This is a genomic window from Fibrobacter sp., assembly GCA_024398965.1.
In the GTDB taxonomy this organism is placed as follows: Bacteria; Fibrobacterota; Fibrobacteria; order Fibrobacterales; family Fibrobacteraceae; genus Fibrobacter.
Window position 1 is genome coordinate 115,343 of record JAKSIF010000001.1, and the last position, 57,671, is coordinate 173,013.

45 protein-coding genes (2 of these 45 running past the window's edge) are annotated in these 57,671 nt (G+C 47.0%); 19 read left to right on the plus strand and 26 right to left on the minus strand.

Translation table 11 applies throughout. The annotated features are described in order from the left end of the window. Nucleotides 1–1,789: the 3' portion of an N-6 DNA methylase gene (locus tag MJZ26_00465; GenBank protein ID MCQ2104239.1), read on the plus strand. It extends 677 nt beyond the left edge of the window; 1,789 of the gene's 2,466 nt are visible here — the last part of the coding sequence; the start codon falls outside the window, past its left edge; the stop codon is at nucleotides 1,787–1,789. A gap of 91 nt (nucleotides 1,790–1,880) precedes the next feature. Here the strand turns inward: MJZ26_00465 and MJZ26_00470 are convergent, their stop codons facing one another. Then, a complete protein-coding gene (locus MJZ26_00470) occupies nucleotides 1,881–2,642 on the minus strand; it encodes a hypothetical protein (protein MCQ2104240.1) in 762 nt (253 codons plus the stop codon). Further along, nucleotides 2,636–3,661: a hypothetical protein gene (locus MJZ26_00475; GenBank protein MCQ2104241.1), complete on the minus strand. Its 1,026-nt coding sequence runs from the start codon at nucleotides 3,659–3,661 to the stop codon at nucleotides 2,636–2,638. The genes MJZ26_00470 and MJZ26_00475 overlap by 7 nt, the downstream gene beginning before the upstream one ends. A 341-nt stretch (nucleotides 3,662–4,002) precedes the next feature. On the opposite strand from MJZ26_00475, the gene MJZ26_00480 reads away from it, so the two are divergent. Beyond that, nucleotides 4,003–4,263, plus strand: coding sequence for a hypothetical protein (locus MJZ26_00480; protein MCQ2104242.1), 261 nt, complete (start codon nucleotides 4,003–4,005; stop codon nucleotides 4,261–4,263). A gap of 81 nt (nucleotides 4,264–4,344) precedes the next feature. Here MJZ26_00480 and MJZ26_00485 read toward each other — a convergent pair whose 3' ends face one another. Further along, nucleotides 4,345–4,923 (minus strand): hypothetical protein, encoded by a 579-nt coding sequence (locus MJZ26_00485; protein ID MCQ2104243.1) that lies wholly within the window; start codon nucleotides 4,921–4,923, stop codon nucleotides 4,345–4,347. A 225-nt stretch (nucleotides 4,924–5,148) separates the two neighbouring features. After that, nucleotides 5,149–8,340: an isoleucine--tRNA ligase gene (gene ileS, locus MJZ26_00490; GenBank protein ID MCQ2104244.1), complete on the minus strand. Its 3,192-nt coding sequence runs from the start codon at nucleotides 8,338–8,340 to the stop codon at nucleotides 5,149–5,151. Between the two features lie 169 nt (nucleotides 8,341–8,509). On the opposite strand from ileS, the gene MJZ26_00495 reads away from it, so the two are divergent. Then, nucleotides 8,510–9,145: a hypothetical protein gene (locus tag MJZ26_00495; protein MCQ2104245.1), complete on the plus strand. Its 636-nt coding sequence runs from the start codon at nucleotides 8,510–8,512 to the stop codon at nucleotides 9,143–9,145. Between the two features lie 240 nt (nucleotides 9,146–9,385). Next, nucleotides 9,386–9,883, plus strand: coding sequence for a hypothetical protein (locus tag MJZ26_00500; GenBank protein ID MCQ2104246.1), 498 nt, complete (start codon nucleotides 9,386–9,388; stop codon nucleotides 9,881–9,883). A gap of 24 nt (nucleotides 9,884–9,907) precedes the next feature. Here the strand turns inward: MJZ26_00500 and MJZ26_00505 are convergent, their stop codons facing one another. Continuing rightward, nucleotides 9,908–11,332, minus strand: coding sequence for an ATP-binding protein (locus MJZ26_00505; GenBank protein ID MCQ2104247.1), 1,425 nt, complete (start codon nucleotides 11,330–11,332; stop codon nucleotides 9,908–9,910). A gap of 124 nt (nucleotides 11,333–11,456) precedes the next feature. Then, the gene (locus MJZ26_00510) at nucleotides 11,457–12,341 is read right to left on the minus strand and encodes a hypothetical protein (GenBank protein ID MCQ2104248.1); all 885 of its coding nucleotides are present in this window, start codon (nucleotides 12,339–12,341) and stop codon (nucleotides 11,457–11,459) included. Between the two features lie 76 nt (nucleotides 12,342–12,417). Here MJZ26_00510 and MJZ26_00515 point away from each other — a divergent pair, with 76 nt between their 5' ends. Next, nucleotides 12,418–13,371, plus strand: coding sequence for a polysaccharide deacetylase family protein (locus MJZ26_00515; protein MCQ2104249.1), 954 nt, complete (start codon nucleotides 12,418–12,420; stop codon nucleotides 13,369–13,371). Nucleotides 13,372–13,474: 103 nt separating this feature from the next. Here MJZ26_00515 and MJZ26_00520 read toward each other — a convergent pair whose 3' ends face one another. The 5 genes from MJZ26_00520 to MJZ26_00540 all read right to left on the minus strand — a co-directional run bounded on the left by MJZ26_00520 (nucleotide 13,475) and on the right by MJZ26_00540 (nucleotide 21,336). Next, entirely contained in the window at nucleotides 13,475–15,763 is a 2,289-nt protein-coding gene (locus MJZ26_00520; GenBank protein MCQ2104250.1) for a glycosyl hydrolase family 8, read from the minus strand. 199 nt (nucleotides 15,764–15,962) lie between these two features. Then, the gene (locus tag MJZ26_00525) at nucleotides 15,963–17,162 is read right to left on the minus strand and encodes an acyltransferase (protein ID MCQ2104251.1); all 1,200 of its coding nucleotides are present in this window, start codon (nucleotides 17,160–17,162) and stop codon (nucleotides 15,963–15,965) included. A 2-nt stretch (nucleotides 17,163–17,164) separates the two neighbouring features. Then, a complete protein-coding gene (locus tag MJZ26_00530) occupies nucleotides 17,165–18,292 on the minus strand; it encodes a hemolysin family protein (protein ID MCQ2104252.1) in 1,128 nt (375 codons plus the stop codon). After that, nucleotides 18,292–20,619 (minus strand): signal peptide peptidase SppA, encoded by a 2,328-nt coding sequence (gene sppA, locus MJZ26_00535; protein MCQ2104253.1) that lies wholly within the window; start codon nucleotides 20,617–20,619, stop codon nucleotides 18,292–18,294. The genes MJZ26_00530 and sppA overlap by 1 nt, the downstream gene beginning before the upstream one ends. A 12-nt stretch (nucleotides 20,620–20,631) precedes the next feature. Next, nucleotides 20,632–21,336 carry a hypothetical protein gene (locus MJZ26_00540; protein MCQ2104254.1) on the minus strand — a complete coding sequence of 235 codons (705 nt, stop codon included), beginning with the start codon at nucleotides 21,334–21,336 and terminating at the stop codon, nucleotides 20,632–20,634. A 215-nt stretch (nucleotides 21,337–21,551) separates the two neighbouring features. On the opposite strand from MJZ26_00540, the gene tagD reads away from it, so the two are divergent. The 12 genes from tagD (at nucleotide 21,552) to MJZ26_00600 (ending at nucleotide 34,621) form a co-directional block, all read left to right on the plus strand. After that, nucleotides 21,552–21,950 (plus strand): glycerol-3-phosphate cytidylyltransferase, encoded by a 399-nt coding sequence (tagD, locus tag MJZ26_00545; GenBank protein MCQ2104255.1) that lies wholly within the window; start codon nucleotides 21,552–21,554, stop codon nucleotides 21,948–21,950. Nucleotides 21,951–22,134: 184 nt separating this feature from the next. Continuing rightward, a complete protein-coding gene (locus MJZ26_00550) occupies nucleotides 22,135–23,238 on the plus strand; it encodes a CotH kinase family protein (protein MCQ2104256.1) in 1,104 nt (367 codons plus the stop codon). Nucleotides 23,239–23,256: 18 nt separating this feature from the next. Beyond that, nucleotides 23,257–24,696 carry an MOP flippase family protein gene (locus MJZ26_00555; GenBank protein ID MCQ2104257.1) on the plus strand — a complete coding sequence of 480 codons (1,440 nt, stop codon included), beginning with the start codon at nucleotides 23,257–23,259 and terminating at the stop codon, nucleotides 24,694–24,696. Between the two features lie 16 nt (nucleotides 24,697–24,712). Continuing rightward, the gene (locus MJZ26_00560) at nucleotides 24,713–25,828 is read left to right on the plus strand and encodes a DegT/DnrJ/EryC1/StrS family aminotransferase (GenBank protein ID MCQ2104258.1); all 1,116 of its coding nucleotides are present in this window, start codon (nucleotides 24,713–24,715) and stop codon (nucleotides 25,826–25,828) included. Between the two features lie 9 nt (nucleotides 25,829–25,837). After that, complete coding sequence (locus MJZ26_00565; protein ID MCQ2104259.1) at nucleotides 25,838–27,046, plus strand: ATP-grasp domain-containing protein; 1,209 nt, start codon at nucleotides 25,838–25,840, stop codon at nucleotides 27,044–27,046. A gap of 13 nt (nucleotides 27,047–27,059) precedes the next feature. Then, nucleotides 27,060–28,034 (plus strand): hypothetical protein, encoded by a 975-nt coding sequence (locus MJZ26_00570; protein ID MCQ2104260.1) that lies wholly within the window; start codon nucleotides 27,060–27,062, stop codon nucleotides 28,032–28,034. Continuing rightward, nucleotides 28,031–29,311, plus strand: a complete 1,281-nt coding sequence (locus MJZ26_00575) for an ATP-grasp domain-containing protein (protein ID MCQ2104261.1) — start codon at nucleotides 28,031–28,033, stop codon at nucleotides 29,309–29,311. Before MJZ26_00570 ends, MJZ26_00575 begins: the two co-directional genes overlap by 4 nt. A gap of 50 nt (nucleotides 29,312–29,361) precedes the next feature. Next, entirely contained in the window at nucleotides 29,362–30,414 is a 1,053-nt protein-coding gene (locus MJZ26_00580; protein ID MCQ2104262.1) for an NAD/NADP octopine/nopaline dehydrogenase family protein, read from the plus strand. Nucleotides 30,415–30,427: 13 nt separating this feature from the next. Continuing rightward, nucleotides 30,428–31,384: a glycosyltransferase gene (locus tag MJZ26_00585; protein ID MCQ2104263.1), complete on the plus strand. Its 957-nt coding sequence runs from the start codon at nucleotides 30,428–30,430 to the stop codon at nucleotides 31,382–31,384. A gap of 19 nt (nucleotides 31,385–31,403) precedes the next feature. Further along, nucleotides 31,404–32,378 (plus strand): hypothetical protein, encoded by a 975-nt coding sequence (locus MJZ26_00590; protein ID MCQ2104264.1) that lies wholly within the window; start codon nucleotides 31,404–31,406, stop codon nucleotides 32,376–32,378. Continuing rightward, the gene (locus MJZ26_00595; GenBank protein MCQ2104265.1) at nucleotides 32,375–33,217 is read left to right on the plus strand and encodes an endonuclease/exonuclease/phosphatase family protein; all 843 of its coding nucleotides are present in this window, start codon (nucleotides 32,375–32,377) and stop codon (nucleotides 33,215–33,217) included. The genes MJZ26_00590 and MJZ26_00595 overlap by 4 nt, the downstream gene beginning before the upstream one ends. Before the next feature lie 12 nt (nucleotides 33,218–33,229). Continuing rightward, nucleotides 33,230–34,621: an O-antigen ligase family protein gene (locus MJZ26_00600; GenBank protein MCQ2104266.1), complete on the plus strand. Its 1,392-nt coding sequence runs from the start codon at nucleotides 33,230–33,232 to the stop codon at nucleotides 34,619–34,621. On the opposite strand, the gene MJZ26_00605 is transcribed toward MJZ26_00600, so the two are convergent. From MJZ26_00605 to MJZ26_00665, 13 genes are all read right to left on the minus strand, one after another. Next, on the minus strand, nucleotides 34,608–35,678 hold the full coding sequence (locus tag MJZ26_00605) for a glycosyltransferase (GenBank protein ID MCQ2104267.1): 1,071 nt from the start codon (nucleotides 35,676–35,678) through the stop codon (nucleotides 34,608–34,610). The two genes, MJZ26_00600 and MJZ26_00605, sit on opposite strands and share 14 nt — an antisense overlap. An 11-nt stretch (nucleotides 35,679–35,689) precedes the next feature. Continuing rightward, complete coding sequence (locus MJZ26_00610) at nucleotides 35,690–36,523, minus strand: LicD family protein (protein ID MCQ2104268.1); 834 nt, start codon at nucleotides 36,521–36,523, stop codon at nucleotides 35,690–35,692. Continuing rightward, nucleotides 36,523–37,371 carry a LicD family protein gene (locus MJZ26_00615; GenBank protein MCQ2104269.1) on the minus strand — a complete coding sequence of 283 codons (849 nt, stop codon included), beginning with the start codon at nucleotides 37,369–37,371 and terminating at the stop codon, nucleotides 36,523–36,525. The genes MJZ26_00610 and MJZ26_00615 overlap by 1 nt, the downstream gene beginning before the upstream one ends. A gap of 2 nt (nucleotides 37,372–37,373) precedes the next feature. Next, nucleotides 37,374–38,744 carry a UDP-glucose 6-dehydrogenase gene (locus MJZ26_00620; GenBank protein ID MCQ2104270.1) on the minus strand — a complete coding sequence of 457 codons (1,371 nt, stop codon included), beginning with the start codon at nucleotides 38,742–38,744 and terminating at the stop codon, nucleotides 37,374–37,376. Between the two features lie 157 nt (nucleotides 38,745–38,901). Continuing rightward, complete coding sequence (locus MJZ26_00625; GenBank protein MCQ2104271.1) at nucleotides 38,902–41,667, minus strand: CotH kinase family protein; 2,766 nt, start codon at nucleotides 41,665–41,667, stop codon at nucleotides 38,902–38,904. A gap of 65 nt (nucleotides 41,668–41,732) precedes the next feature. Beyond that, the gene (locus tag MJZ26_00630; protein MCQ2104272.1) at nucleotides 41,733–42,566 is read right to left on the minus strand and encodes an EamA family transporter; all 834 of its coding nucleotides are present in this window, start codon (nucleotides 42,564–42,566) and stop codon (nucleotides 41,733–41,735) included. A 108-nt stretch (nucleotides 42,567–42,674) separates the two neighbouring features. Next, nucleotides 42,675–45,056 (minus strand): transglycosylase SLT domain-containing protein, encoded by a 2,382-nt coding sequence (locus tag MJZ26_00635; protein ID MCQ2104273.1) that lies wholly within the window; start codon nucleotides 45,054–45,056, stop codon nucleotides 42,675–42,677. A gap of 10 nt (nucleotides 45,057–45,066) precedes the next feature. Next, a complete protein-coding gene (ptsP, locus tag MJZ26_00640; protein MCQ2104274.1) occupies nucleotides 45,067–46,890 on the minus strand; it encodes a phosphoenolpyruvate--protein phosphotransferase in 1,824 nt (607 codons plus the stop codon). After that, on the minus strand, nucleotides 46,862–47,134 hold the full coding sequence (locus MJZ26_00645) for an HPr family phosphocarrier protein (GenBank protein ID MCQ2104275.1): 273 nt from the start codon (nucleotides 47,132–47,134) through the stop codon (nucleotides 46,862–46,864). The genes ptsP and MJZ26_00645 overlap by 29 nt, the downstream gene beginning before the upstream one ends. 7 nt (nucleotides 47,135–47,141) lie before the next feature. Continuing rightward, nucleotides 47,142–48,062, minus strand: coding sequence for an MlaD family protein (locus MJZ26_00650; protein MCQ2104276.1), 921 nt, complete (start codon nucleotides 48,060–48,062; stop codon nucleotides 47,142–47,144). 20 nt (nucleotides 48,063–48,082) lie between these two features. Beyond that, the gene (locus MJZ26_00655; GenBank protein ID MCQ2104277.1) at nucleotides 48,083–48,748 is read right to left on the minus strand and encodes an RNA methyltransferase; all 666 of its coding nucleotides are present in this window, start codon (nucleotides 48,746–48,748) and stop codon (nucleotides 48,083–48,085) included. Further along, nucleotides 48,745–49,797, minus strand: a complete 1,053-nt coding sequence (locus MJZ26_00660) for a hypothetical protein (GenBank protein MCQ2104278.1) — start codon at nucleotides 49,795–49,797, stop codon at nucleotides 48,745–48,747. Before MJZ26_00660 ends, MJZ26_00655 begins: the two co-directional genes overlap by 4 nt. A gap of 12 nt (nucleotides 49,798–49,809) precedes the next feature. Beyond that, nucleotides 49,810–51,369, minus strand: coding sequence for an insulinase family protein (locus MJZ26_00665; GenBank protein ID MCQ2104279.1), 1,560 nt, complete (start codon nucleotides 51,367–51,369; stop codon nucleotides 49,810–49,812). Nucleotides 51,370–51,430: 61 nt separating this feature from the next. Here MJZ26_00665 and MJZ26_00670 point away from each other — a divergent pair, with 61 nt between their 5' ends. Together MJZ26_00670 and MJZ26_00675 are read left to right on the plus strand one after the other, a co-directional pair. Beyond that, nucleotides 51,431–52,360, plus strand: a complete 930-nt coding sequence (locus MJZ26_00670; protein MCQ2104280.1) for a glutamate--tRNA ligase family protein — start codon at nucleotides 51,431–51,433, stop codon at nucleotides 52,358–52,360. Nucleotides 52,361–52,418: 58 nt separating this feature from the next. Beyond that, nucleotides 52,419–56,537, plus strand: coding sequence for a DUF3320 domain-containing protein (locus tag MJZ26_00675; protein MCQ2104281.1), 4,119 nt, complete (start codon nucleotides 52,419–52,421; stop codon nucleotides 56,535–56,537). Between the two features lie 85 nt (nucleotides 56,538–56,622). On the opposite strand, the gene MJZ26_00680 is transcribed toward MJZ26_00675, so the two are convergent. Together MJZ26_00680 and MJZ26_00685 are read right to left on the minus strand one after the other, a co-directional pair. Beyond that, entirely contained in the window at nucleotides 56,623–57,033 is a 411-nt protein-coding gene (locus MJZ26_00680; protein ID MCQ2104282.1) for an SPOR domain-containing protein, read from the minus strand. Between the two features lie 66 nt (nucleotides 57,034–57,099). Next, nucleotides 57,100–57,671, minus strand: the end of a protein-coding gene (locus MJZ26_00685) for a fibro-slime domain-containing protein (protein ID MCQ2104283.1). It continues 4,063 nt past the right edge of the window; the window shows 572 of its 4,635 coding nt (coding positions 4,064–4,635); its start codon lies beyond the right edge, outside the window; it ends in the stop codon at nucleotides 57,100–57,102.

The window sequence follows — 57,671 nt, forward strand, 5'->3', positions numbered from 1 at the left end:
TACATCCAAAACGGATGGACAAAAAATCTACGAAGCCATTAAAGACAGTTTCAACAGAGCAAACCTATCTCCAGTCACCAAGATTGATAAAATTCTTTCGCAATTCAGTATTATCAAAGATAGTACCAAGCTGAATGAAGTCAACAAGAATCTTGGAGAAACCCCTCTAAAGTTCTTTGCAAAATTTCTCGACGAAAAGTTGTATAGATCCATAAAATACAGCAAGACATCAGAAGATTTTCTTGGACGATTTTATGGCGAATTTATGCATTATTCTGGAGGAAGCGGTCAAACCCTTGGTATCGTTTTGACTCCTAGTCACATAACTGAATTATTTTGCGATTTACTTGATGTTAAAAACAGCGACAGAGTTTTTGATTCTTGCTGTGGAACAGCTGGTTTCCTGGTCGCGGCTCTTCACCGCATGTTATCTCAAACTAGCAAAGAAAGCGAAAAGAACGAAATTCGAAAGAACCAATTGTACGGCATAGAAATTCGTTCTGACATGTTCACTATCGCGACAACAAACATGATTCTTCGTGGAGATGGAAAAAGCAACCTTCAATGTGAAGATTTTCTTTTGCAAAATCCTAAAGAATTACAGAAGAACATCCGCGCAACCGTTGCAATGATGAATCCTCCTTATAGCCAAGGATCTAAGCAAGCACCCGACTTGTATGAAATAGCTTTCACCGAGCATCTTTTAGATTCTCTTGTAGAAGGAGCTCGTTGCGCCGTAATTGTCCCTCAAAGTTCTATGACAGGAAAAAGTAAGGAAGAACTTGCCATAAAACAAAGTATTTTGATGAAGCATACCTTAGAAGGCGTAATCATGCTACAAAAGGACACCTTTTATGGAGTCGGCGTGATTCCTTGCATAGCAATCTTTACTGCCGGAGAAAAGCATCCAAGTGACAAACTTTGCAAATTCATCAACTTTGAAGATGACGGCTACAAAGTCTCGCCACACGTTGGTCTTCTAGAAACAGATTGTGCCAAAGACAAAAAACAGCATTTACTAGATGTTTGGTTCAATCGTATTGATGCGGAAAATAAATTCTGTGTAAAATCAACAATAAAAGCCGAAGATGAATGGCTCCACAGTTTCTACTACTTCAATGAAGAAATCCCTTCAGAAACGGACTTTGAAAAAATCGTCAATGATTACCTGTCATTTGAATTTTCAATGATCATGCAAGGGAGAAAATACTTGTTTGAAAAAACAGAAAATACGCAATTACACGATCTTTGCTATAAAAACACACCCAAAATCAAAGAAAAAGAATGGCGAGATTTTTGGCTTTCCGAGAAAAATGACATTTTCGATCTCAAAGCGACATCAAGTGGTATAGATGGAAATAAGTTGATTCCAGGAGTCGGTCCCATTCCCTACATATCTCGTTGCGATAGCAATAACGGAATAAAGGCTTTCATTTCACCTCATCAAAAAGAGAAGTATCAAATGGATTTAGGGAACTGCATCAGTATCGGACTGGATACGCAGACCGTATTTTACCAACCCTATAACTTCTTTACCGGTCAAAATATTCAGATTTTAAGAAACAACCGTCTAAACAAATACAACGCTTTATTTCTAATTCAAGCCATACTTTATCAAATGGGGAAATTTAATTGGGGAGGAAATGGAGCTACATTAGGACGTTTGAAGCGAACAAAAATTTTGCTCCCAATCGATTCCAAAGGCAATCCCGATTACGAATACATGGAACAATACATCAAGAACCTTATGCTAAGAAAATACCAGGACTACCTTTCCTTCAAGGAATAATTTTTTGAGGCAAAAACACCCATCCCCTACGCCCTACACCGGCATCGGGGATTTTTCATTTTCAAGCGCATTCACATCCAAAGCCCACAAATCATGCATTTTGTGGATTGTCAGAAAAAATCTTTCGCAGCATATCCAAGGCTTCTTCCTTGGTCATGCCGTCACCTAAAATTTGAGAATCAACGACTTCTTCTTTCATGGAATCCAAGAAAGTCTCTACATCATGCTGGATTTTTTCAGGCAAGGTAATTCTCAAATCCGCCGATAACAAAGGAAGAAGCCTAAACACATCGTTCTTATGCTTCCTGTAGTCATCTGTATTGACGTGTCCACCTTTTTCTTTTGATTCTTTCAAGTTCATCCTTGCCTTCATTTTATACAGAATCAAATACTCCGGCTTAAGAACTCTAATGCCATTCAAAACATCACAGCCTTCACTTAAAAGATTGTAATAGCTTTCGTCAAGAATAATCGCAGACAAACTGGATACATCTTCTGCTATTGTGACTCGCCTAACATCCCCAGGAATAACTAAAGGATCAGTGCTTTTTGAGAGCAATTCTATCATTGAAGGATATCCGACTTGAGGATCGGTAAATCGATAGAAGCACGTTTTCGCTCTTTTTTGCTCACCACATGTATATTGGCCTTCTTTAATAAAATCCCAAAAAGTTTTTCCAAATTCAACATACCTTTGGGCATCAACAACCAACACCATATCGACATCTTTCGTTGAGCGAAACTTCAATCCGGCGTCTTCCATCAGGATAGAGCAAGCGGTCCCGCCGATGACGACATATTCGTCATTAAATTTTTCGAATTTTTCACGAAACTTTTCAAGGCCATTTACCATTGTACGGTCTCCATCATTTCTTCAAGGCATCCAACCACTCGTTCATCCTTGGATTCTTTCAACGACATATACAAAGAAAGAGGATCGACAACGCCATCTACGGCAAACAGCGAGGGATTATAACTCCATATCTGAACTTCAACCAGTTCCAATTTGCTGAACCACCTCAAACCAGCAGTGTAATCAATGACATTTGGGGATAAATCCTTTTTTTGACAGGCATACGCATCAATACGCGGAGCGTTCAACATAGTTTTTGCGGAAAGAGCAGTCTCACCTGCCTTCGGGAAGGCTTCCTTCAAGTTATCCTTTGTTACAATGATTCGCTTTTTTATGGGGTTTATTAAATAGGGTTTTGCTTTTTCCACCAAACTCGCTCCATTGTCCGTGCAAGTCATCAGAATAGACCGGCCATTCTCCTGCAATCGCACCAGCCCAAGTTTTTCCAGTTCCCGAGAATACCTGGATACTGCCATTGCATTTAAACCTGTTTCCTGAGCAGCTCGCGCCTTGGTCACATAAGAGTCTTTCACTTTGTACAACATGTACAAAAAAAGCAGCTGCCCCTGAGGCGTCATTTTTTTAGGAAGGTCATTATCATCTTTGTTACGCACACCTGCAGCACGGTTCTGGTTTTGCAGAGCCACTCCCAAAAACGGAAGGTAAATCAGGGATGTCGGCGCAATGAACGGAACTCGCTCTTGAATCAACGATTTACGCTGCGCATTAGAAGTGTTCCTAAAAAGAAACGCCACCGGTCTCGTCAAAACTTGTTCGTACTTTTTAATCTGCCTTGCCAAAGCTTCTGCATCAAAGGATTCTTCGCCAAGGACAGCGACAACAACAAAACGGACTCCCTCTACGCAAGCATTAAAGAACCCACGATTTTTCACCATGTACAAAGGCAAGCCCTTGGGTTGAACAGCTGCACTCACATTGCAGTCAAAACCATTTTCCAGGAAAATGCTCTTTACAAAATCGCAGATGTTCTCATTGTCAAAAAAGAAGAAAAAAGCCATATCTAAATACTCATTATAACATTCACTATCAAATGTAACATTTTAAAATGTTATAATCAAGTTTTTATGTTACATATTGTGGTTTTTTACTAAAAACAAGGAAAACATGTTAATAAATTGTTTATTTACTTTTCAAAGAAGACACATAATTCCGAACCCTAAGGCCTGTTTGAGCCTTAAGATTTCGTTGCTGTAGATTTTTTTGACAAAAGATGAAAATGGGTTAGTAAAAGAGGTCTCTTTTCCAATCAAATGTTTGGGGGAAGAACTACCTTCAAAACTCAGAAATTAAATTTGAATACTACCTGAATGGAATTCATTCTTCATATCCAGACTTTATTATGAGAGACAAGAAAGGTTCTAACCACCTTTTCGAAGTCAAGAGCGTCAACGTATCAAATAAAGCCCAATTTGACTCAGTGGAATACAAATCAAAAATCAACGCACTGAAGGACTGTTATAAGCTGTGCTCTATTCTTACAGGCGATTATTACTATTTACCGGTGTTGAAAGATGAGGATTGGCAAATAACTGTTTTTTATAAGGGTGAAGAAGACATTCTTACAAAGGAAATGTTTAAAAAATCTTTTGAAAGCCAATAAAATCGTTTCCGTATTCCGCATGTCTTTAAATAATCTAAAACACCCTCCCCCGACGCCTCTCACCGGCATCGGGGATTTTTTTCAAAGCAGCACCTCCAGGTAAGTTTTCAGAATTTTGGAAACCCTAAGTTTCTTCGCATATTCTGCAAGCTTATTTAAGTCCTTGCCATCCCATGCAGCGAACCTCTTAATTGCCACCAGCAACAGTTCGTTGCTTACGCGGGATCTGTTCTTGATCAAATCACAAATTGTTTTTTCCAGGTCATAGCAGCGAACGGTATTACCAAAAGGAGTTTTCACCTCCGTCACTCCCAAATCAAATAGTTCTGGCTTGCAAGTGAATACCTTGCAGGCATTTTTCAGAGACAATGACGGTGCATGTCCAAAGGGAACTGTTATTGAATGTTCAAAAGGAGTCCGTTCCGAGAAGCCGTGCAAGAAAAGGGCCGTTTCGTGAGAAATAATCAAATTATCTGAACGAGACGAAATCATGAAGATTTCATCTGGAATTGCATCTGGCAAAACATACTGCCCTTGCGCAACTCGGACTAGCTCGCCTAACTTGCACAAGGATGATAATTGGGCCCGCGAAACTCCCACAGACTCGGATTTTGAGGAAAGCACAACCCCATTGTAAGCAGCAGCCACATCTTTCAGCAAGCCAATTTCTTTTTTCTTTAAAACTCATATCATAAAATTACATCTTATTTTATGACATTTGTCAATAGCAAAAAAAATCCCCGAAGCGTTTAACTTCGGGGACCTTGTAAAATGGATTCTATCGGGGCGTTGCCCCTCCAGAAAAACGATTAAGCCTGGGCGCTTCGCGCCTAGCCTATGCGGCTCAGTCATGGACATGCAAGCATGTCCGCGACGTTCGCCTTGTTAGGCTTTTACCGTAGTGAAAGCAAAAGCTTCGCCGTCAGCGTCGTTAGCTTCGAGGCCATCAGCGGAAGCAGCCCACTTAATTGCGGTAGCTTGCGTTTCGCCAGCAATATAAGCTTCGTTTTCAGCAACAGCCTGCTTGAACATTTCACTGTCAGAGAACAAGGTCACTTCGATCTTGTCAGTGATGGTGTAGTTCTGTTCCTTACGGCGGTTCTGGATGCGGTTCACCAATTCACGGGCGACGCAAGCGCGGCGCAGGTCATCGGTAACGTTCAGGTCCAGAGCAACGGTAAAGTGGCTGTCTGCGTCCACGGCAAGGCCTTCCGGCACAATGCGCTGGATCATCAAGCAGTCAGCGCCCACTTCGCCAAATTCGAACTTGATTGTCTCGCCACCCTGCAGGGCCTTGATTTCGTCAGCGGTAAGGCTGTTGAGCTTTGCAGAGATGACCTTCATGTTCTTGGCGTATTCAGGGCCCTTAGCCTTGATGCCCAGGAAGTTGGGCTTTGCAGAAAGCTTCACCAGAACGGTTTCATCTTCAAGGAACTTCATTTCGCGAACGTTCAGTTCTTCGAGGATGAGGTCCTTCATGGTCTGGGCGACATCGAGTTCTACGGAACCGTGAGGCACCACAGTCATGGAAGCAATGGGCATACGGTTCTTTACGTTGTTCGTAGCGCGGATTGCACGGCCCATTTCCACCATGCCGCGGACCATTGCGATACGCTGCACCAGGGCTTCGTCCTTCAAGGATTCGTCTGCGCTGGGGAATTCACAGAGATGAACGCTAACAGGTGCGTTGGCATCCACTTCGCGAACGAGAATCTGGTAGATTTCTTCGGCCAGGAGCGGCAGGAACGGAGCAAGAATCTTGCTGAAGTCCACCAGCACCTTGTACATGGTTGCATAAGCTGCGTTCTTGTCGCCATCGTTTTCAGACTTCCAGAAACGGCGGCGGCTACGACGGACGTACCAGTTGGTCAGGTCATCCACAGCAGCGATGATTGCAGGCACCACGTTGTACAAACGGTAAGCCTTCATTTCCACTTCGACCTTAGCGGCCAGATCCTGCAAGGTTGCAAGCATCCAGCGGTCCAGTTCGTTTTCGGACTTCACCACTTCACCCGGATTCCAGTTGAGCTGGCCCTTGGCGGCGTCGGCATTGTGGTTAGAAACGAAGAAGCTCACGGCGTTCCACAGCGGGAGCATCACCTGCTTCACAATGCCCTTCACACCTTCTTCGGAGAAGCGCAGGTCTTCGGCCTTAAGGGCAGCAGAGTTGATGAGGAACAGACGGATGGCGTCTGCGCCGGTGCGTTCGATAAGTTCGTTGGGGTCCGGATAGTTCTTCTTGGACTTGGACATCTTGGAACCGTCTTCGGCCAAGATGATACCGTTCACAATCACGTTCTTGAAGGCGGGCTTCTGGAACAGAGCGTTAGAAAGAACGGTCAAGGTGTAGAACCAACCACGGGTCTGGTCAAGACCTTCGGCAATGAAGTCAGCCGGGAAGCTCTTTTCAACCAGTTCCTTGTTTTCAAACGGATAGTGGCGGCTGGCATAAGGCATGGAGCCAGATTCGAACCAGCAGTCAAACACTTCCGGAGTACGCTTGAATTCCTTGCCATCCTTCTTGATGACAATCTTGTCCACGAAGTGCTTGTGGAGGTCTTCCAGAGTTTCGCCAGTGAGGTCGGCCAGTTCCTTGATGGAACCCACGGCGATCATTTCGCCGTCGTCAGCAATCCATACAGGAATCGGGGTACCCCAGAAACGGTTACGGGAAAGGTTCCAGTCGCGGGCGTTGGCAATCCACTTACCAAAGCGGCCGCTCTTGATGTGGTCGGGAACCCAGTTCACGGTCTGGTTGTTTTCGACCATCCATTCCTTCAAAGTCTTGGTGACACCTTCTGCGTTGGTGACTTCGCCATCGATCTTCAAGAACCAAGTCTTGAGGGCGCGGTACAGCAGAGGCACGCCGGTACGCCAGCAGTGGGGGTAGCTATGAACGAAGGTTTCGTGCTTGAACACACGGCCCTGTTCCTTGAGGTAGGCGATAATGCTCTTGTCGGCTTCCTTTGCACCCAGGCCCTGCCACATGGGGACCTTGTCGGTGAACTTACCTTCGGTATCCAGCGGATCGAAGAGGCCCAGGCCAAGAGATGCGCCCAGCTGGAAGTCTTCTTCACCGAAGGAAGGAGCGATATGCACAGCACCGGCACCGTCTTCGTCGCTAACGAAATCGGCAACGTAAATTGTGTAACGCTTTGCAAGTTCTTCTGGAGTTGCATAAGCGTCGCTAATGTGGAACAAGGCTTCGTACTTGAGGCCAGCCAGGTCGGAACCCATGCACTTGTCCACGATGTTGGGCTGCTTGAAGTAAGCGCCAGCGCGGGTACCCATGACCCAGAACTTCTTGCCGTCCTGTTCTACGCAAACGTATTCGGCGTCAGCCTTCACTGCAATAGCGAAGTTGGAAGGAAGAGTCCAGGGAGTGGTGGTCCAAACCAGGATGTTGGAGCCAGCAAACTTGGCGTTATCGGAAACCAGCGGGAAGATAAGAGTCAAGGACGGGTCCTGACGGTCCTTATAGCCCTGGTTGGTTTCGAAGTTGGAAAGCGGAGTAGCAAGGGCCGGGCTGTACGGCTGAATGCGGTAGCCCTGGTAGATGAGGCCCTTGTCGAAGCACTGCTTGAACACCCACCACACAGATTCCATGAAGTTCTTGTCCATGGTCTTGTAGCCCTTGTCGAAGTCCACCCAGCGGCCCATGCGACGAACCGTCTTGCGCCATTCACCGGTGTACTTCAGAACCTTGCTACGGCAGGTTTCGTTAAACTTATCTACGCCCAGGTTCTGGATTTCGGCAACACCAGCCAGACCCAGTTCGTTCTGCACCAGAGATTCAATAGGAAGACCGTGACAGTCCCAACCAAAACCGCGAGGAACCTTCTTGCCCTTCATGGTCCAGTAACGGGGAACGATATCCTTGATGGTACCAGCCAGCAAGTGACCATAGTGCGGAAGGCCAGTTGCAAACGGAGGGCCATCGTAGAAAGTATAGGGTGCAGTTTCCGGACGGCTGTCCAGAGACTTCTTAAAGCTATCATCCTTATCCCACAATCCGAGCACGCGCTCTTCGATTTGCGGGAAGGTTTCTTCCTTAACTACTTCACGAAACAAAGCCATTATAATAACCTCGTAAAAATTTACGGCGAAAAGTTAGAAAATAAAAAAAGGGGGCAGCCCACGGCAATGTTGTTTTTGGGGTATTACTTGCAACATCCAAAACTCGACCATCAACCCATGCGTTTATCCGATAAGGACGACCTAGAAAAACTTATTATATTGTTATTGTATGAAGAAAAAAATCATCATCCTTATTTTTAACATCTTGTGCAATTCCTACGCACAAAGCATTTCTTCTAGTTCCAACACTCCTAACGTGAATATTTCATCAAGGTCTGAGCCGGCATGTGCAGTCCAGTCTATTCCCGGAATGCAATATTCAAAAACAGTCCATTATGTATATAAAGGATATCTATTTGATAAAGCCATAAACCTTCAAGGCACCGTTAATAATGTTGTTGAGTCAGAGGCCTTTGTTCTTGATAGTTTTTCTATTGAACCAAAAAGCAAAATAATTCAATTAAAAAACGTCACTATAGAAACTAGACACGATTACGATTCATCAATGGTTTCTGCATTTGACTCAAATTTTGTCTACGTTCCATACGATTCGTCAATACAAGTCGGAGATGGCATTTTCATAAAAAATTACTCCTCAATCTTTTTCGGTTACTGCAATGAAGCCGGAGATTTCATAAATTCTCCCAAAGGGTACGTTTCTGGAGAAATTGAAATAACACGCCCAAGTTCAACCCATATTATTAGATTACGAAAACCGAATCAAGAAAAAAATAAAGAACCTCGCAATAGAGACGCTTCAGGAAAATTTCTAAACAGAAAGCCTTCCAAAATAATTCGATACTAAGCAGACAAGTAGCAGCACTCCCCTACTTGTCACTTTTTCTTCTGTTGCAATCCCTACACAGCATCTGACAGTTCGTGTCGATTTACTAACTTTTTCTTCATGAAAGTTCTCATATGTGTACTGTTTGCATTCGTGTTGATTTGCTCCGCTCAAGAAACATCAAGTTCTAGTTCCAGTTATCCCCGTTCTTCATCCGCAGCAGATTCGCAAATTCGCTGCCCCGAAATCGAATACCACGGAATGCAAACAACCAAGTACATTCCCACCAGGCCTTACATCATAAATTGGGATCAAAACACCATAGATTTAAACGGAATTGTAGATTCTGTTGGCTTAGATACTTTTTTTGTTGATCAAAGTTACAAGCTTCACCTTATAGATTCATCTAGAGTCGCTGCAAAAATTCTAAAAATCAAACAAGTGGAGCTAGGTTCTGCCGAGAACACCATGAGGGAAGTCTTTGATTCCAACTTTGTCTATGCTCCCTTGAATCTAAACGTAATGAAGGACGACACAATTTCCATACAAGGTTATTCTGCAAGCGTTTTTCTTGATTGTTCATCCCGATACACAGTTCCTTACGGATTTTTTATGGGAACGTATTCTGTCGGCTCAACCTCGGACATCACTGGATTTAGAAGCGCAATTCACAAGCTACGCAAAACGGCTGAACCCAAGCACAATAGAGACGCCTCGGGTAAATACTTGACTAAAAAAAGTAGAATCGTCAAATACTAGGAATTTTTGAACAGAACGCGTCTCTTAAGGTTCGAACAAATCTTTTGCGGTCACTTCGGAATGCAACAAAGAACTATGGTTGTTTTTTAGGATTCCATCGACCGTCACGAAAGTATGCACTAGGCTTTTACGAGTTTTTGACGTCACCTTAAAAACAGATGCGCGTGCTTTCAGTTTTTCTGCATAATCCTTGCTGATCGCATATTGACCGTTAGTGAATTTGATTTCGCAAAGGTGTATCATCTTGTCTACTCTATCAATGAGTAGGTCGATTTGGGTTCCACTCTCGCCATCGTTCTCCGGCACGTAACGCCACGTACTCACCGCCGTTGCCATCCCTGAAATTCCAAGGGCCTTCTTTATTTGCCTAAGGTGAAGCAGACAAACCTGTTCAAACGAAAATCCTCGCCAAGAGACAACAGACGCATCGTTAAAATGATGCAGCCAAAAATTTTCGTCCTTTGAGTTGTTGTTTTTTACAAACTTATAGTAGAACAACGTATAGAAATCGATCAGCTTGTAGGCCGTATTCTTGACATTTTTTCCGAATTGTGTCATGGACATTATAAAATCGGAGCGTTCAAGGTTTGCAAGAATGTGAGTTAAACGTCCCCCAGAGACACCTGTAATTTCTGCGATCTCTTTTTTTTGTAAACCCTTCCTTTTTTGTGCAAGAGCTTCTACTACCGCAACATACTTATCAGCACAATTAAAAAGGGCTGTATAAAGTTCGTCAAATTCCCGCTGCAAGCTAGAACCATTTTTAAACATCAATTGATTGATATTCTGCTCTAGACTAAGCACCGGGTCCAACAGGCTTAAATAAAAAGGAACCCCGCCGAACGTCATGTAGCATTGGATGATTTGGTAATCGTCCCAGTCAAAACCCCGACTCTGCAAATACAGTTTGCATTCGTACAAAGTAAAAGGACTCAAATGAATTTGCCTCGTAATTCGGTTATGGAGTCCGCCTTGATTTTCAACAAGGTTGTTCACCATCCATGAAGACGACGAACCACATGCAATAAAAACAATGTCGTCACGAAATGCGACCCAAGAATTCCAGAAATATTCTAGAGCCTGCACGAAACCTGACTGCTTGTTGTCGATCCAAGGCATTTCATCGATGAAGACAACCTTCTTTCTAGAAACGCATTTTTCAAGGTATCCTTCCAACAAGCGAAAAGCCTCCATCCATGTGGATGGAACTGTGCAAGCCTCCTTTGAAAATCTGGACAGTTCTTCGCTGAAGTTCTTCAGCTGTATAGCCGTGGAACAATTTCTTGCACCCACAAAGCGAAAATCGTATGAGTCATTAAAGTAATTGCGAATTAATGCGGTCTTACCAACCCGACGACGACCATAAACCACAACGAATTCGGAACGGTCCGACTCCATGCATTTGGTAATTTCAAGTTTTTCTTCAATGCGACCAATGAAATCCGCCATACGACCTCCAAAGAGAATTATTTCCAAATCTATATAATTTTAGGCAGTTTTGGCAACAATTCTTAAAAATAATTTCCAAAACTATGTATTTTAACCCACATTTGGAAATTATTTTCATCGTTTCCTATTCAACAAATTCCAGAATTTCTTTTTTGTGCTTATAGAAATACTGGGTCCAGATTTTTTCCAGTTTATCGAGGGTGGCATCCGAAACGTCGTCCATAGAAATTCGTTCCCCATGGGCAGAGGGCGAAAGGACCTTCACGTTGTCGCTTCCAATATCGGCCATTACTTCAAAGTCGCTGCTCTTGCCGGAGCGGGCCACCCATTCGTTAAGCACGTAGCTTCCCCAGCCAAGCAATGTCTTGTTGCCCTTGGTCTTTACCATCATGTCCATGTCCGTATCAAAAGTCAAAATACGGTAGGTCCCGCGGTCCTTCGTCTTGTTCAGGCCCGCATTCAAGACAGCGATGGGTGAATTCGCCCACATGCCTCCGTCACAATAACAGTACTTGCCGTTAGCATCAAACTCCACATCAAAATAGGTTGGAGCCGATGTAGAAGAGAGTACCGCAAACCACTTCTCCGTCATGGAGTCACCGCGGTCCCAGACCTTTTCCACAGACTTGCCGTTCATGCGAGTCGTCGGAATGAAAATAGGCTTTCCCCACTTATCGCAGGTTCCTTTTAATTTGTCCTGAAGAAGCGTTTTCAAATGGGAATGATCGTAGGTTGGGCATTTCCAATCCAGCAGTCGTTTGTACCAAGGATATCTCTTGAAAATCAACTTCAGATTTTCACGGTATAGCTTATGAATTTCTGCGGCGGAAAATCCCTCGTTCAAAAGGGCGGCCACAATGGCACCTGTAGAGGTGCCGCCAAAGGCAAACGACATGTCCGCCAGCTTCTTTCCACCAAGAGCCTTTTCAAGTTCAACCATTAGCGCCACAGGGCCCATGCCCAATGCGCCGCCACCATTAATCGATATAGCAAGTTTTTCTCTTCTCATAGTCGTGTAATATTAATTTTTTACGAGGCACTTTATTATTATTCCTTGTTGAATTTTTAAGTGTACTAGGAATTTTATGAGCTTCATTTCCGTAGTTCCATGGAACGGCCACAAGGCCGCCGCCAGTTTTACCTTTGACGATGCTTCCGAAAGCCACATTACCAATCTCGCTCCGCTTGCAGAAAAATTGGGCATCAAGGTCACCTGCTTTTTGACAGGCGACAGCTGGTATTTCCGCCACAACTATGACAAGTTTTTGCAGATGGCGCAAGCCGGCCACGAAATGGGCAACCACACCGAAACCCACCCCAAACTGACCCAGCTCAGCGACGCCGAACGCCGCCACGAAATTCTGGACTACAAGAAATTCCTCCAAGATAAATTACCGGGACTCCCCTTCAATGTCTTTGGAACACCCTACTGCGACAACAACGAAGAAGTCCAGACCATCATCGGTCAGGAACATTACATCAGCCGCGACTGCCGCGGCTACGGTCGCATCACCTGGGACAAGGAACCCAACTGGCTATCCATGGATTCCAAGGCCTGGCAGCGTTCCCTGAACACAGTAGAAGAATTCCAGCAAATCGCCCGTGACACCGACGCCGCAGGGGAATGGATTATCTACATGAATCACGGTGTCGACGAAGACCAGAATAACGACTATTCCATCGACCCCAACGACCTGGTCGCCATCATGCAGCAAGCCAAGGATCTGGACATGTGGATCGCTCCCTTCGGCACAGTAGGCGCCTACCATCGTGCAAAGTTTGCATTAGAAAATGCAGAAGTCCGCTGTGAAAATGTGAGCTGCGCAGACCCGTCACAAGGCCGCTGCTACCAAGTTCGTTGGAATCGCCCCCACGCAAAAATGCCTGCTAATGTTCCCGTAAAAATCCGCGTGAATTTCGGCACTGAACTTGCAGGTGGAAACTATAAGGTCATTCAATGCGGCAAGGAGCTGGCGCCCAACAACGGCGGAAGCTACACCATAGAATTCATGGAACAGGCGTTGAGCATCATCTCTTAAAGGGAAATCCCTTTTTAAGAAGTTGACAATGCAAAAAAATCCCCCGGCCTTAAGCCGAGGGATTTTCAGTTATAAGGTCCGACCGAGCCGCGACCCTATAAAACTACTTTACAGCAACCTTGCTCATCTTGTTGCCAACACGGACCATGTAAACGCCCTTGTTGGGAACAGTGATGGTCTGGGCGCCGGCGAATGCCTTGCTGGAAGCAACCAGCTTACCCTGCATGCTGAACACTGCGATTTCTGCACCGGCCTTAGCACCGCTAACGGTGATGTTCATGCCAGCAACAGAGATCTTTGCCACGCCAAGCTTTGCAGCAGCTGCAATTGCAAACGGATTGTTGGGATCGATGACACCCGGATTGGTCGGGTCGGTAACGCCCGGATTAGTCGGGTCTGTTACAGACGGGTCGGTATCGCCCGGATTAGACGGGTCAGTAGTGGTACCCGGGTTAGTCGGAACATCGCCAGAAATCTTAATGCCGGTGATCTTGGCCGGATCAATCACGTTCTTGGAGCCATCGAGGAATTCAATGGACTTCACAGAAACGGCACCGTAGCCACCCTTTGCATCCTTCACTTCGAACTTGAGGCCCTTAACAGAGGCAAGGATTTCATCTCCACCAGGAGCCTTGTTCTTGTCAACCCAGCTAAGGATAGTGATAGCGTCGTCTTCGCTATAGGAACTGCAGCTCTTAGCAAAGCCAAGGAAGCCATAGTCGCAAGGAGTCATGTCATAAGTGATTTCGGTATACTTGGCGCTAGCATTCTTGATGAAGATACCCGGTTCTGCACCAGCTTCAGCAGTCTTACCATTGAGAATTGCCATGCGGATGGGGCCTTCGGCCTTAACACTGATACGCAGGTACTTAACACCGAGAGCCTTCAGGTCTACACCGGTTTCAGCCTTGTTGAAAGACATTGCAATACCTGCAGAAGGATACTTCAGGAGGCCAGCATCTGCAGCAGCCTGAGTCCATTCCGGTTCCGGGCCGATTTCCATGATAGCATCAGCATAGATGCCACCATCACGAACGAACAGCGGAGAAGAACCAGAGTCCGGAGACATCTTGGTGCCGGTTTCCTTATACTTGTCGTGGTATGCACCCCAGTTCCAGAAGCCGGAAATACCGACAGTGGTATCGCCCTTAGCCATCTGAGTACCATCAACACCGGAATCAGAAGAGCGCATCAGGCTAGGATCCGGAGTAAACTTGGTAAAGCCGTTAATCTCATAGAGGTTAGGCATGTTACCAGTCATGAGCAAGAGGTAAAGAAGGTTCAAGGTAGAAGGATAGTACTTTTCACCCTTCACGGAACCTTCGCCACAGCCCTGAGCAGTTTCACAGCTCTTGAGGGCGCTCAAAGTCTTGTAAACAGTTTCCATGTAGTTCTTGGCATCATCGGTACTCAAAGAAGAAGTTGCCAAGCCAAGACCGCCAGAGAAGGTGGAAGAAACAAAGTTACGCTTAACGCTGGTTTCTGCTTCACCGTTTACATAGTAACCGGAGTTAACACCACTTGCTGTGAGGGTTGTGGGGATAAGCCAGTTTGCAACCTTCTTATTGAAAGTCAATGCATCGGAGTCGCCGTACCAGTAGTAGGCCCAAGCAGTACGCCAGGGAGTACGGGCAGCATCATCAAAGAAGCCTGCTGCTTCGGACTGAGCTACAGAAGCATTGGTCTTGGTAGGCTGATGAGAACCCCAAGAGCACCAGTCAGAAACAAGGCCGGTAGAGGAATTCTGGCAAGCCAGCAAGTCCTTGGCTACATCAGAACGATGGGTTGCCCAGGAGGACTTTCCAGTTACCTTTTCGAAGAGCTTGAAGTTGGCAAGGCCAGCATAGCTGGGGTTGAATGCATCATTCCAGTTGCTACCGGGCTTCAGCTGGCTGCCATTAAAGTCGTTGGTTTCAATCCAGCTGATAAGCTTCTTTGCATCATCGAGATACTGGGTGTTGCTCCACTGGACAGAAGCCTGGACAAGAGCAAGAGCAGCGTCAATATCGGAGTCCGTTGCAGAACCGGTACCACCATCGCAACCAATACGCCAGTGCATGCCGCCGTTGGTGGGAGCATTGCCTGTCCAAGTGCTATACAGCTTCTTGAACATGGTTTCGTCGTCCATGTACACGGTAATCAACATGCCGTAGGCGATTGCTTCGGAAACGGTAGAGCAGGTGCCTTCCGGAGAAAGAATCCAGCCCTTGGAAGCATCGTACCAAGCGCCCTTCCAGATATTGTAATGAGCCTTGATCATGTCGGTGTCGGCAAAGGGAACAGTATAGCCGTTGGGGCTCTTCATGTTCTGCGGGAACGGGTACTTACCAGCAGTTGCTGCAACAGAGGTCAGCAAGGTGGCACCCACCATTATCTTAAAAATATTATTCATAGGACTTCCTTTTAAATCCAACCCAGTTTGCCCTAAATATAAATTGAAAAGGAAAAAATCCGCACCCCAGCCATTGTAATAAATCCGTTGCATTTCCGGGGCATTTTTACTGAAAACCGTCATAAAACGCAAAAAAACGCCTATTTCCAAGGCGTTTTCCCGTATTGTATTCTATTGTTTACAGCCTATTTTTCGTTCTCTATTTGTTCGCAGCAGTCCCTTGCTTAGCAAGCTTCGCCTTCTTGCGCTTAGTCTTAAAATGAAGGTAAATCGGACTTGCCGTATAAAGAACCGCTATCAAGCCCAAAGTGGCCTGGGGAGTATTCATATTCGTAATTCCCCAACCAATGGTAATCAAGGGCAAATGAAGCAAGTACGGATAGAAGGACGCTCTTCCCACAGTTCTCACAATGGGAACGCAAAAAAGCCTTGCCAAAAATCCCTTGGCGGGAATCAAGCTCATAATAAAAAGTCCACTAATCAGGATTGGAGCGGAATGACGTACGATAAAGTATGCAGCCGGATGATGCACCCAATTTTGCCCAGCAAAACAAGCAACGTATAGAATCACCAGTAAAAGAGCCTGGCAAATTCCAGCCACAAAGTTCTTTTCCAAGAATGCGAATTGACGTTCTTGGTAAAGACGGAAAATGATCATGCCAAAGAAATACTCACAGACATGCATAACCGGGAACATATGGAAATATCGAAAGCGGACACCATAGTCACCGGAGTAAACGTCTGTAAGCCCAAAGACAAGTCCCTGGATAATTCCCGGTATAAAGGAAACGAAAAATAGCGCCCAAAGCCACTTGACGTTTTTTACCTTAAAGAAAAACTTGGCAGCAGCAGGAGTAAACGCATAGCAAATAAAGAAACCGGTCAGTGCCCAGGAGGGCTCATTCAGTTTCATTCCCTGTTCTGGAACCAAGGACCAAAGCAAACTCAAGTGAAGCAAGAGGCTTCTAACCGGATGGGACAGGTTTTCGAATCCCTGCATAAAGCCGGAGCCAAGTTCGCCAAAACTATGAGGCATTCCGTGCATTCCAGAGAACTTGAAGACCAGGGCAAGGAACATCAATACAGTACAGATGAAATGCAACCGATAGAGTTTGGCTATTCGGCTGAACATGAAGGGAATCACTGGAATTCGACGATCCGGGTCGCTGAACTTACTAGCAAAGAGAAAGCCTGCCAACACAAAGAACAAGCCTGCAGAAAAGGCGGGACCGCTGACTATGGGCTTTAGCCAGGTATACTTTGCGGCATAATCAAAAGCACTGGATGAAGCCAAATGCAGAAACACAATGTTCAAGGAAGCTAACAGCCGAAGACCATCGATAGCAGGGAAATATCCTTTGGCGCTCTTGTATGAAAATTCTTGCTTTAATTCAGACATAATTATTTTTCTTTATCGCGGGAGACAGAGGGCATTATGGATGTCTTGCTCAGGAGGGCGCTTTCCTTGGAATTCACAAGACGTTTCTGTTCGCGCATGGATGCAAGCGCCTTGGAACGACGGCGAGCGGATTCCTGAAGGTTCACGGATTCGTCGTATTCGTCAACGATTTCTCGACCGAGAATTTCTTCCAGAACGTCTTCCAGACTGACAACACCTGCAATGGCACCCCACTCGTCCACAAGCCCCACGATATGACAACGCTGCTTCAAGAAGCGAAGAAGAAGCTTGTCCAGAGTAAGACTGTCGGGAATCAACTGCAGAGGACGCATCAGCTGGCGGAGCTTGATATCGCGGTGACCTTCGGCCAGCTTGTTGTAGGCATCGCGGCGGAGGATGATACCCACCCAATTATCCTTGTTCTTGTCGTACAGCGGGATGCGGGAGAACGGCCAGTTCCCGCGTTCATCAAGAGACTCTCCCAGAGTTTTATCTGCTGCAAGAGTGAAAACAACCTGACGTGGCGTCATCACCTTTCGCACTGGAATGGACTTCAATGCAAGAATGTTCTTGATAACAACAGACTGCTGACGGTCAATTACATCCTCACGAAGGCCAAGGCTTACAAGGCTGTTGATGTCATCGATACTCACATCTTTCTTTTCCTCAGATTCGTGAGTCCAATGTTTTGTAAGGGTCAGGCAAAGCCAAATCAATCCGGTACAGGAAAGCACCTTTGTAATGTAGTAGAAGGCCACCGCCACAATCGGGGCCACAATCTTCGCCTGCTTCACACCAAGAGTCTTGGGGGTAATTTCACCGAAAAGCAGGATGAGAATCGTCAGCACAATGGGTAAGGCCACCTGCCCTGCCGGAGGCAAGTTCTTTACCGCCAGAGCCGTAGCCAGGGATGCGCCCACCGTATTGGCAATAGTATTCACAACAAGAACAGACGCAATGTAACGGTCAATATTGTCCTTGACGTGAGTCATGTAGCGGGCTGTAAACTTTTTCTGTTTCTCAAGCAACTCTATAGATGCAGGCGGAATGCTATAAAAGGACGCCTCCGTCACAGAGCAAAAGGCCGACGTCAAAAGACATCCCAAAACAGTAAGTACAATGTAAAGCATTAACGATCACCCCACATTTCTGTTCCCCAAAGAATCGGATCTACTGCCCACAATTTGATAGACTCCATTTCTGATACGAAATCCATGAAGGCCCTTGAACTGGGCATGGGAACCATATAGTCCGTGTCTGTATTCAACATCATCAAGTCGACATCCGTGGAGGGGCTAATGTCGGCCAGCTTCTTTGCGGCAGCAATAGCATGGTCTATGCCTCCAACGTCATGGATAAGCCCGGCATTCTTCGCTTCCAGGCCAATCATAACACGGCCGCCACCATAGACGCTGTCTACAACAGCCTGGGGCACTCCCGTGGCGTTAGACACAACCCCTGTGAATCGGTTATAGAAGTCATCCATGTATTCCTGGAGTGCGGCCTTTTCTTCGTCCGTCCAGGGACGGGTAAATGAGGTTGCATCAGAGTAATCGTGGGTCTTTACCGATTCGCTACGGATGCCGACCTTGGAAAGTAGACCGGAAACATCGATCTTGCCGCCATAGATACCAATGCTACCCACAATAGCCATCGGCTCTGCAATGATGTAGTCCGCACCGCAGGCGATATAGAAACCGCCCGATGCTCCCATATGGCCAATGCTTGCCACCACAGGAATTCCCAATTCGCTGACATGACGCAACGCTGCCCAGATCTTGTCTGAGGCAAGGGCACTTCCACCCGGAGAGGAAATACGGACAATCAAGGCCTCTGCACCGGACTGAGGCAGTTTTCTTAGCGATTCCAAAACAGAACGTTCCATTCGCGTATCTATGGAACCGTCAATATTCAACACAGCCAACTGCGTGCGATGAGTCCAACTTTCATTGAACAGCTTACGATCAGTCGGTCTCCACGTACGGAAACTGGCGTAAGGGGCATCCAAGTCAAAGAAGGTCTTCAGGGCATACGCCGGCACCTGATCTATATAAAGAAGCGTATCCACCAATCCAAACTGCTGAGCAGACTTGGCCGTTACCATAGGCTTCGAGGCCAATGTATCCAGATAATTTGCGGCAGCCTCCAAAGGCATCTTCTTAGCCAACTTTCGATTGGCGATATAGGCCTCGATAACAGTCCACATGCTATGGTATAGGGAGTCCCGATTTGAGCGAGCCTCCACAGACATGGAGTCGGCGATGTAAGGTTCTACAGCAGCCTTGAACTGACCATGGCGAAGGAACTCCACCTTTACACCCAGCTTGTCAAACAAACCCTTGTAGTATAAGGAGTTGCCACCAAGACCTCGCCAGTTAAGATGAGCAGAAGGCTCCACAACAATACGATCAACACTTGACGCCGCCAAAAGAACCGACGGGCGAACATCATCCATATAGGCAATCACCTTGCTGCCCCGCATCTTCAATTTCATGACAGAGCGGTTAATTTCATTGGACACCGCAAGGCTTCCCTTATATCCGGAAAAATCAAGAACCACAAGGCCACAGGCCGGATCGCGAAGAAGATGTTCAAAAAGATTTCGAACCTTCCAGATGCTAACAGAATTCTTTCTGAAGAAGGCGAATTCCTCATCTCGCTCAGAAACCTCCATATCCAGCGGAACACGGATTATCTGGGCGCTCATGGAGGCTCTCGGATTGCGGGCAGCATGATACCCCCAGGCGCCGCCCTTAGGCAGCAGGTCGTCATACACATGGATAGCCGCATTGTTGTAACCGCCAAAGGTCGTAGAGAACGTCAGACGGAAATCTCCATCGCCATACAAAGGTATTCTAAAGCCCCACCTGAAGCCGTAGGATTCTAGTTCTAGCAAAAGCCTGTGGTCCTCGAAATTTTCCACATCATAGCTGACGCTAAAACTATTCCCCAGACGCAAAGTTGCCCCGAGATTTTGAACCCTTTCCTGTGCCTGCGGGCCCACATAAAGCAAGTTATCGCAGGAATATCCCAAGGAAAGAAAGCGGAAAGGACGGATCAAGACGCCAGGCGCATAGCTCCATTCCGTGCCGTTGAAATCAGAGCTTCGGAACGCAGTTACGCGATGGCCAAAAAAAAGTGCCCTGTCAAACAAATCAAAGGAATGGGTCAGCCCCCATCGAGATTCGTCAAAGCCATGAGGCCCCTGGAGATAGTCGAATCCTGCAGCCCAGTTATCCAGGTTGCCGCCAATCCGGAAATTGGAAACCTCATTGTCGTAATCGTAGGAGACTAAGGCGCCCTTGGAATCAAAAGCCGACACACTCGCCGGGTTACCCCAGATGCCATGTTCGTTTTCCAAGGATACAAATCCTGATTCGCCAGGAATATAGGCCAAGGCGGCACTCGCCAAGGCTAGTGCCATAAAACCAAGTAGTCTACCATTCTTAAAAGTCATAGAAACTCCAAGCTAGCGAAACATAAACTTCGTGTAAAAGCCTATGGTGTGGCCCGTTTCAAAGCCAAACAAGTCACCACGATTCATCTCATAAAACATGGCAACACCAAGAGAATTCTTCGCCACAGCCCAATAACGTCCCGCATCTAAACGCAACCTAAAGCCCCGATACAAATCATCCATCTTGCGGTAGGGCTTATCCATATTCATGTTTTCGGATTCCTGGATACGCCAGCGATACAGAAAGACATAATCAACAAGCCAACCGGAAGGGTCGTCATAATCCCAGGCCAATTTCCAGGAGATTGAAGCCTTTACGCCAAGTTCGTCCCCAGGCTGGAAATTCCGTTTGTCTAGAAACGTAAAGTACTCCATGGACGCCCCCAAATTCATCCCCTTGGAAAAGGGATACACAACAAAGGGACTTACGCCAAGACGATGAAACCGATTCACCTGAGAACCTTCACCGGGAGGAAGCCGCCAGTTGATATCCACTCCAAGGAAGGAATTGGGCATCATTTTCATGCCTAGGTAAGACTCATTAAAGCCATTCACATCTAGATTCAGGGCTTCGTGACGCTGATCATGAAGCATCGTATCAAATTCATAACTCACAAATCGGTAGGCAAAATCCGCATAGACGCTAAAGCAGTTGCAAGGAGCATACTCCCCCGCCAATTCCGCGTCTGCACTATAGACATCATCCAAAAGTTCCACATTTCCGCCAAAAATCGCATAACTTGACGGAATACGAATAGGCAAAACCGATTCGCGGGCATGGCAAAAAACGCCCAAGACAAGGACGAAAAAGGGGATAAACCTCAATAAAAAACATCTATCCATAGTAAGACTGCTATAACTTAAAAAAATGACAAACAAGTATGCTAAGATGATTTGGAAATCTGCGATATTTATCTATATTTTGACCTACCATGAAAAAGATTATTACATACGGAACCTTTGATTTGTTGCATTATGGACACATTAACCTGCTAAAGCGAGCCAAAGCTTTAGGAGACTACCTTATTGTGGCCCTTTCTACCGACGAATTCAATTGGAACCAAAAGCAGAAAAAGTGCTACTTCAGCTACGAAAAGCGCAAGCAGCTCCTTGAAGCAGTCCGCTATGTGGATCTTGTCATTCCCGAAGAAACCTGGGACCAGAAGAAGACCGACGTCAAGGAATATCATGTAGACACCTTTGTTATGGGCGACGACTGGAAAGGCAAATTCGATTTCCTCAAGGAAGACTGCGAAGTGGTATACCTAGAACGCACTCCGGAAATCAGTACCACCCAAATCAAGAAAGATTTGGAAACATTAAAGAAATAACGGTTCTCCAATGAAGCGCCTGCCTCGGAAGCTTTCATTGGCATTTCCCGTTCTTTTTTTCCTGGCCATTTCGTTTATTCTTTGCTCCTGTGGTACATGGAGCGAAAGTACATCCACCGATTCAGACTCAGCCTATTTACCGCTAGACGATTCGGAGTATCCCTACGCAGAATTGCCCCGTCTAGTGATAGAAACAGACGACTTTAAACAAATTAACAACCGCGAAACAAAGGTTCCCGCCCACCTTCAGTTCTATGGGGAAAAAGGGCCTTCCAGCCAGATACAGGACCTCACCATCAAGGGGCGGGGCAACTCCAGTTTCGTCATGACCAAGTTCGGCTACAAGATTAAACTTGCCGAAAAGACATCCATCCTGGACATGTCCAAAGACAAGGAATGGGACCTGATTTCCAACTTTCGCGACAAGTCCATGTTGCGAAACTACATCACCTATCAGCTAGCGGGAATTCTAGGCGACGAATATTATCCCAAATGCAAGTTCATAGAGCTGTATCTCAATCGGGAATACCGGGGAATATACCTCCTTGTCGAGCATGTCAAGGTGTCCGAGAATCGAGTCAACATTGCCAAAAGTGATTCCAGTTTTCTCTTTGAGAAAACATCCGCCACCTCTACCGATGGCATCATGTTTACATCTAGCCTAGACTATATTTTCAAGTTCTGCCAACCAAAGGATCCCGACGAAAAATCTCAGGAACTCCTAAAGAATCACATCAACGACTTTGAACGCTTTTTACGATCAAAAAGCATTTATAACCTGGATAGCATCCGTAAATGGATAGACGTCGAAGATTTCGTGAGATATTACTGGGTTCAGGAATTTACGAAGAACATGGATGGGCATCGGCGCAGCATATTCATAACCTGGGAAAAAGACGGCGAAAATCAGAATCCCATAAAGATGGGGCCCGTTTGGGATTTTGATCTTGGTTACGGAAACTCAAGGGACGAAAAAAGTATTCCCGAACAATGGCTCATACGCAAATATGGATGGGATCGATTCCTGTTCAAGAACCCAAAGTACGAAGATCTGGTAAAGACTTACTGGAAAAACAACCGTTCTACATTTATTACACTGCTAGATTCGATAGACACCATGTCCCAGAGGTTAGAAAAAGCCTCCGCCAACGAATTCAAGAAATGGCCCGTACTGAACAACGATACAGACTGGCCCTTCATGGAGAAATTCGACAGCTACCAGGATGCCGTAAACTCCCTAAAATACTGGATAGAAAAACGAATCCAATGGATCGACAAGAACATATAATTCTACATTTGTAGAGTAATGTCTCTAAAGCAAAAAACATTCAAAGGTGTTATCTGGAGCGCCGTAGAACGATTTTCTACGCAGGGCGTCCAGTTCCTGTTCGGCATCCTTCTCGCAAGGCTCTTAACCCCGAATGATTATGGCATGATTGCCATGCTCACCATCTTTATGGCGGTGAGCCAAACGTTCATCGACAGCGGCTTCGGCAACGCCCTTATCCGCAAGCCGGATCGTAACGAAAGCGACAAGGCCACGGTATTCTTTTTCAACATATTTATGTCCGTAGCATGCTACGGCATTATATTCCTAGCGGCACCTTTTGTAGCCAAGTTCTACAATATGGAAGATCTTTCGGACATTCTCCGAGTTCTTGCCATTAATCTTATCATTATAGCAGTAGGTTCCATCCAACGCCTAAACCTGACCATCGATTTGAATTTCAAGACTCTTGCAAAGGTTTCTCTTTCAGGAGCCCTCGTTGGTGGAACGGCAGGTCTAATTTGCGCATATAACGGATTCGGCGTATGGTCCCTGGTTGTGCAGCAGATGACCACCACCTCCTTCAGGGCAATTCTCTTTTGGACATTAGTTCGCTGGCGGCCCAAGACATTCTTCAGCAAGAAATCCTTCAAGGACATGTTCGGCTTTGGATCAAAGCTATTGGCATCGGGATTGCTGAACACCGTCTACGACAATGTTTACGACTTGATTATCGGTAAGGTCTTTGCTGCAGCCACTCTTGGTAACTACACCCGAGCCTCTCACTTTGCACAGTTCCCGTCATCCAATATCACAGGAATTTTCCAGAGAGTTACATTCCCTGTTCTAAGCAAGATTCAGGATGACCACGAGAAATTGCGCAAAGGTTACCTGAAGTTTCTGAACATGGCAACCCTAGTCGTATTCCCCTTAATGATTGGACTCGCCGCCTTGGCAAAGCCGTTCATACTCCTAGTGCTGACCGACAAATGGGCTAATGCAATACTCATTTTGCAAATCATCTGTTTCCCTATGATGTGGTACCCCGTACATTCCATCAACCTAAATATGCTACAGGTGATGGGCCGTTCTGATTTATTTCTGAAACTTGAAATCATAAAAAAGATTGTAGGAATCGCAATACTTTGCATTACAGTTCCCCATGGTATCATCGCCATGTGCTTCGGCCAATGGGCAAGTGCAGCCATTAGCCTTGTAATAAACACCTACTATTCCGGAAAGTTGTTAGATGCAGGACTCAGTAAGCAAATGAAATTCTACATTCCCACACTTCTGAATTCACTTGTGATGGGCACAATTTGCATGGGTGTCACAAAACTTTTACCGGAACAGCAATACGGCGTACAACTAGTTCTAGGCATCACAGCAGGTACAGCCTACTACACCATCAGCAACTGGATTTTTAACAGGGAAACTGTCCGGGAACTATTAAGCCTTTTGAACAGAAAGAAAAACTAATTGTAAATTATCCACTATGAGCGAAAATAAAACTATTACAGTGACGTCCCCCCTTCTTCCGAAACTGGAAGATTTCATACCCATGCTTCAGGACATCTGGGACAGAAAATGGCTAACCAACAACGGCCATTATCACAAAGAACTGGAAAAGGCTCTAGCAGACTATCTCGGGGTCAAATACATCAGCTTGTTTACCAACGGAACTCTTCCCCTTATCACCGCCTTACAGGCAATGAAAATCACCGGAGAAGTGATTACCACTCCGTATAGTTTTGTAGCCACCACCCATTCCATTTGGTGGAACGGTCTAAAGCCAGTCTTTGTTGACGTTGACGAAAAAACCGGCAACATTGACCCCGAAAAAATCGAAGCCGCAATCACGCCGCACACTACAGCGATCATGCCGGTTCATGTCTACGGTACGCCCTGCAACATGAAACGCATTCAGGAAATCGCAGACATTTACGGTCTGAAGATTATTTACGACGCGGCCCACGCCTTCGGGGTAAAGAAGGATGGAGAATCCGTTTTGAAGGCCGGCGATATGAGCACCCTTAGCTTCCACGCAACAAAAGTCTATAACACTATCGAAGGTGGAGCCCTTGTTTGTCATGACGAAGCTACCAAGAAGCGTATTGACTTCCTAAAAAACTTCGGCTTTAACGGAGAGACCACAGTAGTTGCACCCGGCATCAACAGCAAGATGGATGAAATCCGATCTGCCTATGGTCTTTTGAATCTAAAGCAGGTAGACGACGCAATCGCCAAACGCAAGGCTGTCGCGGAAAAATATCGCGAAGCATTGAAGGACGTTGCAGGCATCCGCTGTCTCCAGGATATAGAAGGAGTACACCATAACTACGCCTACTTCCCCATTTTCATCAATGAGGAATACGGCGTAAGCCGCGACAATCTTTACGCCAAATTGCAGGAACACAACATCTTTGGCCGTCGCTACTTCTATCCTCTAATCAGCACATTCTCCGCATACAAGGGTCTTGAATCAGCTAATCCTAAAAATCTTCCTGTTGCACACAAGCTGGCAGACCAGGTGCTATGCCTCCCCATGTTTGCAGGGCTTGACGATGAAGGCGTAAACCGCGTTATCGACGTTGTTGTCAACAAGAAATAAGGTATCGGAATGCCCTCCAAAAAGCTGATGTTACTTGGCGGTCTCCGCTACCTCATTCCCGTCATCGAGGAAGCCCACAAACTGGGTATTTATGTCATTACAGCAGACTACCTGCCAAACAACATTGCGCATAAATACTCCGACGAGTATTGCAACGTCAGTATCATCGACAAGGATGCTGTTCTCGCAAAGGCTAGGGAACTAAAAATTGATGGAATTCTATCTCACGCGGTAGACCCTGGAGTCACCACGGCGGCGTATGTGGCAGAACAGATGGGATTACCCTTCCAATGCTCCTACGAAGCAGCCTGCATTTTCCAGGACAAGTCTAAGTTCCGAGCATTCCTTGCGGCCAATGGATTCAACTGCCCCAAGGCCAAAGGTTACGACAACACAGAAGACGCCCTTAAGGACATTGATTATTTCAACTGGCCTGTCATCGTAAAACCGGTTGACTCCGCCGGCAGTAAAGGCGTTACCAAGGTCGAAAGCAGGGCCGATTTGCCTGCAGCAATTTCTACAGCACTTTCTGCATCCATTAGCAAGAATTTCGTTATCGAAGACTTTCTCGATAAGGTGGGAGCGCAATCTAGCGCAGACATCTTTACCGTAAACGGCCAATTGGTCTATCCGGCATATTCCGATCAACTGTTTGACAAGAATGCAGCCAACCCATACACGCCTGCTATTGAAATCTGGCCCGCCTCCATGGAACAAAAATTCCAGGATGACCTAACACAGCAGCTTCAACGCCTTTTCACCTTACTAAAGGTCAAGTCCGGCATCTACAATGTGGAAAGCCGAGTTTGTTCCAACGGCAAGGCTTACATCATGGAAGTAAGCCCAAGAGGTGGCGGCAACCGCATCGCAGAACTTCAAGACATGGCTACAGGCCAAAACCTAATCCAGAACGAAGTCAAGAAAGCCTTAGGCATGCAAATGGACAACATTACGCCCCCCGTTTACGATGGGGTCTGGTGCAATTATATCCTGCATTCTTCCCAAGAGGGAACTCTGGTTTCAATAAACATCGATCCCAAATTCCAGCAGAAGTTTGTCCGCAACATCGGACTGATCGTGAAGCCAGGCGACCACATTGTGCCCTTTTCAGGAGCAAATACTTCGCTGGGAACACTATTCATCCGTTGCCAAAGCCACGAAGAATTAAACTCTGTGCTAAGCAACATCAGCCAGTACGTGAATATCGTTCTGAACTAAAGGGAATTCAATAATGAAACCCATCGGAGGCTATTTTGAATGGGAGTTCCCATCCGCAGAGAAATACACCCTGCATGAAAATGCTGTTTTTTTGAATAGCGGACGTCACTCCTTTGAATATATCTTACGAGGTTTACCCAACGTAAGAACAGTCTGGATTCCATATTTCACATGTGATGTTGTGTTACAGCCTCTTCAAAAGATGGGGCTATCCTGGAAATTTTATCACATCAATGAAAAATTTGAAATAGCTGATAAAATCAAATTAAGCCAGGACGAAATTCTTGTTTACACAAACTACTACGGGATCATGGATAGTTATTGCAAACATATCGTAGAAGTTTTTAAAGATCGAGTGGTCCTAGACAATGCACAAGCTCTTTTTTGCAAAGCAATCCCCAACGGAAATCAATTTTACAGCCCCCGCAAATTCATGGGATTGCCTGACGGAGGCATCGTCGTAGCAACAATTCCTGACACGTCTACGGATTTGCCCATAGACTATTCATTCGACCGATGTTCCCACCTTTTAAAGCGATTAGAGCTTGTCCCCTCAGATGGATACGGCGATTTCAAAGCGAATAGCAGGAAAATTGCGGAATCTGCTCTTTGCAGAATGAGTAACATTTCTAAATCTATTCTTTTTTCGGCCAACCTCGATAGAATCAAACAAAGACGACGTGAAAATTTTTCTACACTTCACAAAGTATTGGCTAAAACAAACAGGTTGGTTATTCCGTCAATAGATTCTTTTGAATGTCCTTTGATCTATCCTTATTGGTCAAGCAATGGAAACGTTCTCAAGAAAAAATTGATTGAGCAGGACATCTTTGTTGCAACGTACTGGCCCAATGTATTTGACTGGGCTGCAGAAAAAGATTTAGAATACTGCATTGCAAACAATGTAGTATGCCTACCAATCGACCAAAGATACGACAGTGCAGACATGGAAAGAATTACAAAGGTAATCCAAGAGGAAATGAAATGAGCGATCTAAAGGGAAAAAAACTTCTCATTATCGGCGCCACAAAAACCGAGAGTGATATTGTACGTTACGCAAAGGCTGCAGGTATATACACAATCGTCGCTGATTACCACCCAGATTCTCCGGCAAAAAAAGACGCTGACAAAGCCGTTTTAGTAGATGCACTGAATGTTGATGATCTTGTTGAGCTCTGCAAAAAAGAAAAAGTTGACGGCGTAATCACAGGCTTTGTTGACATTTTGCTTAGGCCCTACATGGAAGTTTGCAAACGACTTGGCTTGCCTTGCTATATCACTGAAAAAATGCTAAGCATGTCCACCAACAAGGTTGATTTCAAGGAAACATGTGATAAATATGGCGTTCCTGTTCCACAGACTTACCTCATGGGTAATAAAATTGACAGGAAAATTCTCGATTGCATTTCCTACCCCGTATTTGTAAAGCCTCTTGATGGCAGCGGATCTCGCGGCGCAGGAGTTTGTCATAACGAGAAAGAACTCAAGGAACGATTCGAAGAAGCTGTAAGTTATTCTGCTAGTGGAAACGCAATCATTGAAGATTATATCAGTGGACGAGAATTCCTTTTAGACTATATTGCTGTCAACGGAGAATTTAGACTTCTATCAATCTTTGATCGCTTTATGGCATCAGACCGTGGTAGTGCAATCAATTACTCCACCATCAGCATGTCGCCCTCTAAAGCCGTTGATTTCTACCTTGACAACATAAACCAGACCGTCATCAACATGTTCAAAAGCGAAGGTTTCACGGATGGAGTATTGTTCATGCAAGGATACTTCGACGGAACTAGAATTAAATTCTTTGAAATGGGTTGTCGTCTCGGAGGCTCCTATTTCAACCATGAGCAAGCTTGTCTTGGCTACAACGCCATGGACATGATTATTCAATTCGCTTTGACAGGAAAAATGGTCGAGGACATTAATACCATTAGTGAAGAATCTGCAAGGTACAAAAAATACGCATTGGACTGCAACTATCTTCTAAAGGGATTCGACGAAACCGTAACAACCATCAAGGGAATGGAAAAAATAGAATCTCTTCCTGAATGTATTGAAATCCAAAAGTATCATGATGTCGGATACCACTACAGCAAAGACCGAACTGTTGATAGACCAATGATGGTTGCTGAAATCGTCGCCGAAAGCAAGGACGACGTATTCAGACTGGTAAACTTTATCAACAAGGAATATGACGTTCTTAATGAACACGGAGACTCTTTGCTGATGGAAAAACTTGATCCAGACGCTCTATTTCAGTAAGATTCAATTTCTATCAACCTATATACCTTTAGAACAAAGGAGACCATTCCATGAAGATTGCAATTATTGGCGCAGGTAATTCCGGTTGCGCACAATCGATAAAATTAATGCAAAATGGCCATCAGGTAAATTTGATCAAGACGTCTCACAGTCTGCACGACGATAATTTCGATTACCTTGTAAAAACAGGAAAAATCAGTTGTCTCGATACAACCGACAACAATAGGGAATTCTCCCTTGAGCCAAGCCTAATCACAAGAGATTTAGAAAAAGGTCTTGAAGGCACCGAAGTCGTCATGATTTTAACACAGAGTCTGCAACATCGTGATTTGGCTTCCAAGATCGGGCCCTTACTTAAGGACGGTCAGATAGTATTCCTTATTCCCGGCAACATGGGGTCAACCCAATTCGCCAAATACACCAAAGGCAAGCACATCATTTACGTAGAAGGCGAATCAACGCCCTACGACGCCCGAATCATAGCCCCCGGCAAGGTCGAAATCCTTTTCAAGAACGTCCGAAACGCAGTTTCTTTCCTCCACAAGGAAGACGAGAAATATTTGCCCGTCGTGACATCCCTGTTCGGTACACACAAGTTCCTGAGAACAAACATCATCGAATCCACTCTGCACAACCCCAACATGGTAGTCCATACTATTGGCGCAATCATGTCTGCAAGCCGTATTGAGTACGCCAAGGGTGAATTCTGGATGTACCGTGAATCATTTTCACCTTCCATCTGGAACATGATTGAAAAGCTGGATGAAGAAAAGAAGCAAGTTATTCGAGCCTATGGCGGTGAAAACGCAATCAACTATCTTGACGCATGCAAATGGAGAAACGAAGAAGACCTTTCCATAGACAGCCTTCAGGTATTTAGGAACTATGCGGCAACAGGAGGTCCCAAGGGCCCGGACAGTCTGAACACACGCTACATCTACGAAGATGTTCCAATGGAATTGTGCATGTTGGAAAAACTTGCAGCCTACAAGGGTATCGCCACACCAATTGCGTCAGCATTAATCACCATAGCCTCCGCCTTGAAATCCACCGACTACAGGAAGACCAGCTACGACATTTCCGACATAAAGGATTACATTTAGGTTTTTTAGCACCATGAATGATCAACCACTCGTTAGCATTCTTTGCGCGGCATTTAATCAAGAAAAATACATAGCTCAAACGATTGAAGGCTTTCTCATGCAGAAGGTCGATTTTCCCGTTGAAATCATCATACACGATGATGCGTCAACAGACAGGACAGCCGACATCATCCGCAAGTACGAGAAAGAATACCCGAACAAGATAAAAGGCATTTACCAAACAGAAAACCAATATTCAAAAAAGGTTCCAATTTGGGATACGTTCATCTACCCTAAGGCAACGGGAAAATACTTCGCCGAGTGCGAAGGCGACGATTACTGGACAGACCCCAACAAGCTGAAAATGCAAGTTGACTTTCTAGAAAGTCACGAAGACTATGTCGCAATTGGCCACAACGTACGCATCGTTGACGACAGCGGTGCTCCCATGACCCAGGACAATCCCATCTGGAGAAAGTGGTTCACCACCTATACCTGCATGGAAGACAGGGACTACACCCTTCAGGATTTTGAAAAAGGAATCATGTTCGGTCATAGCTGCACTCGCATATTCAGAAGTTCCATCCAAAAACGGCAAGCGGATCCGAATCGAAAGGAAATCAAAATGAGCCACACAAATGGTGACGTGGCCTTATCACTCCGCTGCTTTTGCACTGGAAAAGTTCGCTGTTGTTCATTAGTAGCTGCAGACCACAGAAAGTCCATATCCAATGACAGCTGGACATCCAAGACCTACAAAAAGAACATGACCCGTCGCGACATTCTCTCCCTTTTTGAACAGGAGGAATTCGCCAACAGCTATGGAATTTTTCCGGACTTTACAGACCAGCAATATCGTCATGTTCGTGCATCCTTCAAACTTTTCCTTCATACCAAGAGTTGGAAGGATTTTTCCATATTCATAGGCAATTTACGGATTATAAAGCACAAGTTTAAATTCCTTAAGAGACTTTTAAAGCTCGGTACGTAATCCGCAAAATGAGGTTCTCATGACATTCGTCTACGTTCTCGTCAGCAACGAAAAAGACACTTATTATGAACAAACCATGATAAGCGCCCAAAGTCTTTTGCAACACAACCAAGATGCCAATGTCGTCATCCTTGTCGATCAAGGAACCGCAGAAACATTTACAGGCAAGAGAACCTATCACGAAAATCTTGGTGTAAACATCCGCGAAATCCAGGTTCCTGAGCAATACAATAACCGCGACCGTTCCCGTTTTCTAAAGACAACCATGTACAACTACATCGACGAAGATTTCCTCTTTATCGATGGAGACACCCTGATTTGCGACAAGCTGGATTGCAAAGAAATCACAAAGGCCGCCGACTCGCAGGAAATCAACATCGGCATGGTGCTGGACCGTCACCAGAAAATTTCCGGTAGCAGCTACGAGAATTTTTACGACTTGCGCTCAAAGCCCCTGCACTGGCGTTCCGGATACCAGGACAAGCATTTCAACAGTGGCGTCATTTGGGTTAAAAAATCCCCCGAGGCAAAGCAGTTCTTTGACGAATGGCACAAACTGTGGAAAGAAACTTTGGAAAAGTATTCCGTGGTTTACGACCAGACTGCACTAAACGAAGTGAACGCGCGCCTTGAAGGTATTGTCAAGGAAATTGACGGAACATGGAACTGCCAGGCAACCCGCAGGTCTTCCTTCTTGAAATTCTTGAACAACGCCAAGATCATGCATTACTACGCAAGTTTTGGACTCAACTGCTTCGACCTGGCAGACAAGAACTTGCAAAGAACCATACTTGATGATTCCCACAAGGAACTGGACTCCATCATGGCAAATCCCAAAGTCGCATTCAGCTCTGTACAAGACGTAAATGCCGACTTGACTTCCGTGAAAATCCAGAGAACAGCTTTTTACAGGGCCATCGTCTTTATTTACAAGCACCTGCGATTTGCGTACAGCATCGTTGATAAAGTTTGCAGTCTGTTTATTCGCAAATGATTCGAATTATCGTCATTCTTTTCGCCTTGTATCCCTTCATGAATTCCTTTTCCTACGGAAAGGAACTGAAGTACGCCACATGGAACATACGTTGGGAAGATCCCAAGGATGTTGAAAAAGGCGATGGCTGGGAAAAGCGGAAAGAGCCTATCGCCAACGTCATCAAGCATCATGACTTCGACATCATCGGCCTCCAGGAAGGAAGTCCCTACCGCCTAAAACAGCTGATGGAACTTTTGCCCGACTACGAAATCATCCTGTCCGACACAATGGAATACAACCCCATCGTTGTTCGCAAGGGAATGTTTGACGTCGTTGACTTCGGACGATTCTATCTTTCGAAGACTCCCGAAAAGAAAAGCAAAAGTTGGGATTCCAAGCATGCCCGATACTGCACCTGGGCAAAACTGAGACTTGACCAGGATTCACTCTACGTATTTAACGTCCATTTCGACTATCACGGCAAAGAAGCGCAGGCAGAAAGCGCCCTGCTGATGAACAAGAAGATTCTCGCCATGGCAGGAAGCGCTCCGTTCATTTTTGCCGGCGACCTAAACTTTACCGCGGATTCCAAGTCATACCAAAATTTGGGAACTTGCATCAGGATGAACGACGCCAGGAAAATTGCAGATTCCACAAAGGCTCCGAACGGCAGCTACAACTACTTTAATCCGAATCGTCACAGCGAATGGACCTTTGATCATATTTTAGTATCTCCGTTAATCAAGGTATTCCGTCATGAGATCCTCAACGAAACCTACAGCGACGGAGACAAACTTCGTTACCCGTCAGACCATTCACCCGTAACAGTTCGGTTCGAATTACTCCGCGATAATTAGTATATTTGACAAATGAGCTTTGTTGTTCTGCTACTCTTCTTCGGGCTTATAGCCTACATGTTCCTAACCGACACCCAAGGCAGATTTTTGGTGCTGGTTATTGGTACAGTACTTTTCCCGACAACAGCTCTTTTCATCAAGAATCCATCAGTTTCCCCCCAACATATTTTTCTATACGCTTTTTTCTTTATTGAATTTTTTAAAGATCGGCAAAATTTCAATAAAAGTATATCTACAAATCTGCTCCTTGTTCCGATGGGGATCAGCATTCTCAGTTACATATTCACGGCAATCTACAACTCCGGAATAGCCTCCAAGGATATGTACTACGGCATACGAGACGTCATCGATGGATTCGGCTATATTTATGCGGCTTTCATATGCGGTAGAAAAACGAATGTGTACGATTTCGCAAAGAAGCTGATTCCTTTTGCCTTGATCATTTGTTTTTTCGGCATTGCAGAAATTCTTCTGGGAGACAACATTCCCTATAGATTGGTCAACAGCGCATTCCCCTACTACGAAGGAAGCCAGGATTTAAATTCTTCCCTAAACTTTAGAGACAGTTGGAGACTCAGATCCTGCTTTACAACAAAGCATCCCACAGCCTTCGGAACACTGCTAATGAGCATGTTCCTGTTCTATGTGCCCTACTTTAAAAAAGTTGATCCTGAGCAAAAAAAGATCATCATCGTCTTGGCCCTACTCGCATTGAACATGGTCCTCTGTGGCTCGAGAACGGCTATGATTTGCGCGGTCATTGGCGTTGGTCTATACATATTTGTCAAGCTCGGCCCATTCCTAAAAATTCTAATCGCAGGAATTGCCATTTTTTCTTCGTCCGTAGTATTCGCTATCATGCTGGAGAATTTTCAGACAAATACAGAGCACGGCGGATCATCCCTAGACTTCAGAACCTCCCAGCTGATTTTCTCTGTAGCAGCAATTTACAACTCTCCAATTCTTGGAAACGGCAACAAGTATACATCCCATGTCATCTTCGGCGAAGAAACAAGAGCATCCGACAGCAGCGGCAACGACCTTGGCGGCTTGGAATCCGTGGTATTCTCGCTGCTTATAGATAGAGGATTCCTAGGATTATTTTCCTACTACCTTTTCCTGATATGGATGTTCGTTCTACTGTTCCGGTACAGGGAAAAACTGCATCAAATCAGCGGAGGGTTTGCCCTAATCGCAAGCGGAACGCTGTTCTTAACACTTTCAGGAACTATCGGAAACAGCTCCTCGTTCCTCTTCCTGTTTACGGGAATCCAGCTGGGGTACATTTCCCAGCACAAACAAATCGCCTACGAAAACAATACTGAAGTCAGCGACACAGAAGACGACTCCGGCAAAATCAAAAATGGAGCCGACGAATCAAGCAACAAAGCTAGTGTCGTTTGATTTTAGAACGCAGTTCGTACATGAGAGCTACGGCAAAGTATAGTCCTCGACCGACAAGCTTCCCGTAGCTCCTTTCATTTCCACAAAGCTTTAATTTGCCGGCACTTGCTACTGCGGCACAATACGGTTCTGCAGCAAGTACATCCTTAAAGGCCTTATAGCGGCTTAGAAAAGATCCTTTTGATCCTCTGCAGAAAAAGCTGCGCAAGGCCATCTTTTTCGTCAAGAACAGAGCCCGAGCAAGATAAGCATCTTGTAAGTGAGCGGCGCCAGAAACATCAATAAAGTTCTTCACTTCCGCAAGAATATTGGCACTATCGCTTACCAGCCTGTCTTCGTTAATATGGCAAAGGGAGTTATTCAAAATGCGATAATGATATGTAGGTACCGGCCTGTAGGCAACAACCTTTGCCTGTTGGAAAACCTGAAGGGCAACAAGGCCGTCTTCATACAGTTTCAATAATCCATTGAACCTAATTTCATGATCCGTCAAGATCGAACGACGAATCAGCTTAGTCCACAAAGCAGAAAACATGTAGCCGCATGTCGCGGAAGGGTATGGCGAATAACCGCGATACAGAACTGTAGACTGAATACGGCCAATTACGTCGCGGGAATCCGTTAGGAATCCTTGAGCAAAGAAATTGCACACAGGCTCAACCACATCAGTCTTGCCCGCAAAGGATTCCTTCCATACAAAGTGATCTGTTATAACCACATCGGCTTTGCCGCTTTCAGAGGCCTCAAACATATTGCGTAAAGCATCTGCTTCAAGCCAGTCATCCGAATCCACAAACAGCACATATTCGCCGATCGCCGCAGCCAGTCCATCATTACGGGCAGCAGAAACACCACCGTTGGGCTTGTGGATCACCCGAATTCGGCTATCTCTGGCAGCATACTCATCCAGAATTGCCGGAGACTCATCGGGACTGCCATCGTCGACAGCAACAATTTCCCAATCCTTAAAGGACTGGTTGCAAATGCTATCCAAACATTCACGCAAGTACTTTGCTGAATTATATACAGGGATAACAATACTGACTCTAGGAGCCATGAAACAGACTCCTACTTTTCAGATTCACCCACGGTCTGCAGGTTGTGATGGTTTCGATCATCCTTCTTAGGCGGAGTCATATAATCACCATACAACTGGGTACAGACAAAGTCATAATCTATGGGGCCGCGAATCTCCGTATCTTCAAAGGGATACATCTTGCCGACCCCATAGTACTTCTTATGGAACATTTCGCGGAACTTGTATGCGCCCATGGCATTGACCAGGTAATTGGACTTTTCATAGTCCGTACTAGTCAAGACACGTTCCATTCGTGCAAGGCATTTCTTTGTGTCAAACACCTTCTGAATCGGCGTGTGGAGGCCTATCCACACAAGGATACGTTCATGCAGAGGGCGGCCCTTCTTGTTCACGTCCACAAGGCGGTCAAAGCAGGAGAAACGGAACATGGCCCTAAGTACCAAAACCTGGTAAACCTTCAGCTTACGCAACAGTCCGTTATTCGGCATTGCATCCAGGGGGAACAAGTCAATCCAGGCAAAGGTTTCCTCAGCCTTGATCTTGTCATGGCGCACAATCTTGAAGCTGGTATCTTCAATGTGTCCAAAATAGCGGATATAATCTTCAGAATTCTTATAGGTATGAAAACGAAGTCCTTCAGGCAAATCCTTTTCTTCAAGGACCTTGCAAAGTCTTTCGTAATCCGGGCGAGGAATGCCAACATCAATGTCGTCATCCCAAGGAATGAAGCCCTTGTGGCGAATCGCACCCAGCAGGGTGCCGCCCAAGGCAAAGTAAGAGATGTTATTGTCAGCACAAATTTTCTGGAAAAACTTGAGAAGTTCCAGTTCTTTCAATTGCAGCTGACGGAGGGAATCATCCATTACTTTTCGTCCTTGATCAGGCGGGCGTCATGGACGTTCTTGTCGGCGTCGGCGGGTTCCTTCATGTAGTCGCCATACATCTGCTTCAGAACCTTGTCTGCGTGTTCAGGGCCAGGAAGCTGTTCACCTTCGAACTCATACATCTTGCCTTCGCCATAGTACGACTTAGGGAACATTTCCTTGAACTTGTACTGACCCATGAAGTTCACAACCCAATTGCTGTCTTCAATGGAATACTTCTTAAGAAGTACATCCAGCTTTTCAAGCCAGTACTTAAAGGGTTTGCAACCCTTGAAACCTGTGAGCTGGATAAACTTGATGACAACCCGTTCAGAAAGAGGGCGATGAGGACGCTTCAGATTCACCTTTTCGAAGCAAGCGATATGGTACATGGCACGAACCCACAGCAATCGCATCATGTGAATCTTGCGAGCAAAGTAATTGTTGGGCATGCCATCCAGCGGGAAAATATCCACCCAGACATTTTCCTTACGGGTCACCAGACTGCCACTTCGTTCCATGAAGAAACGAGTGTCCACAATGCGGGAGAAGTAGTAATGGTGGTCCGTATTGTCACCATAGTGGCGCAACTGCAGATGACTGGGAAGGTTTTCTGCAATGTCCTTCAAAAGCTTTTCGTATTCGCTACGTTCAATACCAATATCAATATCATCGTCCCACGGAATGAAACCGCGATGACGAACTGCACCCAATAGAGAGCCACCCAACAAATAGAACTTCACGGAACGCTTGTCCAAATAGTCCTTAAGGACCTTGAACACATTCCAAATCTGGACCTGTGCTTCGGACAATGGAACCGGAGTTCCTGTTTTAGTAGCAAAACCCATTTTTACTCCGCCTTACCCTTACCGATGCTAGTCACTTCAAAGCCAATCTTACGAAGGGCATCGGCATCCAAAATGTTACGGCCATCGAATACGAAAGCCGGCTTGGTCATACCGTTATAGATACGCTTCCAGTCAAGTTCTGCAAAGCATTTCCATTCGGTGCAGACAACCACAGCATGGGCTCCTTCTGCAGCCTTGTACACGTCTTCCTCGAACTGGACCTGGTCAATGACATCCTTGAGGTCACGCTTGGCATCAGGAATTGCCTTCGGGTCCGTTACGACCGGCAGTGCATGTTCGGCCAGCAAATCACGGACAACCAGGTTGGCAGGGCTTTCACGAGTATCACCGGTATTAGCCTTAAAGGCAAAACCAAATACAGCAATCTTCTTGCCTGCGATGGTATTGAACATGGTTTCCAGCATACGGTCTACAACGCGATGGGTCTGCCATTCGTTAATCTTCACCACGCTTTCCCAGTATGCAGCCACTTCGGGAAGACCATAATAGCCACACAGGTACACAAGATTCAGAATATCCTTCTTGAAGCAGGAACCGCCAAAGCCGATGGATGCCTTCAGGAACTTGGGGCCAATACGGCGGTCCTTGCCCATCACATAGGCAACTTCATCCACATCAGCACCAGTACGTTCGCAGAGGGCGCTGATGGAGTTGATGGAACTGATTCGCTGGGCCAGGAAAGCATTGGCAGTCAGCTTGGTCAATTCAGAGCTCCAGAGGTTGGTAGTCAAGATGCGGTCACGGGGAACCCAGTGGGCATAGACATCGACCAGCTTCTGGCAGGCAGCAAGACCGGATTCGGTCTGGTGGCTACCGATAAGAACACGATCCGGTTCGAACAAGTCCTGGATTGCTGTACCTTCGGCAAGGAATTCCGGATTGGAAAGGACTTCGAAATGCAGGCCCTTATCGTTACTGTTCAAGATACGTTCCATGGCAGCAGCGGTGCGGACAGGCAGGGTGGACTTTTCCACAATGATCTTGCCTTCGTCTGCAATATCCAAAATATTACGAGCAGTCTTTTCCCAGTACTGAAGGTCGGAAGCCTTACCGGCGCCATGACCAAAAGTCTTTGTGGGAGTATTCACAGAAACGAAAATAATGTCTGCTTCCTTGATTGCAGACGGAATGTCTGTGCTAAAGAACAGATTGCGACCACGAGCGCGCTTAACAACATCATCAAGGCCCGGTTCAAAAATCGGAAGGTTGTCGCTGTTCCAGGCATCAATACGAGACTGATTGATATCCACCACGGTAACCTTGACATCGGGGCACTTGTCGGCAATAACGGTCATGGTGGGGCCACCGACGTAGCCAGCACCAATGCACAAAATCTTTACTGAGTAACTCATAATGCACCAAATCTAGATAATTTGAGCGTTACAAGCACTTAAATAGTGTAAAGAATCACTTATAATGAACACTTGTAAGATTGTCGTAACCTTATTTCGTTCCCTACGTGTTCTCTTCGATTAAGCAAAGAAAAAATAAGGAAACACAAGCCTTTTGTTATTTAAAATTCGCTTGCAAAACAGGCTGATTTTCAGGTAGAACGATTCGCGGATTTTCCATGATACCGTCACCCCACCCAGCCCACACAGCGCCCGCTTCCGGAACCGCTTCCACAAGCAACGGCAAACCTTTATACAGATGCAATTGCTCCACCTGCCTATCCAAGGGCAAGCCATGAACATAGATTTTACCAAGTCCTGTTACAGACAAGTTAACATCCGTCATTTCACCCAGGCCATAGAACTCTCCCATTTCCTGGAAAATCACTGCCGGACGATTCATGGCAAACTCCTTGATTTTTGCAAGATGGCTTCTCATGTGGCTTGCACTGTGCTTCCAGCGTTTCTGATCCTTCGGGATTTCCGATTCGATGGCAGACATCAAAACATCGATTCGCGCAAGAACTCTGGAAGGTTCAAAGTTCATCGACAGCAAGGCGCAGAAACGATTTATAAAGGCTGTGCGGAATCCAGAATTTTCCATTAGACGGCGAAGCAGCAAGGAATATTCCGCACCATTGGGCCAGCCTTTCGCCTCTTCGTCCATGGAGAACTTGAATATGTTTTCCTGATTATCTCCCATTCCCGAACCAAAGCCAAAATCCGTGTCGTACAGGAACCACTTCCAAGGAGTTTTCGCACTAGCAACACGCCATTTTTTCAGGTTATTGCCAGGCCAGTCTCGATTATTGATGAACATCTCCGTCTGCATGTAATTCATGAAGTTGTCCACATCTATCTGGGACGCGATGTAACCATAGTTGTTTTCATCATCCAAATGATTATCCGCAAGCCAATTCATCATTTTCAGGTAATCCACCGATGAACCCGCAGACGCTTCATTTCCCGCCTTCAGCAAGTCAATATCATCAGGATCGACGCCATAATGAGTCTCAAAGTAGTATTCCGTGCTACGCTCACGAATATTATGGATTCCGAAGTATTCTCCATTGTAATACACGACAGACGCACGGCCTCGCTGATAGTCAACACCGAGGCCTTCAGTAATGGAAGTTCCCAACATGTCGCGGATATAGTCGTTCCAGAAATTTCCGCCATTGTTTCTCAAGATAAATGACTTGAACTTTGTAAGTTCCGGATGTTCCGGGAACAAGGGATATTCCAGACGTTTGTCTCCATACTTCTCACGGAAAGTAACCGACACAGATTTTTTGAAATTCTGCCTGCTGTAATTGCCGAATATCTTGAGTCCAGCATCCTTTGCAAAAGCAGGCTGATTTACGCCCGGTTCAAGAAAATCAACATGGATCGGGATTTCCTTGTCTTCCCAGTAATTAGCGCCAAGGTGCGGCTCCTTGCTCTGGGCGTTCGGTCCTTCCATATAGATGCCGGTATCCGGATCGAAGAAGGAGCCTGGATCACCGCTAATGAAAACCGTAGGCAAGGAAGGCGCCACGTCAAAGATGTACGTCCTTTCAAGAACCTGTCCCGGCATAGTTCCGGGAATAAAGCTGGCACACCTCAAAGTCATATTTTCTGCAATCACAAGAGCCGTTTCAAGAGGACTGTTGGCATCTGGAGCCTTACCTCCTATCTCGCATCGGACAAAAGCATCTTCTGGAAGTGCCACCATGAAAGGTTCCACATAATATCCAGAGGGCGGCAGTTCCGTCAAGGTATCAAGTGCGGGAGAACGCCAAGCAACAACGCTTCCTTCGGTAAATCCATAGGGAGATGGCTCCGCAAAGCCAAATCCCGACTGAGCTTCGTAAGACCAACTCTTTCCAACAGGAACCTCGGGATATCGCACGGAGTCAACAATTCCCTCGGCATTGAGCAGGTAGAGGCTTCCCGCACGGTTCTTTATCTTGAAGGACGCGTGGGGCTCGTGACCGCGATTTCTTGCCACATAGGAAAATGCCTTGAATACAACCTCGAGGGATTCGCCATCTGCAGGGCTTAAGCGGGTACCGTAAATGTTCTTTAGATCCGGAGTAGTCTTTCCCTGAGGCAGCCTAGCCCTGTAAACCGTATTGGAATCGCCTGTTCCGGTAAAGACCATCTCAAAGCCCCTCCAGTCGTCAACATCCGGCTGGGCCAAGCGCAAGGACACATTTCGATCCTTGGTAATAAAAGCCTTAAGCAGGATTTCGTTGGTCAAGGACATATCCACAACGTCATCAGAGCTGGAATTTCCGGTTCCCACAAAAACCGAAATGGAAGCCCATCCCAGTTCCTCATTTTCACCAAGTTTCATCGTGGCGCCAACAAAGCGGCCATCGGCTTCGTTAAAGCAATTCTTCTTCTGCCCTTCTAGAGGATTGGCATAGCTGTAGCCCGGAGTAGGTTCCGCCTGTGCGTCGGTCCATGTCCAGCATCCAGGGCCAATCAAGTTTATAGAATCCGACGGTGACGTATAATCCTTAAGATCCTTCCCAGACAGATACACCAGCATAAATCCCTGGGGAGGAACAACAGCCTCTCCAAATTGCCATTTAGTAGGTTCATTCAAATTATCCGTAAGGGAAAAACCAGACAAGTTTACTGGTTCACTGGACGTATTAAAGAATTCAATCCACCCTGCGTCGCCGCCCTCATGATCCTCGTAACCGATATTAGCGGGATCCACCTCGGTAATCATTATGGGGCCACCGACAAAGGGAACCTTTGGCAAGGAATCCTCTACAGAAACCACGCCTTCTTCAGAAGGTTGCACCAAAACCGTTGTAGAATTTTCAGAAGAACAACCGCTGAAAAAAGCCACCGCCAAAACACAGCAGACCAGCAGGGAAAAAGCACGCATCCTAATAATCCAAACGAATCCAAACATCGTCTAGAATATACACAAATCAATAAGAATTGGAAACCTTACTTGGCACGACGAGGGCGACGAACCACGAATAATCCGGCACCAATCAGCACAAGTGTAACAGAAATCACCTTTCCAATCGGGAATGACTCAGAAAAAACCACCGCCCCGGCAATAGTTGGAACAGCTGCACCCACTGCGGCGCTGAAGGGGATGATAAACAAGGCTCGTCCGCGGGAAAAGGAAATCTGGGAATACAAGAAGGCTATACCGTAAGTGGCTACATAGCCCAAGGTTCTCAAATCAAGCAAAAGCCCCGCAATAGAAGACGCGCTAATATTGTCCAGGTCAAAATCCATAGCAAGACTCTTGTAAAACGCCGCTGAGATTCCAAAGCCAACACCCATAATCAGGGAATCCACCATCTCGCGGTCCTTGCAGAAAAGATGAGCCAACAAGGTTGCGCCACAGACAACTCCGGCATAGATCCAGAGCATTCCAACGTCTTGCAAGCTCGTGGTCTCCCCGAGGGATTCCACAGAGTAAAGAAGGCCAACAACCACAAAGCAGATGGCCACCACAATTCGACGAGTCAGAACTTCCTTCAGGATTACAAAACCCATCAAGGCCGTAAGCACAGGATTCAACACCATCATGGGCTGCACCTGGCTTAAGTCATAACGAGCCATGGCAATGTAGTACCCAATGGTGGCAAGGCCGGAACACATGATCCCAAGCCACCAGAAACCATTGCTAAGAACACCTTTCAGAAACTGCCAGGGTTTGGATACACCACCGGTACGTTTGCCCACTGTGGAAACCCCGGACTTTTCCAGGATGTTTCCGCAAGCAAAGAGAAACGCAGGACCGATGGTAAGCAACAAAAACAGCACGATATAGTTATGGGTTATGGGTTATAGGTTATGAGTTTTAAATGAAGAATGAAGAGTGAAGGATGAAGAGTGAATCATTTTTCATATTTCATCTTTAATTGTTCATTGCTACAGTTCGTCGTAAATCTCCTGGTAAATCCAGTAGTTACCCATGACACGTTTTACGTAATCACGGGTTTCCCAATAGCTGACTTCCTCGGCGCGAATATCCCAGGGAAGGCCCTGGCCTGCGGCCTGCCAACGCTTGGTAGGCTTGGGACCTGCATTGTAATTGCCAAGGACGTACATATAGTCATTGTTGTATTCAGCCTTCAGGTCCACCAAGTAGCGGATGCCAAGACGAATGTTCATGTAGGCATTATACAACTGCTTGGGATCGAAGTTTTCCAGGTTTTCCAGCTTGGCAAGCATCTTGCCCGTAGCAGGCATAATCTGCAGCAAGCCACAGGCGCCAACCGGAGATGCAATTTCAAAGTTGAAGATGGATTCCTGACGCATGACACTATACACAAAGAAGGGGTCAATACGGTCGCCGGAATGGAACTTCACCTGGTCCTTATAGGGAACCGGATACAGGTAGTGAAGAACATCGATAGGCGGCGTCATCAGGCGACGACGATCAATGTTGTTCTGGAACTGGCGGGCAAGACGGTAGCCGGCAGCGGTTTCGCCCACTTCATAGAACAGCTTGCCGTATTCGTAAAGGAAATCAAGACGCTTGGCGTTCTTCTTACGGGCTTCGTCATACAGGGCGAAAGCCTGATCTGTAAAGCCATACAGGAACAAAGTCTTGATACGGTTATAGCGTTCCGGACTGTAGGTAGCATCCGGCTTACCCAGCTTCTGGGATTCGCGAATCCAGGCCAGCGTCTGTTCGGGAGACATGGAGACACCATGTGCGTAAGGAACGTCCTTTTCCTCCATAAGCTTGTATTCCACAAGTTTCAGTCGGCTGCGGTGGGCGTAATAGGCCAACGGGAAATCCTGAATGCAGTCAAGATAAGCGGCGCGAGCCAAGGAATCCTTGCCTAGTTTCATATAGGCGTCACCCAGGAACATGCGAGCGCCGCTGGCACTCCAAGTAAAAGGTTCCTTAGACGCATCTATAAAGGCATCCACAGCCTTCTCCCACTTTTCCTGCTTGAAGTAGACGAAACCAATGCGGAACTTTGCCCACTGACGCTTGACGTTATTCTTGAAACGTTTGCTGGCCAGCTGGGAGTAACAAACAACCGCGCTGTCATACTTCTGGTTCTGTTCATATTCAAAACCGCGAACCCAGAGGTTGTTTGCATTTTCCTTGCTGTACTTGCTGACGTCGGTCAGCAAGGAATCAAACATCTTTATTTCCTTGGCATACTTGCTGGAGTTGTTACGGAGCAAGCGCAAGGTAGACTGGATCCACAGCGGGCGCATCTCGACGGAATCCAGAAGGAAACGGAACTGCTTGATGGATTCCTCTTCACGCTTCAAACCGCGAAGGGCAACAGCACGCTTTTCCCACAGGTTAATGCGGGTGTCCATATCCAGGGTGCTTACAGGAAGCTTGCTCTGGATGGAATCTTCCGGCAAGGCCACCGCGCTTTCCGGAGACTTCTTCAGCTGCAGGGCGTCAAGAATCTGGATGGAGTCCAGCAAGGTGAGGCAGCTTGCTGCCTCGTCCTTGGCGCAAGCCATCTTGGCGTAGGCAACCTTCTCCGCCAAGGACTCAGGGGCTCCCTGAACCTTGCGCAGACGACGAATGGCTGCAAATGCGGAATCCTTATAGCTGGTAGAACTGGTCAACAACTGCATGTAGATGCGCTTGGCGTTCTTCAGTTGCTTGAACTGTTCCAGATACTGAGCGTAACGATACTTCAAGGCAGAAGCGTCATCGGACTTCGGATACTTATCTATAAAGGCCTTCAAGGAGTCCGCATGCGCACGGTCACTCAAAGTAGAGTCAGCCATGGCCGCTTCGATTCTCAAGCGACTTGCCTGGCGATCCCAGGAGGCGTCCTTTTCAAGTTTCTTGTTCAGGCGCAGAGCTTCACGCATCTTGGCATAGTCACCCACTTGGAACTTAGCCTTTGCCATACGCAAAATGACAGCCCCATCCAGGGCAGAATCCTTCCCCTGTAAAGTACTATAGGCAGAATAAGCGCTATCCCATTCTTCCCTATAGAAGAACTGGGCGGCCCTTGCAAAGTCGCGAACAACCTGAGACTGATTCGGATCTTCTGCGGCAGCCTTTACCCGTTCATAACGTACAACCATATCCTGGAATCGACTGGGAGCAATCTGTTCCAAATCCGCATACGGATTAGCAGGTTCCATCGGCATGGCAGCAATAATGCTATCGGTGGATTGAACCGGAGCTGCAACAGCCGGGACTGAATCCACAACAGGTGCAGAGCCCGCAACAGGAGCCAACTTGCTTGAATCAACAGGACCTTGAGCAAATGCACCAACAGCGCAAATGCTAATTAGAACCACGAGAGAACGAATCATTACTTACGAACTACTTCTTACTGTTTTCAACTTGGCCCACCACACTGGAAATACCCAAGTCAGCAATAGGCTGTGCGTACTTCTTGTGCAAGAAGGCGTTAACACTTTCGGCATCGTCCATCTGCAAAACAGTCAATGCGGTTTCGCGAACATCTTCAAAGTTGATGGATCGAATAATCTTCTTTGTGGACATGACACTCCACGGTGTCATAGAAAGTTCATCCACGCCAAGACCAACCAGGAGCAAGACACTCATGGGGTCCGAACTCATTTCACCGCAAACCGCAACAGGAATACCTTCGCGATGCGCCGCCTGGACCGTCTGGTAAATCATGCTAAGCACAGACGGGTGATGCGGTTGGAACATTTCCGTGATCAATTCGTTGGTACGGTCCACAGCCAAGGTAAACTGGATCAAGTCGTTGGTACCAATGCTAAAGAAGTCCGCTTCCTTGGCAAGCTTGTCCACAATCATCACGGCAGCGGGAACTTCGATCATGACACCAACCTTCACGTCGGCCACAGTCTTCCCTTCTGCCAAAAGTTCGTTACGACATTTCCTAATGCAAGCCTTTGCACGGCGCAGTTCCGTCATGCCAGAAATCATTGGCAACAGAATGCGAAGGTTTCCCTTGGTATTGGCCAGGAGCAAGGCCTTAAGCTGCGTACAGAACAAATCTTCCTTATCAAGGCAAACGCGAATAGAACGCCATCCCATAAAGGGGTTGGATTCGTTTACAGCGTTGATTCCGCTGACCAGTTTGTCACCACCAGCATCCAAGGTACGGATAGTCACAGGGCAGGGAGACATGGTCTCAAGGATATACCTGTAGGCATCTCGCTGCTCATCCTGGGTGGGAGCGTCCTTTCGCAGGAACAAGAACTCGGAACGGTACAGGCCGATACCTGTAGCACCAAAGTCTGTCACCTTAGCCGACTCCGCGGGAAGTTCAATGTTGGCGTGCAGCGTAATGTACTTGCCATCGCGGGTCATAGGCTCCAGCTGTCGCATGGTAAACAGCTCGCGACGCTGGCTTTCAAAAACTTCTTGACGCTTATGGAAATCCTGGATGTCTTCTTCGGAAGGATTGATAATCACCTTACCGCTGGTACCATCCAAAAGCACCATATCGCCGGACTTCACCATGGCGGCGAAGTTTCTCAGGCCAGACACCAAGGGAATCTGCAACGAGCGGGCAAGAATAGCCACATGGCTCGTACGACCACCGGTATCCATAGCCAAGCCGCTAACCTGGCCAGGCTTGATCGCCATAAGCAAGCTGGGCAAGAGCTCATGCCCAGCAAGAACCACACCGTCCTCTGCAGCCACGTCCTCCAGCACAGGTCCGGAGTCTTCCATGGCGGCCATAAGGCGGTTGTACAAGTCCCTGAGGTCTGCAGCCTTGTCTCGCATGGCAGCAGAATCAATGGACTCAAATCGGTCGATGTAGGCTCCAAGAACAACATGCACCGCCCAGCGGGCATTCTTGTGGCCGACACGAATCTTTTCCACCACGCCATTCAACAAGCCCGGGTCCTGCAAGATCATCAAGTGAGTTGCAAAGATCAGGCTGTCCTTCATGCCGGCGCGGCTTTCAGAAATTTCCTTAATCTGAGCGATTTCCTTAGCGGTCTTGTTCACCGCCTTCAGGAAAAGCTGTTCTTCGTCGGGAATGCGACTTTCTGGTAAAGTCTCTTCTACTACGGATATTTCGCGGTCAATAACCGGAAAAACCCGGCCCATTGCATAGCCGGGAGAAGCGGGAACGCCGGTCAGTTCTATTCGGGCCGGCAGTACGCTTTCGTTAGCAGGGTTCTTCGTTGAAGTGGTCATTGAACAGGGCTTCCAGCTGGGATGCAACCGTTTCCTCGTCCTCGCCATCAATTTCGAACTTCACTTCGGAACCGGCAGGAATAGCAAGCATCATCACGTTCAAGATGCTCTTGGCGTTAGCCCTTGCACCTTCGAAAACAATCGTGATATCGCTCTTGGACTGGCCGGTAACGTCTACGATCATACCGGCAGGTCGAGCGTGTATTCCCAATTTATTAGAGACCACCAATGTCTTGACTATCATTTTTTCCTCAGAAAATATCCACGTTGATGTCCAGGCCGTCTTGGAGAATTACACGGAACAGGCTGTCGGCCGTGTGAACCGTCTTAACCAAGTCATCATGCAGGGCTCTGTCGTTCAACAAAATACCAACGGTGTTGTCCTTGGACTGGATCTTAGATTCCACCTTGGAAATCAGTTCGTCCATATGCTTGGTAACACCTTCAAGCTCACTAACCAGATTGTTAGCGTTGCCCATGACCTTATCGGTATTGGCAAACATATTGTCAATGGGAGACTTAACACCATCGATCAACTCGTTGACCTTCACGGTAACCTGGTTCAAACCTTCCAAGCTCTTCTTGATCTGGGGGTCCGTAGTATTCAGCATCACCATCAAGCGGTCTTCAAGCTTTTCTGCCTTGACCAGGAGAGTCTTGAATCGTTCCTGGAATTCAGGATTAACGATGGTCTGGTTCAGAGCCTGCTTCACAGATTCCAGCAAAACCTTGGTGCTATCGCAAACTTCACCAGCAAGGCCCAGGGCTTCTGCAATACCTGCGTCAAACTGACCGTTGATGGTGTCACCCGGGGTAAAGTAATCCGTAGCGTCACCAAGGATCATACCGATCTGGCGTTCGCCCATGATACCGATGTTCTGCACTCGAATTTCGGAATCCTTGGGGATCTTCACATCGGAACGGAGACGAATGGTCACAACCACACGATGGCCGGACAGTTCGATGGTTTCAACCTTACCAAGCTTTACACCGTTAACCTTGACAGGGTCATCCAAAACCAGAGTACTGACCTGAGTAAAGCGCAAGTGGTAAGTGTTAAACGTTTCACGCGGGTCCTTTTCGTTCAAAAAGAAGACACCGAATACGAGAATGATGAGAGCAAGTATTACAACAAGCCCAACAGAAAAATAAAGTGCAGAATTCTTTTTCATTTCGTTCTCAATCTAGCATTTTACTCTTCGATACGTTTGATCGGGCTGTTGTTTTCGATGCCATTTACGTGGCGATCCAGCCAATCATACAGAAGAGCGTCCCTTTCAGCCTTGGGAAGCAGGAACTTTTCGCGGCCTTCCTTCTGCATAAACACATCCAGATAAGTCATAAGAACGCCGCCGGCAACGGAAACGTTCATGGATTCGGTAATGCCATACTGGGGCAGCTTAAACTCATAATCAGCGTGAGCAAGGGTGTCCGGGTGGTTTCCGTGGAATTCGCTACCCAGGTAGAAAGCGGTAGGCTGGCTCAAATCCAGGTCCAGAACGGAATTAGTGGTATTGGTGCTAGCCACGGCAATCTTGTATCCCTTGGCGCGAAGCTTTTCCATGCAAAGCATGCGCTTCTTGTAAAGGTAAAGGCTCATCCACTTGTAGGAACCCTTCAAGATGGACTTGTTCACACTATAGGCATTGTCTTCTTCAATGATGTGCACATCTTGCAAGCCAAAAACTTCAGCGGTACGAATGACTGCGGAAATGTTATGGGGATCGAACAGATCTTCCAACACCATGCAGAAATGTCTTGTACGACGATCAACCACAGAGGTCAACAGTTCCTGACGGCGGTCCGTGACTCGAGCCAGGAGAGATTCCAGAGATTCCTTTTCGTTTACTTCACTCATTTCGTTACCTTGATATTTTGAAATTCTTCAACCTTGATAGGTGTGGCGTTCACATCCTTCAGACGATTTTCCTCACGAAGTTTCTGAAGACGGACAAAGTCACCCAGCTTCCAGGGAGCGCCATTTACAACAGCTTCAAAATCCAGGATATACTGGATGTTGTCGGAAGACTTCAAGCCAGCGCTTTTCAGCATAGGTTCCTTATCGCCGCCAAAATACCGCCCTGAAGCCTTCTTGATATCACTTACGATATCATCAATTTTTTCATTGACAACCTTCTTGAAGACTCCCATCTGCATAATGGAATTCAGCACAGAGTTTCCCGGAAAGACGATTGCTGTTAATTTATACTTAATCTTGTTTCCCGGAATGGGGTCCATGTCCAGATATGCAATCGCAGTTCCTGTCAAAGACCATTTAAGGACCTTTGCATGACCATAGCCAAAGAACAAGTCGCGAAGTCCCAGTTTTTGTCCAGCACTATCCTGCAGAGCCCAATAGAATTCACCCGACAGGCTGCGGCCATTGCTTCCGTTAAAATAGCGACGATTGGGATGAGTGTACTCCAACTCATAGTTGGATTCCAGATAGGCATTGATCAGCTGCGCAGTAAAGGGCATGTTATCGAACAAGTAGCTAATCACATGCTCATTCAACGGGAGTGTTCCCTCGTTGATATAGATTGCCCTGTACTGTCGTCCAAGACGGGCGAAAATCTCAGGAACATAGGGCGTCGTCATTTCCGTACTAAGCCCACGGGCAACAACCTCGTGGTAAGGAGCGCAAAATTCCTCGGTATATTTTACCTTCGCCAAGGGCTTCTTATCCAGTTCATCACAACCAGGCACGTCCACATCCAGGCACTTCTTCATGCCTGAGCACAAGGCCCTCATGTCATCCTCGCCCAACTTATGGAGCAAGGCATGCCTTTGGACAGTCTTGTCAGTTACAATTTCTGGTCCGGCAGCAACAGCCCAAACACAGCATAGCAGAACCATGCCCATCAGCTTAAAGCCTTTCATCAGTGCTTGTTCCAGATTTACACTCACAAGTAAAATTCCTTAGTTCCTGAATTCCAGACTATCCAGCGGAACAACTGTAAAGGGTTTCAAGGATTCCAGCTTAGATACCGGGGCCACAATAGAAATGGTCATCTGGTCCTTGCCAAAATACTTAGCCACCATGGCCTTCACCTGATCCGCCGTGACAGCGTTGATTTCCTTCACATAGTCAAGATAATGGTCAAAGGTCTTGCCCACAAGTTCTCCCTTGGCAAAGAGAATCGCTGTAGAGGACGGGCTGTCAAAAAGGCTGGGCAGACTTTCGATCAAGGCCTTCTTAGCCTGTGCCAGTTCCTCTTCGGACGGGCCTTCCTTAGCCAGTTTTTCCACTTCCTCGAAAATAAGCTTTATGGCAAAGTCCACCGATTCCACCTTGGTCTGCAAGGCAATGGTTGCCATGGCTGTATCTCGATAGTCATTACCTACGGTACTGTAGACGCTGTAGGCCAGGCCTTCGTCACTGCGGACACGATTCATCAGGCGGCTGGTAAAGCTGCCTCCACCCAAGATGAAGCTGGCCACAGCCGCAGGATAGTAATCTACGTGGGGCCGTTTCACGAAGGGCTGGTTCATGGAAATGTTTGCCTGGGTGATATCCTTGTCCACCACGTAGATGCCCGGCTTACGCAGGAAGTTCAGTGTCACTGGAGCAGGCTTTGCCGTTTTCGGTTCCTGAACCTTCCAGCCAGCAAAGAAATCCTTCATCATGACCAGGGCAGAATCCTTATCCACGTCACCGGACAGTGCAAAGATGATCTTCTTGGAAGAATACACGCCTTCGGCAAGACGTTTCACATCGGCAGCGGTTACTCCCTTGTATTCCTCAGCGTTGGAATCCCAAAGCCTGGGATTTGCCCCATAGTTTACCTTGGATTTCAGAGCTGAAAGGACCTTGGCAGGCGTTTCATAACGTCGGTCATAGGCGGTTACATAATTGGCCTTGATAATTTCCAACTGTTCTGCATCAAAGGCCGGAGCGGTAAGGACCTGCTTCGCCATGGAAAGCATGCCCGGGAAATCCTTTGACATACAGTCTATGTCAAACATGGAACTGAAGGTTCCCGCAGAAGTGCTAAGACCTGCACTGATGAATTCCAGGGAGTCGTCCAGAGCGTGGGCAGACAACCCGCCGCCACCGCCACGACGAATCATGGAACCAACCATGGCGCTGGCCGCATTATCCTTGAGGGAGGCAGGAACGTTAGATTCCTCGAAATACACCGTAAAGTTCACCAAGGGAAGACTACGGTCGCTGACGATATATCCAGTAATACCTGGGGCAACCTCAACTCGATAATCCTTCGGATAGGGAGCCACGTAATTGAACTCTGGAAATTGGACATCCTTATAGCTGGCAGGCAAATCCGTTTGATCGACTTTTTGATTTTCAGTTGTCGCTACAGATTCTACAGAAACCGGAGCAGATTCCGGCGCCTTGGATTCGGACTCTGTTTGAGGAGCCGGATTGGACGCACAGGAGGTCAATACCGCAAATATGGAACCCAAGGCCAAAGCCGGTCCCATCAAAAACTTGACAGCTTTAGAATGTTCACTACGCATTTCACTTTCAAAATAGCAATTATCCGCATATTCCATTTTTCCAAAATGTATTTTTGGAGCCATGAACGGCAAAATTCGATTCGCCCCCAGCCCTACAGGCTATCTTCACGAAGGCCATCTGCTTTCGGCGCTTTACGTGTGGGCTGCTGCTAAAAAATGGAATCTACACATCCATTTGAGAATCGAAGATCACGACCGGGGCCGAACTCGCCAAGCCTATATTGACGGCATCCGCGAAGACCTGGAATGGCTCGGTTTCCAATATCATAGTCAAAGCATTCAAAGCGAGCGCCAGGAAATCTACAGGGAAGTCCTTCAAAAGCTAACGGATCACAACCTGGTCTACCCCTGCACCTGCAGCAGAAAACAGCTGGAATCAGAGAATCCACGAAGCAATACGGGAGAAATCATCTACCAGGGGAAATGCCGCAATTTAGCGGAGAATTTAAAGGCTAAAGGAGAAAGCTACTCAAGTTGCATTCTGCCGCCTCACAACCTCCGATTCAGAATTACAGATAAAATAATCAACTGGCAAGACCTTCGTCTTGGTTCATTCAGCGAAAATCCCGCCGAGCAATGCGGAGACTTCCCCATTGTAGACCGAGACGGTTTCTTTACCTACCAATTCTGCGTCTGCGTAGATGACCTTGATCAGGGAATAACCCACATCGTCCGTGGCGAAGACATCGTCAATTCTACTGCCAGGCAAATTGAATTGAGCCAAGCGATCTGTCAAACCACCGGCGGCACCATCGGAAGCATCCCCCTGGAATACCCTCATCCCACGTACCTTCACCACGGGCTAATCACGGACCCCTCCGGCAAGAAACTGTCCAAGCGAGAACTGGCCCACAGCATCCGCCAAGACAAGGAAGCAGGTGTAACCCCAGAGCAGCTCCTTGGCAGGGTCCTTTTCAAGGCCGGATTCCAGCAGACCGATACTCCGGTAACTCTGCCCCAGGCCATAGATTTCTTAAGCAGTACCCTTTAGACCGCTTATTGCCAAGAACGCCCCACTACACCGTTCCAAAAAAACGTATATTCAGGGCATGTCAGTGTCACCATCGGCCATCGTATCAAAGATTCGTCAAGAAGCAACCCTTTTTGACTCTCGAGATCGCCTTCTCAACTATTCCGCCAAGGGAGACTTTCAGTCGCCCCTTATCATGGATGCAGGCGACCTTTTTTACGACAAGTGGCTGAAATCCAAGGAACCCCTGACACTGGATACCTTTTTCCCAGTCTCCACAAACTTTTCCGTTCAGCAGAAGATCGCCATTTCCGACGCCATGACGTCCGTTCTTCGTGAAAAGGACGAGGACTTCGGCGAATCCGACCTGTACATGGTCATTGGATTCCTAAAGTGGGACGGAAACGCTCTTGCCCCAAGTCTGCTCATTCCCCTGAATGCAGACCTGCAAAAGAAGACGCTCAGCCTGTCAGACAGGCTCCCTGTAGAAAACGTCATACTGAGAGAACGGCTCCAAGACAAGATTTCACTTCCCAAGGCAGAAGACGCCGTAGTAGACGGCAATTTCAACATCGATCGTTACTTCAGCCTGTTCGAAAAGGCTGTCAGCCAGGAACGAAGCTGGAAATTCACTCGCCACGGCATTTGCCTCGGTTTCTTCAATACAAGTCGTCTACTTCTCAAAAAACAGATGGAACAGGGATGGAACGATAAGGAAATCGACACCAACCCCATTCTGTCATCCCTTCTTATCGAAGACGGCTTTGAGATCCACGAGTCCCTATTCGAGGACTCCACATTCGACCAGATATTCTCTCCGGCCGACCACAACTTTTTATACCAGACCGACTCTCACTCCACTAGGGTCACCATTGACGCCCTTTGCGACAAGAATTGTGCCTACACCATACAGGCCCTGCCGGGAACAGCCAAGATAAAGGTCGCGGCCAACATCGTCGCCGAATCTGTGGCAAAGGCCCAGAAGGTTCTGGTCGTCAGCCGCAGAGCGGTTACTACAAATAATTTCCAGATTGCATGGAAGCCTCCCTATAGAATATTCCCCGACGTGGACCGCCCCGCCTTGGAGCAGCAGCTCCGCAAGGCCCGCAAGGATTTTTCCGACTACTACGCCATAGTCAATAATCCGGTTCAACCATCCGGGGTCATGCTGTCCGACCTACTTTCCGAGTTCATCGGAGCCAAGGCTCCCAAGCAAAAGATTCCGGAAAAAGTATTCAAGGGCGTTTCCGAGTTAAGCTACGGAAAGTATCTTACACTCAAGGAAGACCTGGACAAGCTGATAGACCTGTACTTCGAGAAAAACGGATACGAAGTTCGCAAGGCCTTCCAGGGAGTAAACGTTCCTACGCTTTCTCCAGAGCAGCAAGATGAACTTTCCCAGGAACTGAACAAAGCCGCAGACAGTGTCCAAAAACTGGACAAGATGATTCACATGCTGGAAGTCTCTGGACTGTGTCCAACAGGAATCTTCCTCACCAGCCTTCTTGACCTATTCGAGCTGATTCAAGAAAACTTTAACGAAGCAACCCCCACCTACGAGGATTGGCAGCTTCGCTCCAACAGCTGGACTGCCTACAAGGACACTTTACAGGAACTTCCGAAGGCTGGCGCAACCTGGGTAGACTACCGCAGGCAGAATTCCGAAATCTACACAGACAATGCAGAAGACGAAAACATTCTCTCTGCCCGTGAAGATTTTGCAGAAAGTCAGAAAATCGCACTCAAGGGTTTATCTGATCGTTACCGTTCCTCTCGTAGGCGCCTGCTCCAGGTATTCAAGAACCCTCGCTCCATTTCCAGCGACGCACAGCTTCTGGAATACATCGACGCCCTGCTGGATTTGCAAGAGAACAAGAGAGCCTACAAGGAAAGCGCCGTCCTCGGCAACCACCTGCTGGGAAAAGACTGGCTCTACGAGAAATCCGACTGGAACATCCTGCAAGAAAAAATCGACTTTATCTACGACTTCAGGGAAAAGAACAAGAAGAATCCCAAGCTAGATCTGCTACTCCATGTTCTTGAGCAGTGGCACCTGTTCAAGGATTCCCTGCCAGAACTTGCCGACCTGCTGGAAACCACCAAGAATCTTCAGCAGTCTGTCCGTCAAATTTCCAAGGACATGGAACTGGAAACGTCCCTAGAAAGCCTGGACATGACCAAGTGGCTGGACACAATCAAGTCCTGGAGCGAAAACTGGAACAACCTGGACATTCAGCTTCAGCTCACGACATTGTTCAAAAAGTTCGAAGCATACAACTGTCCAGAATTATTGGAATTCGTTCAGGACGTCAACAACGTAAGCCGTGATATCAAGCAGGCAGTCGTTTACCATTGGACTGGTTCCCAGATCCAGGCCACCACAAAGAACTATCCCGACCTGTTTGCCGTCAATCCCAAGGCAAGGAATCAGAAGTGCAAAGCCTACCAGGAATTACTGGACAAGTTCAGCAACGCAAACTTCAAGCAGTTCCACGACACACTGGCCCAAAACGAAAACCAGCTGACAACATGTACGTTAAACCAGTTCCTCTCCAAAACGGAACGGGACTCCTACGACATAGCCGTTGTCCTTGATGCAGACTGCATCAGCATCGCCGAATCCTTACCCATCATTCTTTGCTCCAACCGCGTCATCTTTATTGGCGACGCCCATAGTCCGAGCATTGAACAACTGCCTTTTGACGCCTACCAGGAAAATCCGGTTTCTCACACACAGTTCTTCCAGGAAAGCATCCTGGCATCAACGTTACGTCAGGGAATCCCCACCAGAGAACTCTGGCTGTCTACCGTATTCTCAGACATGGCACTGGTCGGATTTGCCAACAGTCATTTCTATAACCAGGGAATCAAGCAGCTACCGCCCCCTCGTAAAGACGAATTCAAGGGAATCAAGTTCAAGGTTGTCCGCGACAAGGTATCGGCCATCGCGGAAGCGGCCATTCAACATGCCGAAAAGCACCCGGGTCAGACCCTAGGCATCATCGCCTTCCACCAGTCTACCTGCCATGAAATTGAAGCAGAAATTCAAGCCATGGTTCACATCGATACCCCGGCAGCAAGGTTCTTTGGACAGACCAACAACAACATCCGTTACTTTGTCAAGACTCCGGAGCGTGCTGTTGACCGTTACCGCGATGTCATGCTTATTTGCGCAGAAGCCGAAGGCGCCACTGGCCTAGCCGGCGATAAGAAGATTTCCGTCTGTTCTACTCTGGCAAAAGCCGAAACCCAGGTGTTCATCTCCGAAGCGGATCTGTCAAAGCAGACCGCCGCCAAGACCAAGCAGTCCCTTTTCTGGGAGTGGATATCCTACCTGCAGTCAAAGAATTTTACCTGCAATAGCGACGCTCGCTCCGTCGGCTCCGTTATTCAGCCCATGGTTCTGGAGGCTCTTTCTCAAGAAAATCTGAACGTGGAAAGCAACTTTGCCACAGGAGGAATTTCAGTAGGTCCCGTGGTCGTAGATGCCAACAACTCCAACAGGTTCCTGACTTTGATCGAGGACGACTGCACAACGGAACGTTTCCGCGATTCTGTCGAAGATCGAATCTACATTCGTCCCACCATACTCAAGCAACTGGGCTGGAAGGTCATCAACCTTTGGCTTCCCTTCTGGTACATGTCCAACAGCGACGAAGTTGGACACCTTGTAACAACCATCGCCATTGAACAAAGCGTGGCACCGCCGCCAGTAGAAAAGGATTCCTCGGAAGAAGAAGAAAATATCGAAGAAGTTGCAATAAGCGCAGGTCCGGCTGTAGAACCTTACCTGGTGCAACACCCCAAGATTGAAGGCACTCCTCACGACAAGCCTATTGCAGAACTTCCTGCAGCAGCCATCGTCACCCAGCTCAAGTTCTACGTCGATCACGAGGCTCCGATCCACGAGGAGATCCTGATGCAGCGTGTGCTGGAGCTGCACCATGTAGACCGAGCAGGGCCAGTACTTAAACAGGTTTTGACCGAAGCCATCAACCAGGGGCTCCAGAAGAAACGCTTTGTTAAAACAGGCCCGTTCTTCTACTCTCTGAACCCCATCAAGATAGGCCCCAGAGACCGATCACAGCGCCCCGCCAGCGAACGCAAGCTTGTTTACGTTGGGCCAGAGGAACGATCCATGATGCCAGCATCCATGGATGAGCACGCAATCAAGCTTGCATTAGGCCTGTTGGAATAGCACAAGCAACCATTAACACAAAGCCCCGGTTATAAACCGGGGCTTTTGCGTTTAAGTCAACTCAATAGTTGCCAGCTGGCAGAAACTACTTGACCTTGATGACAAAGGCTGTAATGTTGTAAGCAGAAAGTTCACGAGCCTTGTCTTCGGCGGCCTTCTTGGAAGTCCATCCACCACCGCGGAGCTTATAGAAGGGAGCATCAAAGACAACCTGGATTGCGTAACCCGTACTGGCGGAAATCTGTGCTCGACGACGCTGGGCTGCATCGAAATCAGCAACGGATTCAAACTGCAGCACGTAGTAGCCCTCGGACTTGCTGGACTTGGCTGCAGCCTTACCAGGAACGGAAGACTGGCTGTCCGCATTTTCTCGGAGGGAGGAACTCAGCTGGGGCTTGTACTCCTTACCGCGGAACAGGGAATCCAGATCGGTAGGCTTATCTGCCGCAAAGGCAAATGCAGACAAAACAGATGCAATAGCAATAATCTTACGCATGGTCCAAATATAACAAAAAGGGAACGGACTTAGTCCGCTCCCTTTTTCAAGTTCACCTAAAGGCTACTACTTGGCCAAGTTCAGGTAGTCGGTGTTGGGAGTAGCAGACTTACGCACACCCCAGACAGAGGTTTCGTTCTGCTTAGCTTCCTTACCGTGCTTGCCGAGCTTGACGTAAGAGTCAATCTTTGCGATGTAAGCACCGGTACCGACCTGACGACCGTTATCGGAACGCATGTTCCAACCGATGTAGAAGTTACGACCGTTACCAGCGTCGGTGCACTTGCCACCATTGAAGTACGGAACCTTGTTCTTAGCGTCGTCGCAGTAAATCTTACCGCTCTGGCCAGCAACATAGGCACCCAGGTTGGTGTAGTATTCAACCTTGTAGTAGAAGTAGACTTCGCTAGGATCGATTGCAGACTGTTCTGCACCGCTCAAGCCGTTGTACAGGGAGAACATGTCAGCCTTTACAAAGTGGCCCGGAATACCGCCGATGTTTTCATCAGCAAGGATTTCTGCATAGCCCTTGATGGTGGGGAAGCCATATACGACAACCGGAGGATCCTTGTCGGTGGCCTTGGAGTTACCGGTATTAGCAAACTTGTTTTCCTTAACAGTGATTTCGGCGTCACCAA

Bases quoted from the DNA above. Each gene is read 5' to 3' on its own strand.
- MJZ26_00645 (MCQ2104275.1), bottom strand. From the start codon at position 47,134: ATGATAGTCAAGACATTGGTGGTCTCTAATAAATTGGGAATACACGCT.
- MJZ26_00575 (MCQ2104261.1), top strand. From the start codon at position 28,031: ATGAGCGATCTAAAGGGAAAAAAACTTCTCATTATCGGCGCCACAAAA.
- MJZ26_00530 (MCQ2104252.1), bottom strand. From the start codon at position 18,292: ATGCTTTACATTGTACTTACTGTTTTGGGATGTCTTTTGACGTCGGCC.
- MJZ26_00615 (MCQ2104269.1), bottom strand. From the start codon at position 37,371: ATGGGTTTTGCTACTAAAACAGGAACTCCGGTTCCATTGTCCGAAGCA.
- MJZ26_00675 (MCQ2104281.1), top strand. From the start codon at position 52,419: ATGTCAGTGTCACCATCGGCCATCGTATCAAAGATTCGTCAAGAAGCA.
- MJZ26_00670 (MCQ2104280.1), top strand. From the start codon at position 51,431: ATGAACGGCAAAATTCGATTCGCCCCCAGCCCTACAGGCTATCTTCAC.
- MJZ26_00470 (MCQ2104240.1), bottom strand. From the start codon at position 2,642: ATGGTAAATGGCCTTGAAAAGTTTCGTGAAAAATTCGAAAAATTTAAT.
- MJZ26_00680 (MCQ2104282.1), bottom strand. From the start codon at position 57,033: ATGCGTAAGATTATTGCTATTGCATCTGTTTTGTCTGCATTTGCCTTT.
- MJZ26_00475 (MCQ2104241.1), bottom strand. From the start codon at position 3,661: ATGGCTTTTTTCTTCTTTTTTGACAATGAGAACATCTGCGATTTTGTA.
- MJZ26_00595 (MCQ2104265.1), top strand. From the start codon at position 32,375: ATGATTCGAATTATCGTCATTCTTTTCGCCTTGTATCCCTTCATGAAT.
- MJZ26_00620 (MCQ2104270.1), bottom strand. From the start codon at position 38,744: ATGAGTTACTCAGTAAAGATTTTGTGCATTGGTGCTGGCTACGTCGGT.
- tagD (MCQ2104255.1), top strand. From the start codon at position 21,552: ATGAAAAAGATTATTACATACGGAACCTTTGATTTGTTGCATTATGGA.
- MJZ26_00570 (MCQ2104260.1), top strand. From the start codon at position 27,060: ATGAAACCCATCGGAGGCTATTTTGAATGGGAGTTCCCATCCGCAGAG.
- MJZ26_00590 (MCQ2104264.1), top strand. From the start codon at position 31,404: ATGACATTCGTCTACGTTCTCGTCAGCAACGAAAAAGACACTTATTAT.
- ileS (MCQ2104244.1), bottom strand. From the start codon at position 8,340: ATGGCTTTGTTTCGTGAAGTAGTTAAGGAAGAAACCTTCCCGCAAATC.
- MJZ26_00565 (MCQ2104259.1), top strand. From the start codon at position 25,838: ATGCCCTCCAAAAAGCTGATGTTACTTGGCGGTCTCCGCTACCTCATT.
- sppA (MCQ2104253.1), bottom strand. From the start codon at position 20,619: ATGACTTTTAAGAATGGTAGACTACTTGGTTTTATGGCACTAGCCTTG.
- MJZ26_00585 (MCQ2104263.1), top strand. From the start codon at position 30,428: ATGAATGATCAACCACTCGTTAGCATTCTTTGCGCGGCATTTAATCAA.
- MJZ26_00555 (MCQ2104257.1), top strand. From the start codon at position 23,257: ATGTCTCTAAAGCAAAAAACATTCAAAGGTGTTATCTGGAGCGCCGTA.
- MJZ26_00600 (MCQ2104266.1), top strand. From the start codon at position 33,230: ATGAGCTTTGTTGTTCTGCTACTCTTCTTCGGGCTTATAGCCTACATG.
- MJZ26_00520 (MCQ2104250.1), bottom strand. From the start codon at position 15,763: ATGAATAATATTTTTAAGATAATGGTGGGTGCCACCTTGCTGACCTCT.
- MJZ26_00500 (MCQ2104246.1), top strand. From the start codon at position 9,386: ATGCAAACAACCAAGTACATTCCCACCAGGCCTTACATCATAAATTGG.
- MJZ26_00510 (MCQ2104248.1), bottom strand. From the start codon at position 12,341: ATGAGAAGAGAAAAACTTGCTATATCGATTAATGGTGGCGGCGCATTG.
- MJZ26_00655 (MCQ2104277.1), bottom strand. From the start codon at position 48,748: ATGAGTGAAGTAAACGAAAAGGAATCTCTGGAATCTCTCCTGGCTCGA.
- MJZ26_00605 (MCQ2104267.1), bottom strand. From the start codon at position 35,678: ATGGCTCCTAGAGTCAGTATTGTTATCCCTGTATATAATTCAGCAAAG.
- MJZ26_00610 (MCQ2104268.1), bottom strand. From the start codon at position 36,523: ATGGATGATTCCCTCCGTCAGCTGCAATTGAAAGAACTGGAACTTCTC.
- MJZ26_00650 (MCQ2104276.1), bottom strand. From the start codon at position 48,062: ATGAAAAAGAATTCTGCACTTTATTTTTCTGTTGGGCTTGTTGTAATA.
- MJZ26_00525 (MCQ2104251.1), bottom strand. From the start codon at position 17,162: ATGTCTGAATTAAAGCAAGAATTTTCATACAAGAGCGCCAAAGGATAT.
- MJZ26_00560 (MCQ2104258.1), top strand. From the start codon at position 24,713: ATGAGCGAAAATAAAACTATTACAGTGACGTCCCCCCTTCTTCCGAAA.
- MJZ26_00580 (MCQ2104262.1), top strand. From the start codon at position 29,362: ATGAAGATTGCAATTATTGGCGCAGGTAATTCCGGTTGCGCACAATCG.
- ptsP (MCQ2104274.1), bottom strand. From the start codon at position 46,890: ATGACCACTTCAACGAAGAACCCTGCTAACGAAAGCGTACTGCCGGCC.
- MJZ26_00635 (MCQ2104273.1), bottom strand. From the start codon at position 45,056: ATGATTCGTTCTCTCGTGGTTCTAATTAGCATTTGCGCTGTTGGTGCA.
- MJZ26_00505 (MCQ2104247.1), bottom strand. From the start codon at position 11,332: ATGGCGGATTTCATTGGTCGCATTGAAGAAAAACTTGAAATTACCAAA.
- MJZ26_00515 (MCQ2104249.1), top strand. From the start codon at position 12,418: ATGAGCTTCATTTCCGTAGTTCCATGGAACGGCCACAAGGCCGCCGCC.
- MJZ26_00665 (MCQ2104279.1), bottom strand. From the start codon at position 51,369: ATGCGTAGTGAACATTCTAAAGCTGTCAAGTTTTTGATGGGACCGGCT.
- MJZ26_00495 (MCQ2104245.1), top strand. From the start codon at position 8,510: ATGAAGAAAAAAATCATCATCCTTATTTTTAACATCTTGTGCAATTCC.
- MJZ26_00625 (MCQ2104271.1), bottom strand. From the start codon at position 41,667: ATGCGTGCTTTTTCCCTGCTGGTCTGCTGTGTTTTGGCGGTGGCTTTT.
- MJZ26_00480 (MCQ2104242.1), top strand. From the start codon at position 4,003: ATGAGAGACAAGAAAGGTTCTAACCACCTTTTCGAAGTCAAGAGCGTC.